This window comes from Pseudomonas sp. SST3 (assembly GCF_003325755.1).
On the sequence record NZ_QORI02000013.1, the window covers coordinates 1 to 57,671 of the forward strand.

Sequence of the window (57,671 nt, forward strand, 5' to 3'; positions counted from 1 at the left end):
CCGAGCCGCTTCTTGTGGGAGGCGCGACCCGCGACGAATGCGGGCCTCCTGCCCACCCAAAAGCCAAAGCTTCGCCCCGGGGCGGGCCTCCTACAAAGATCAAAGGCGGACCCTGCGCTCGCTCCACGCACCGAGCCGCTTCTCGTAGGAGGCGCGACCCGCGCCTCTTGCCACCCCAAAGGCCAAAGCTTCGCCCCGCAGCCGGCCGCCAAAAGCTGCGCCCCAAAACGGTGTTCACAAACTCAAAACAATCGCTGACTCAATCGCGAGGCACGACGATCAGGCCGGCACGTTCGCCGATCGCGACATTAGCCAGCGGAAACAGAATGCGCGCGTCCCGCTCTTCGACCACCCAGCGCATGCCGTTTTCGTCCTCCGCCAGTAACGTTCCGAGTGACAGCGGAGTGAAGTTCTCGATATCTGCCGGCAAACGCAGGACGAAGCGTTCGCTGCGCTTGATGATCTCTCGTGCCAGCCGAAACGTCGTTAAAGGTCGCAACGAGTCTTTCGGCACAGGCTCGGCCGTCTCGATCCAATCCTGTGCGGTTCGGAGAAACTCGCTGAGGCAATCAGGCCAGACACCGCCAGGGGCTTCCGCCATTTCAAGCGTAAAGGCCTCGGCATCGTGGTGGGTCGCGGTGTGGGCGCTAAAGGTTCCGGAGGGCTTCTCCTGCAACAACACCGCATCAACCGCAGCGTGGCGAAGGCGCATCAGACTTTCCGAAGATACCTGGCGGTCGGGCACCCACGGACAGATCGCGAACTGAGGCAGCTTCGATACACGCATGGCCGAGTGCAGATCGTAATGCCAGCGACGACGCCCCGGCTCGCGGAAGAACGCCGCTACCAGTGCTTCAAGCCGCGACGCGCGGCGAGCCTCGTCGCTGCAGCCATTCGCGTGCTTGCCACAGAAAAGGCGATTCAGGTCTTCAGCGACCCGGCGAACGCTCTGGCGCATCGCAGGGGGATTGCAGAACAACAGCAGCAGCCGGACGCGGGGACGTATCTCGCCGCGCCCAATCGCTTGCGTCAATTGATCGAGCAGCTCGATCGGGACGATCTCACAGCCGTGCACGCCAGCCGACAGCACCAGATCCAGCCCTGCATCCAGGCCTTTCGCTGGCGTCACCTCAAGGGCGCCTTCGCCCAGCCATCGCAGTCTGGCGCCGTCAGCGGTGAATTGGACTTTCTCGTCCGGCTCGCGCCCGGCAAGCGTAAGCTCCAGCAGTCGCCCCAGCGCCAGCATGTCGGGGCCGTCAGTGGTCGTGGTTGCAGTCCGGTCCATGCACATGATCGTCATCAGCGGACTCGACCGGCTCCATCTCCAGCTCCAGGCTGACCAGATTGGTAGCCAGCGGACGCAGCAGCAGATTGGCGTACTCGGTGTCGCCATCTTCCACGTCCACGCCGATCATCAGCTGGTTGTTGCCGACCTGTTGAATCCAGACTTCTCGCCCCTGCCACATCACGGCAAAACGGGTGCAGGACGTCTCAAGCTGGGTACCGTCGACGTCTTCAAGGATCAGTTGCAGGCTATCGCTCATGGTCAGAATTCTCGATAAGGGAACGAAGGCAGGACGGATGACTGTCCTGCCATGGGGGGTTGGGCCTCAGGCCTGGGACAGTTTTGCCGCGGCGCGCTCGAAGCGGGCCAGGCCTTCGGCGATATCGGCCTCTTCGATAATCAGGCTAGGGGCCAGGCGAATCACATCGGGGCCAGCCTGCAAAATCATCAGTGCTTCTCGCTCGGCCGCATCGAAGATCTCCCGCGAGCGCCCTTTCCATGCGTCGTTCAGCACGCAACCGATCAACATGCCCATGCCACGCACCTGACTGAACAGCCCATGGCGCTGGCCGATCTCCAGCAGCCCGCGCTTGAAGCGTTCGTGCCGGTCCTTGACGCCGTTCAGCACCTCCGGCGTATTGACGATATCGACCACCGCTTCCGCCACCGCGCACGCAAGCGGGTTGCCGCCGTAGGTAGTGCCGTGGGTACCGACGCTGAAGTGCCCAGCGATCTCGTCGGTGGTCAGCATCAAACCGATCGGGAAACCGCCACCGAGACTCTTGGCATTGGTCAGGATGTCCGGCGTGACACCGTAATTCATGTAGGCGTACAGCTCGCCGGTGCGGCCCATGCCGGTCTGGACTTCGTCGAAGATCAACAATGCATTGTGCTGGTCACAGAGTTTACGCGCGCCTTCCAGGTAAGCCTGGTCGGCAGGTAGAACACCGCTCTCGCCCTGAATCGGCTCCAGGACCACAGCACAAGTCTTATCCGAAATAGCGGCGGCGAGCGCATCGAGATCATTATACGGAACATGGCTGATGCCCTGGATCTTCGGTCCGAACCCATCGGAGTACTTCGGCTGGCCACCGACCGTCACGGTGAACAGCGTCCGGCCATGGAAGCTGTTCACTGCCGAGATGATTTCGTTCTTCTCCGGCCCGTGATTGTCGTGAGCGTAGCGGCGCGCCAGCTTGAAGGCCGCCTCGTTGGCTTCGGCGCCAGAATTACAGAAGAACGTCCGGTCAGCGAAGGTCGCGGCGGTGAGCTTCTTGGCCAGACGCAACGCCGGCTCGTTGGTGAAGATGTTGGAGATGTGCCAGAGCTTGCCCGCCTGCTCCGTCAGCGCAGCCACCAGTGCCGGGTGGGCGTGGCCGAGCACGTTCACGGCGATGCCGCCGGTGAAGTCGATCAGCTCTCGCCCGCTTTGATCCCATACTCGCGAGCCCTGGCCGCGCACTGGAATGAAGGCGGCGGGTGCGAAAGTGGGAACAATGACCTGGTCGAAATCAGCGCGTTCTACCGGGGTGTGCGGGGCGGACATCAGGACTCTCCTGCGATGCGACACGAATAGGAATGAAAACGCCCCATCGTCAGGCCGTGCAAAAACGTAGCGAGCGAAGGTCAGGCCAGGCAAAAACAGGCGAAAAAGCGCAATTTACGAGCTGTAAATGAGCATTTTGAGACTGTTTTTAACGCAGCATGGCCGAGCGCAGTAGTTTTGACACAGCCTGACCGTGGCGGGGCGTTATAAGCGCAGTTTAAACGCAGGGCCACCGGGAATGGGCGGTCCGGCGAAAATTCTCTTCAGGAAACGATCGAGTGCTGCTGGTCCAGTTCGATGGCGCGATCCAGCGTCTCGAGAAGCGCTTTGCGAGCCTTGAGCTTGGTGTTTTTGTGAGCCGTCATGTTGATCTTCTTCAACTGAGCCGCAGTCGCTTTGGCAACGTCCATCAACTCACCGGCCGGAACGATCTTATCGAGAAAGCCGGCCTCGAGCGCCGCCTGTGGATTGAAGATCTCGCCATTGATCACCGAGCGATGGAACGCCGGTTTGGTTAGACGATCCCGCGCCACTTCGATGCCCGAATGGTGCATGGTCATGCCGATCTGGACTTCATTGAGACCGATATTGAACGTCCCTTCGACTCCGATGCGGTAGTCGGCTGATAGCAGCAGGAACGCGCCCTTGGCGATGGCGTGACCAGGGCAGGCAACGATGATGGGGAACGGGTGAGCGAGCATCCGTCGCGTGAACCGCGAACCGGTCGTGACCAGCGCGATGGCGCTTTCCGGGCCCGCGGTCATCACCTTGAGGTCATAGCCGCCGGACAGAATACCTGGCTGGCCGGTGAGAATCACCACAGCGCGGTCCTGTTCGGCGCGATCGAACGCGGCGTTGAGCGCGTCGAACACCTCAGGAGACAACGCATTCACCTTGCCATTGTTCAGGGTCAGGGTGGCGATGCCGTCTGCGAGTTCGTAGGAAACCAGATCACTCATGACGAATATTCCTTGTTAGAAGTCCGCAGACGTTACCCAGCACGACCCGCAAGGTAAAGCGTCGTGACTGACTGGCAAGTCATGGTTTGCTGGGCGGAACTGCCAAAGCCGCAGGGCTGGGAGAGCTGGATCAGCTGTCGGCTGTATCCGGTTCCAGCTCGAGCACAGCGAGCAGCTCAGGGTGCAGGATCGTTTGCAGTTTCGGATCGGCGATGAACAGGCCGTGGGAACCATCGGAAATACCGCTGCGAATCCGATAAGGCGTTCCATCGGCGTCAACGGTCAGCTGGGAAAGATCCAGATAACGTGGGTCGCAGGGCTTTTTATCGGCGCTGCGCAGGACAACCACCTTGGGCCGCAAGTGCAGCTGCTGATGTTTCTCCAGCACCAGGGCGACCTCACCGGTATGCAACTCGACCAGCGTGCCCACCGGAAACACGCCGAGCCAGCGAATGAATTCGTGTACCAACGCCTCATCGAACTGCTGGCCGGCACCACTGCGGAGCACATCGTAGGCAGCCTGGATCGGTCGTGCATTGTCATACGCTCGGTGACTGGTAATCGCGTCGAAGGCATCGACGATTGTCACCACCCGGGTGGTAAACGGAATCTGGTACTGCTGGAGCCCTTGGGGGTAACCCTTGCCATCCAGCCGCTCATGGTGCCCGTGCGCTGCCTGGATGGCCGCTGCGGGAATGTCGTTCTGGCTGCACAGCGCCTGATAACCGAAGTCCGGGTGCTGCTTGATGTGCTCGAACTCTGCCTGTGTCAGCTTGCCCGGCTTGTTCAAAATGGCCGGATCGACTTTCATCTTGCCGACATCATGTAACAGCCCGGCTATGCCCAGTAACTCGATCTTTTCGTCGGGTAGCCCGAGGTGGGTGCCGAACCCCATCGCCAGTATGGACACAGAGAGACAGTGCAAACTGGTGTACAGATCTTGCGACTTCAAACGCGTCAGCCAAAGCATGGCACTTTCGTTGCGCAACATGCTTTCGAGGTTCCGCTTGACCAGCGCCTGGCAGGCCTTGGTATCGATGGCGCGCCCCTGCTGGACATCCAACAGAACCTGATCCAGCACTAATGCACTGCTGCGGTAGGCTTCGCGCGCTTCTTGAACTTCAAGGGAGAGCGGGATGCGGGTCATGGTACGCGTGACACGCAGCGGCGTCGCTGAGGGCACGATCATCTGGCCCTGATCCAGCAGCACACGACGGGTATCATCGACGAAAACATAATCGCAGCGCTCACGCACCGCCTGGATATGTTCTAGCTTGAGCAGGGGAAATCCCTGAAACAGGAAATCGGTCTGGCGCCACGGACGATCCAGCTCGCAGATATACATGCCGAGTTCCAGATGACCGACGTGCAGACGACGTTTTGTTGCGACCTCCACCACATCCGGCCGCTTGCGCTTGCTCTTGAATAACTTCATCAAAGCCTTTCTCGGCTCTTCATATTCACTACGCTCGATTGCGGGAAAGCTGGCATCGATTCCATAGGCGTTGGAACCGTAGAGGAACCATAGGTTCATTACCACTACCGCTTAGCCAGTTTCCCAACCGCACCTTAACCGCATGAAAAAACTAAAAAACTTTTTGCCATCCGAAAGCTCTTCGGCTACATTAGCGCGCCTCGACGGTCATCAAGCCTGTCGAGATCCGGTGAGGTGTCCGAGCGGTTGAAGGAGCACGCCTGGAAAGTGTGTATACGAGAAATCGTATCGTGGGTTCGAATCCCACCCTCACCGCCAGACCTGAAATAGCCGAAGCCCCCTGATTTTCCTAGTGAAAGTCAGGGGCTTCGACGTTTAAGACATAAAAAAATTGCTCCGATGGGAACGCTTTGGGAAATGGCCTACAGCTGTAGGGCTGTGTTCCAGGATCGCGATAAGGTCCGGTCCGTCCTCACTACCCGGCTTCCTCGGCCTCCTCTCTTTACCTCTAGCAGTACCGAGCCACCCCCGCCCGGAACGCGTTACGCGGATGTTCCGATTCCACCCGCAGGGGTGCCGATCCGAGCGCGCGACGTTTCAATTCGCTCCATGATCCTACAGGGTTCAGCGACGGTGTCGTCGATTGCGTCTGTGCGAGGCGTCGCTATGGATATCTCTGACCAGCGGTCATTCGAGCAGAATGTTGCACAAACGCATCAGCGCTGCTGAAGGAGCGAGATCGCGAACAAGCTTAATCCCAGACGCTGCACCGCTCCCCGCCTAACCGCCTGCCCCTTACGCGTGACTGTGCCAGTGCAGCGAATCGCGCAAGACCGCTCCACTTGGCGTCGTTTATTACTACACACCTAGATGTCTTGACCCGAGCGCTTGCGCTGGTCCGTATCTTGCTTGGCTTACGATTAAAACCCCGACCCTCGGAAGGGTCACAGGCCAAGCACGTCTGGGAAGCGGACCAGACCTCTGCCACTGCGCATCGTATGGATTGCACAACCGTTACCGGCGAGACGCGACACAACGGCTCGCACCAGAACAATAAAAGGCCGCTACCATGTTCAAGCACAAGAAAGTCCGGCAGGCGACCATGATCCTGCTCGCCACGGCGATCGTTTTGATTCTTCCGAATCTCACCCGGCTGATCGGCTAATCGGTCGAGACGACACGAAACGACAGAGGAATGCTTATGTATCGCGTGCTTTTGCTTCTGTTGATGGCGACCCCCGCTGTGATCGCCGGAGAGGTTGACCAGTCTGCCGCCATAGCCGCACTGCAACGCGACGACAGCGTGTTGATCGATGTTCGCACCGCCCAGGAATACGCAGAAGGCGCCCTGCCCGGCGCGACGCGAATCGAAACGCGGGATCTCGCCGAGCGCATCGCCGGTATCGCGCCGGACAAAGAAGCCCCGGTCGTTCTTTACTGCCGCAGCGGACGTCGCTCCTCTGCCGCACAGGATCTGCTCCTTGAGATGGGCTATAGCCAGGTCATCAATGCCGGAGGTTATGGAGACCTGAAAGCAGTCGTCCCCCCTCGCTGACGCCCCGATGCCCCGTCGACAACCGCGCCATACTCCCTCCGCATTCCCTCATTGATTCGCCTCCCCGTCGTCTACTACGGGAACTAATGCGTTGCAGTGGCTACTGAAAAAGGAGCCGCTGCTTCTACGCTTGGTCGCGTATACCCGGGAGGACTCGAGTTGATGAATTGGGATGTGATGTTGAACGAACAGCTCTGGATCAACATCGCCATAGTCGCTGGCGTCACTATCGTCAGTTATCTCGTACTGCAGGCCATCCTGCGGATCATTACCAACCGCTTGCGGAAAATGGCCAAAGGGGCACGAAGTGGCTTCGTCGCCATTGCTGCGGAGATGCTCAGCCGCACCAGCCATTTGCTGCTGATCGCGCTCTCGTTACTGCTGGCCTTAAAGGTCGTCGAGCTGCCGGATCGTTGGGAATCAGCCATGTCGCATGGTTGGTTCATCGCGCTGGCGTTCCAGATCGCATTGTGGATGGATACAGCCGCCCGGCTGTGGATGGAAAGCCTGACTCGCGACGGCAAGGCGCGAAATCCAGTCACCACCACCATCATCGGCATCATGATCCGCATCGTCATATGGACCATGATGCTGCTGTCGATTCTGGCCAACCTGGGAGTCGACATCACCGCGATGGTCGCCAGCCTCGGCGTCGGCGGTATCGCCATTGCACTGGCGGTGCAGACGCTGCTCAGTGATGTCTTCGCGTCACTGTCCATCGGCGTGGACAAACCGTTCGAGATCGGAGACTTCGTCGTGTTCGACGACGTTGCCGGGAACATCGAGCACATCGGCCTGAAGACCACCCGCATACGCGCGCTGAGCGGCGAGCAGATCGTTTGTGCCAACGCCGAATTGCTCAAACGGACCCTGCACAATTACAAGCGCATGAATACGCGGCGGATCGTGTTCAAGTTCGGCATCACCTACAACACGCCGTCGGACAAGGTGCGCGAGGTTTCAGCATTGCTGAAGCGAATCATCGACGGCATCGACAACGCCAATTTCGACCGTGCGCATTTCCTCGCCTTCGACGACAGCCAGCTCACCTTCGAAGTCGTCTACATCATGCAGGTATCGGACTACAACGCGTACATGGATACCCAGCAGGAAATCAATCTGCAGTTGCTGGACGGCATTCGCGAGATGGACGTGCAGTTCGCCTTCCCGACCCGCAGTGTTGAATTCATTGGCGGTAGCTTTCCGGAACTGACGGTCGCCGGTGTGCCAAATGAAAAGCCCGCCGCCACTCAGCAGGCCCGGAGCGCGCAGCCCAACGGATGACAGCTGGAGCGCGCGTCGGCCCGTAGGCCGCCGCCGCTCCAGCATTCACCACATGCGCATCTGCTTATGGGTTTCGATCAGTTGAGGTACCACGCCCGGATCGGCCAGCGTCGAGACATCCCCCAACGCATCGTATTCGTCAGTGGCGATCTTGCGCAGGATGCGCCGCATGATCTTGCCCGAGCGAGTCTTGGGTAAGCCCGGCGCCCACTGGATGACGTCCGGTACGGCAATTGGCCCGATCTCCTTGCGCACCCACTGCTGTAGCTCCTGACGCAACTGATCAGACGGCTCCTCACCCGCCAGCAGCGTCACGTACACGTAGATGCCCTGCCCCTTGAGCGGGTGCGGCACGCCCACCACCGCGGCTTCGGCCACCTTACGGTGCGCGACCATGGCGCTTTCGATTTCCGCCGTGCCCATGCGGTGACCGGATACGTTCAGCACGTCGTCCACCCGGCCGGTAATCCAATAGTAGCCATCTTCGTCGCGACGGGCGCCGTCACCGGTGAAATACATACCGCGGAAGGTCTTGAAGTAGGTGTCGACGAAGCGATCGTGGTCGCGATAGATGCTGCGCATCTGCCCCGGCCACGAATCGAGAATCACCAGATTGCCCTCGGTGGCGCCCTCGAGCAGATTGCCAAGGTTGTCTACCAATCCCGGCACCACCCCGAAGAAAGGCCGCGTCGCGGAACCCGGTTTCAAAGCCGTAGCGCCAGGTAGCGGGCTGATGAGAATGCCGCCCGTCTCGGTCTGCCACCAGGTATCGACGATGGGGCAACGCGATTTGCCGATCGTCTCGTAATACCAGTGCCAGGCCTCGGGGTTGATCGGCTCGCCGACAGAGCCGAGCAGCCGCAGGCTTGAGCCGTCGACACCCTCCATCGCGGCACCACCCTCGGCCATCATCGCGCGGATCGCGGTGGGCGCGGTATAGAGAATGTTGACCTTGTGCTTATCGACGATCTGGCCGATCCGCGTGACGTCGGGATAGTTAGGCACGCCTTCGAACATCAGCGTTGTCGCACCGTTGGCCAGCGGTCCGTAGAGGATGTAACTGTGGCCGGTAATCCAGCCGACGTCGGCAGTACACCAATAAACCTCGCCGGGACGGTAATCGAATACTCGTTCATGAGTCAGAGCGGCGTAGAGCAGATAGCCGCCAGACGTATGCATTACACCTTTGGGTTTGCCGGTCGAGCCGGAGGTATAAAGGATGAACAGAGGCTCCTCTGCCCCCATCTCCTTCGGTGCGCAAACCTCTCCTGCCACACGCATCAGATCTTCGTACCAGATGTCGCGATGCTGGTTCCAGCGGATATCACCCCCCGTGCGACGTACCACGATGATCTTCTGTATGCAGCTGGTTTGCGGGTTGGTCAGCGCCTCGTCGACATTGGCTTTCAGCGGTACCTTCTTGCCGCCGCGCAGCCCTTCATCGGCGGTAATGACCACCTTGGACTTGCCGTCGATGATCCGGCCGGCCAGCGCTTCCGGGGAGAACCCGCCGAACACCACCGAATGAATGGCACCAATGCGTGCACAAGCCAGCATTGCCACCGCCACCTCGGGGATCATGGGCATGTAGATCGTGACCACATCGCCCCGATGCACATCCTGCCCACGGAGCGCGTTGGCAAACTTGCTGACCTCGTGGTGGAGCTCGCGGTAGGTGATGCGGCGATGCTCGGATGGATCGTCTCCCTCCCAGATTATCGCCACCTCGTCACCCCGTGTTTCGAGGTGGCGATCCAGGCAGTTGGCCGAGACGTTCAAGGTGCCATCGGCGAACCACTTGATGTCCACATGATGGTCATCGAAGGACGTCTGCTTGACGCGCGAAAACGGTTTGATCCAGTCGATGCGCTCCGCCTGCTCGCGCCAGAACCCGTCAGGGTTGACCACCGACTGTTGATACAGCGCTTTATAAGCAGCCTCATCGGTCAGCGACCGAGCCGCAACTTCCGGTTTCACGGGATACAGGGACGCAGCAGTCATGGACAATTACCTCACTCGTCGGTCTTGTTATCGTTTCGAATAACCTGCCCCACAGGCGAACCATACGAATCAAACCAAGCGCCTGGTGACTTAACGTTCGAGCAACGCGGGGCCAAAGCGTTCCGCTGGCGTGTGGCCTTGTAAAACGCTTTCTCCCCTAGAGCATAGACGCTTCGCCCGAGGCGTACTTTGCCGCCCTCTGTGGTCATAGAAATGCCGGGGCACATGCCCGTCACGCCGGGGTTCAAGGATGTCAGATCCAGCCAACGTGTTCTTTCGTGTCGTTAAACGCATCAGGGAGAGCATCGCCCTCTATCCGGTCCTGATCCCCGCCGTTTATTTCGTCATAGCGATGCTGGTGTTTGCATTTGAGTCGACGTCCATTGCTGCGCCGTTACGTGAAAAGCTGCCGCCAGGTCTGGTCGATGCCGACAACAGCCGTGAAATCCTTGGCACGCTGATTACCGGCATCATTTCTCTCACGGTCTTCAGCTTCTCTATGGTGATGGTCGTGCTCAACGGCGCCGCGGCCCGCCTGTCGCCTCGGGTACTGCCCGGCCTGGTCAGCGACACGCGCAATCAGGTGATCCTCGGCATCTACTTGGGCAGCATCGTCTACTACCTGCTGATGATCGGCGCGATCAACAAGAACGACCCAGCCAGCGTCCCGGCGCTCGGGCTCCTGCTGGCGTTGCTATTCGGCATGCTGTGCATGGCGCTGTTCGTTGTATTCATTCGTTCGGTATCCCAATCGATTCAGGTCGACTGGATCCTCAGCCAGCTCTACAACAGCGCATCAGCCAACCTGGACAAGCGTAGGCGGCGCATCGCCGGCGTCGCCGACATCCCCGACACAACCGACTGGTGGTGCCTGCCTTCAGCCCGACCGGGATATCTTCGCGAGGTGAACGAACGGCGCCTGGGCAAGATGCTGCGCAAACGCGACCTGATCGCCGTGATCCAGGTAGAGCCGGGCTTCTTCCTGATCGAGGGCCATCCATTGATCAAGTTCAGTGAGCCGCTGAGCGATGAAGAGGCGAATGAAGCACTCGACTGTTTCGACTTCCACGACAATGAATTCGCTGGCGCTAACGTCTCCTACGGCATGCGGCAGATCTCGGAAATCGCGGTCAAGGCCATCAGCCCGGCCATCAACGACCCCGGTACCGCGATGCGGGCGGTCAATCTGATCGGCGTACTGCTGAAGCGGCTCGGCGGAGTCCCGCCTTTTGACGCTGGCTGCATGGATGAAGGCCGTCCGCGCCTTTTCTATCCGCAGATGGCTATGCAGCGATTGCTGCAAAGCGTTATCGCCCCGATCCGCATCTATGGTGGCCATGATCCGCAAGTCCTGATCACGCTCCTGCAGTGCTTGAAGAATGCCCTGCACGGCAACCCGAACGAAGCCCAGCTGCAGGCGCTGCACGGTGAGATCGACGCCTTGCGCGAAGACGCCGATGCCAAGGTGGAAAACCCGCGCGACCGTCGCGCGGTAAACGAGGTGCTCGATCGATTGAAGAAACTAAACGACAAAGCCCCCGTCGTCGCGCCGCTTCCGATCGACCTTGAGCATCAGCCGCAAGCCGGGACGTGAACCGCCACTCTCCCCACCGGGAAAGCGCTTTGCCGTTTCCTGTGGGAGCCCCGCCTCGGGGCGAAGCTTTTGCCGTTTCCTGTAGGAGCCCCGCCTCGGGGCGAAGCTTTTGCTTTTGAGTGGGCTGAACGCGCGCTTTCGGCACGGGCGCGCCTCCCACCAAAGCAATGCCGCCCGCGCCTTGGCTCTGCTGTAGGAGGCCCGCCTCGGGGCGAAGCTTTGCTCTTAAGCGGGCAGGAAACGCGCGCGTTCGCCGCGGGGCGCGCCTCCCACCAAAGCAATGCCGCCCGCGCCTTGGCTCTCTGCTGTAGGAGGCCCGCCTCGGGGCGAAGCTCTTTGCTTTGAGCGGACAGAGCGACGCGCTTTCGCCGCGGGGCGCGCCTCCCGCTGAAGCAATGCCGTCGGCGCCTTGGCTCTGCTGTAGGAACCCCGCCTCGGGGCGAAGCTTTTGCCTTTGAGTGGGCTGAACGCTTTTCGGTGCGGGCCGCGCCTCTCGCTAAAAGCGCCCCGCAGCGAGTGCCGGAAGGCGCGTAGCGGTCGAATTTACTCCGCCTGGTTCGCCGCTTCGGCGGCCTGAATCAGATCGGCACCGATTTCCGCCTCGAACTTCTTCCAGGCCGGACGAACAGCGTCACGCCAGCTGTTGCGCTGATCTTCGGTCAGCACCAGGATTTCGCTCTTGCCGGTATCGATGACGTTCTGCTTGGCTTTTTCGTTCAGCGCCTCGGCCTGGCGGTTCACCTCGGTGGTGACCTCGTCGATGATCTGTTCGAGCTCAGCGCGCACCGGCGCCGGCAAGCCGTTCCAGAACTGGGTGTTGGTGATCAGCAGGTAATTGCCGATGCCGTGGTTGGACTCGGTCATGTACTGCTGCACTTCGTAATATTTCTGGCTGTAGATGTTGGACCAGGGATTGTCCTGAGCATTGACCACACCGGTCTGCAGGCCTTGGTAGATTTCAGCGAACGCCATCTTGCGCGGCACCGCGCGCAACGCCGTGTACTGAGCGGCCTGCAGATCCGATGGCTGGACACGGAATTTCAATCCGCGAGCATCGGCCGGCTCACGCAGCGGCTTGTTCGCGGTGAACTGGCGCATGCCGTTGAGCCAGTAGGCCAGCCCGGTGATGCCCTTGTCTTCCATGGACTTGAGCATGGCCTTGCCTTTGTCCGACTGCTGGAAGCGTTGCGCCGCCGCGACGTCATCGAAGAGGAACATCAGGTCGAACAGCTGCAGTTGCTTGGTGTATTGCTCCAGCTTCGACGGCGCGGGTGCGAGCATTTGGACGTCGTTGAGCAGCAGTGCCTCCATTTCCTTGCCGTCGCCGTACAACGAGGAGTTCGCATACACCTGCACTTCGACCTGGTCCGGCAGACGCTCCTCGACCAGCTTCTTGAACATCAGCGCGCCCTGCCCCTTGGGGGTGCTGTCGGCGGTGATGTGGGAAAACTTGATCAGAATCGGATCGGCAGCCTGCGCGGTGAACATGCTGAACAGGGCTGAAGCGGCGAGCAGATGGGTAATACCACGGGTGAGTCGTGCCATGGGAAAGCTCCGTCTTGTAGTTGTGTGAGCCAGGTAGCTGGTCACGACTCTACTCCGCCGTCCTTTTCCGGCGACATTCATATTTGGGCAAGCGAGGCTTCGCCTCCCACGAAGGCATCAATGCGCCCACGCCGGTTTCAGCCGTTTTTCATCGATTGCCTTCGCGAGCGGTGAGGTGTTCGAGCATTTGCCGCGCGGTGACCGACAGGCTTTCCAGGTTACGCACACCAATCTTCAGCTCACGCCGCGCCCAGGCATCGGTCAGCGGGATGATCGCCACATCCAGCGCCGGCAGATAGTTGCGCACCACCTGCTCGGGCAGCACACCGATCCCCATCCCGGTATGAATCATGCGGCAGATGGCCTCGAAGCTACGCACCTGAATACGCAAACGCAGCGGCGTGCCCATCTGCTGGGCCGACTGCTGCAACAGCGCATACAGCGAGGCGTCCTGCTGCAGGCCGATGAAGTCGAAGCCGGCAGCATCGCGTAAGGCAATGTGCTTCAAGCCCCCCAGCGGATGCTGACGCGGCGTGACCAGCACCAGGTTGTCCTCGCGATAGCCGAATACCTGAAGGTCTTCGGCCGGCATATGCCCGGCGAAGATGCCGATATCCGTTAACCCCTCGCGCAGGGCACGCAAAGTGTCGTTGCTGACGCGCTCTTCCAGGTCGATTTTCACTTCAGGATGCAAACGCGCGAAGGCGCTAAGGTCTTCCGGCAGGAATTCGATGACCGCCGATGTGTTGGCATGGATGCGCACGTGCCCCTTCACGCCCTGACTGAACTCGCTGAGGTCGGCATCCATCTGCTGCAGGCCGTCGAGCAGATTGCGGGCGTGGTGCAGCAGCGCGTGGCCGGCGGGCGTCAGCTTCACGCCTTTAGGCTGGCGATACAGCAGGCTAACGCCGAGCTGGCCCTCCAAATCGCTGATGCGCTTGCTGACCGCGGCGAGCGCCAGGTGCTCGCGCTCGGCCGCGCGGGTAAGGCTGCGCTCATCGGCAACGGCGACGAACAGGCGCAGGGTAACGAAATCGACACGCCGCATGGTTGGCTCTCGTATTCGCAAGTGACGAAGCGACAACGATAAACCGGCGCGCTTAGAAAGGCACCCAGCCTGTAGCCTTCGTGCTTTGCGAAACCATCCTTGGCTATTCGGCAATTGTCCACAACGTGGCGCTCGGTCATCCTGCGCACATGAATCGACCCGGTACAGGTGCTGCGATGAACGAACAGAATGGAAACAGCCTGCCACTGCATGGCCTGAAGGTCATCGAGATGGGCCAGCTGATCGCCGGCCCTTTCGCCAGCAAGATGCTCGGCGAATTCGGCGCCGAGGTGATCAAGATCGAACCGCCGGGCGTCGGTGATCCGCTGCGCAAGTGGCGTAAGCTCAAAGACGGCACCTCGCTCTGGTGGCATGTGCAGTCACGTAATAAACAGTCGGTGACGCTCGATCTCAAAGCCGCCGAAGGCCAACAAATCGTTCGCCAACTGGTCGCCGAAGCCGATGTGCTGGTGGAAAACTTCCGCCCCGGCACGCTGGAAGCCTGGGGCCTGGGCTGGGATGAACTGTCCAAGCTCAACCCGCGCCTGATCATGCTGCGCATCTCCGGCTACGGCCAGACCGGCCCTTATCGCGACCTACCCGGCTTCGGCGTGATCGGTGAGGCCATGGGCGGGTTGCGGCACCTGTCCGGCTATCCGGGCCAGCCGCCGGTGCGAGTGGGTGTGAGCATCGGTGATTCGCTGTCCTCGCTGTATGGCGTCATCGGTGTGCTGCTCGCCCTGCAGGAGCGCAATCGCAGCGGCAAGGGTCAGGAAATCGATGTCGCGCTGTACGAATCGGTGTTCGCCATGATGGAAAGCCTGGTGCCCGAATACGATGCCTTCGGCTATGTCCGCGAGCCGGCCGGCAGCGCACTGCCCGGTATCACGCCCTCCAACTCCTACCTGTGTCGCGATGGCGCCTACGTGCTGATCGCCGGCAATGGCGACAGCATCTATAAGCGCCTGATGATGCTGATGGGGCGTCAGGACCTGGCCGATGATCCACGTTTCGCGCATAACGATGGCCGCGCCCAGCACGCCGAGCTGATCGACGCCGCAATCGGCGAATGGACGGCTCAGCATAGTCGCGATGAGGTCATCGAGGCATTGAAGGAGGCGCGCGTTCCAGCCGGCTATCCCTACACAGCGGCGGACATCGTCAAGGATCCGCACTACCTGGCGCGACAGATGATCGAGCAGGTGCAAACGTTCGCCGGACCGCTCAAGGTCCCAGGCGTACTCCCCAAACTCAGCCGCACCCCAGGCCGCATTGGCGCCGGCGGCCCGCAGCTGGGCGAGCACACCGAAGACGTCCTGGCCGGGCTTGGCCTGACCGAAGTGCAGCGCCAGGGATTGCGTGAGCGGGGAATTATTTAAACCCGTTCGCGAGGGGGGCCTCACACAAAAACGGTGCAGCAACGCTTTTAATGTTGTGGGAGTGCCACCCTCGGCGCGAAGCATTTTGGCTTTGCTGGCAGGCTATCGCCTGCATTCGCCGCGAGGGCGCGCCTCCCACAAAAAGCGGTGCGGCGACGCTTTTGATGTTTTGGGAGTGCCACCTCGGCGCGAAGCATTTTGGCTTTGCTGGCAGGCTATCGCCTGCATTCGCCGCGAGGGCGCACCTCCCACAAAAAGCGGTGCGGCGACGCTTTTGATGTTGCGGGAGTGCCACCCTCGGCGCGAAGCATTTTGGCTTTGCTGGCAGGCTATCGCCTGCATTCGCCGCGAGGGCGCGCCTCCCACAAATAGCGGTGCAGCGACGCTTTTGATGTTGTGGGAGGCCCGCCCTCGGGGCGAAGCTTTTTTGGTTTTAAGAAGACCATCAAGAACAACACAGCTCTTGTCACCAACCGGAGACATCCATGACCAAACGCCTCTACATCCAGGACGTCGCCACCCGCGATGGCTTCCAGATCGAGCCGAACTTCATCCCCACCGAAGACAAGATCGCACTGATCAATAGCCTCTCCGAAACCGGGCTGGCCAAGATCGAGGTCACCTCCTTCACTTCGCCCAAGGCCATTCCCAACCTGCGCGACGCCGAAGAAGTCATGCGCGGTATCCGCCGAGTGCCGGGCGTCGAGTACACCGTGCTGGTGCCCAACGTGAAGGGCTGCGAGCGAGCGCTCTCTTGTGGCGTTGACGAAATCAATCTGGTGATGTCCGCCAGCGACACGCATGGCATGGCCAATCTGCGGATGACGCCGGAGCAATCGCTGGAGCAGTTTCGCGAGATCATCGAGGTGACTCGCGGCAGCGGCGTGTTCATCAACGCCTCGCTGTCGACTGCCTTCGGCTGCCCGTTCGAAGGCGAGGTTCCCGAACCGCGAGTCCATAAACTGATACAGCGCCTGCTCAACATCGGAGTTCAGGGCATTACCCTCTGCGACACCACCGGCATGGCCGATCCGGCACAGGTCGAACGCGTTTGCAGGCACGCAATGACCCACTGGCCCGACGCGGTATTCACCGCGCACTTTCACAACACCCGAGGCATGGGCCTGGCCAATGCACTGGCGGCGCTGAACGCCGGTATCGACCGCTTCGACGCCTCACTCGGCGGCCTCGGCGGCTGCCCCTACGCACCCGGCGCCAGCGGCAACATCTGCACCGAAGATTTGGTACATATGTTCCAGCGCATGGGCTTGGATACCGGCGTCGATCTGGACAAACTGCTGCAGTGCGCCGCCAGCCTGCCAGAACTGGTTGGCCACGACATACCGGGAGCCGTACTCAAGGCCGGAAAATCGGACCGTCGCTATCCGAAGCCGAAGTGGATGGAACAGGAAACCGCCCGATAGGCCCTGCCGCAGAGACGTGTAGCCTTTACCCACTCGAACCTAGGGCTTCGCTAATGGACAACATCGACGTGCACTGGCAGCGGCGCCTGAGCAGCTTCCATAAGGTTCTGCTAGAGCTTGACGAAGCCATTGAGCTAATGGGGCAACGCGAACTATCGAAACTGGAAAAACAAGGCGTCGTCCAGCGCTTCGAATATTGCTATGAGCTTGGCTGGAATACGTTAAAAGATTTCCTCGTCTGGCAGGGCATCGAGGGCATCGTTGGCTCGCGCGATACCATTCGTGAAGCGTTCAGCAAGGGCTTGATCAGCGACGGTCATGCTTGGATGCAAATGCTCACAGACCGCAAACGTACCTCTCATACATACAACGAGGAAACGGCGGAGGCGATTCTGATGAATATCCGATTGCAGCACCATCCGCTGCTAAAGGCGCTGGATCAAACAATGTCCAGCCGGGAAGAACCAACGCCATGATACTGGAGCACTCGGGACTATCCGAAGCAGATGCTCAATCGATCTGCAAAGCACTTGGACTTTTCCCCAAGGTTAGCGAAGCGATTCTCTACGGCTCTCGTGCGAAAGGAAACTACCGCCCCGGTTCAGATATCGACTTGACCCTAAAAGGCAACGAACTCTCTCATCAGGACCTACTCGATATCGAGCTGGCACTGGATGACCTACTTCTGCCTTACAAGATCGACCTCTCCCTGCATCACCAGATCGACAATCCGCAGCTGATCGAACACATCGATCGAGTCGGGAAGCTGTTTTATAAGGCAACGGTTTAGCGTATCGATTTGACCTGATGCTCCACCTGAGGCTGGGATCCGGAGCACTATATAGATTAGCGGCCTGCCCGGTGCGACGGCACGCAGCCTCGCCAGCAAAACAAACAGCTTCGCGCCGAAGGCGGCCCTCCCACGCCATCAAAGCTCACATCGCACCGCTTTTTGCGGGAGCCGCGCCCGCGGCGATTGCAGGCGATAGCCTGCCATAGATCCATCACTACCCCGCAGATAATGGCCAATTGATATTGATGCCATTATAATGGCGCGACTTTCATGGCGGCGTGCGCGCTAACGCATGGAAGCAGAACGAACTTCGAAAAGGAATTAATCTTGAACCCTGCTGCTTTCCGTAAAACTTTGCTGGCGATTGCAGTCGCCGGTGCTGCGTTTCCTATTTATGCACAAACATTGGTGCTAGACGACAGCGGTCTGCTAAGACAAGACGTCACCTTCATCGAACCCGTGACGGTCAATGGTTCTTTCACTAGCGTAAATAGTGAAGAAGACGCTATAGAATTTAATGGCGTAACGTTTGAAAACGACCTAATAATCGACGCAGAGATCAAGGCCAACGGCGACTTCGCCGATGGTGTCGATCTGAGTGAGCTTGATAGCCAAGACGTGATGCAAGCCACTGAGATATTCGGAGATTTTGTCAACCAGGGCGAAATCACCGTAACCGGTGGCGGTGTGACTGGCATGATCGTGGATCCAGCAATTGTCCACGGTAGCCTGGTCAACGCAGGCACCTTGAGCGCTTCCGGTGCTCCGCTCGACGGTGAAAGCGTGCGAGCGCTCGAGATCTCGGGTCAGTCGGAAATTCATCAAGACGTCGTCAATGCCGCTACCGGAAAAATCGTTGCTACCGGCGAGAATGCAACGGCCGTTCTGCTCATGGGCAGCGAAATCGATGGACGCTTGATCAACAACGGCTTGATTCAAGTGGCTGGGATGGGCGCAGACGCCATCGATGTCACCACTAACGAGCAGCCAGAGAACAACTGGAGCAAGCGCGCCTCTGTTTCCGCTATCGAGAACCATGGCTCTATCATCGCCAATGGTGTCGATGCCGACGGTATCCAGATCGATGGCGGCGTTATCGACAGCATCGTGAACACCGGCACCATCGAGGCCGATTCCACCGCGATTGTGATTGGTGACTTCGAAGTATCGAATGCCCGCGAGCAAGAGCAAGAGTACTACTTGAAGATCCATCAGCAGGGCGGGCTGATCAGCGGACAAGACGCCGCTATCAATGCTGAGGGCGGAAAGGTTGATCTTGAATGGAGCGGCGGCAAGATCCAAGGCGATATTCTCGGCCTGGACGGCTATGTGCAAATCACCAACTCTGTAGAGTTCGATGGCGCGCTCATCGAAATCGGCAACGATGAAACGGTACGCGTAGGTGTGAACACCAGCGCAAGCAAGGAAGCCACCTTTGGTCACCTGGAACTGCTAGGCACCCATACGACCATCGATGGCGATCTGGTAGTTGCTCAGAACTCGTCCTTGGGACTGAATCTGAGCAATGCCACCGACACAGCGAAACCAGTACTTACTGTCGCCAAGTCTGCCGAGTTTGGGCAGGGTGCCAAGGTTATTCTCCAGGCCAATGATGCGGACTTCTCCGCAAACGGCTCGTCTTACAAATTGGTATCGGCACAGGAAATCATCGATAAGGGGCTGCAGGTCGTCAGCAGCAACCAGCTGCTCAAGGTAAGCGACCTGAAGATCACATCGACTGGCATCGCTGGCGGCTTGAGCCCGGTTGATGGTGGGCCTAGTACCCCTCCTGTCGACGGCGGTGACGATACGCAGAACCCGCCGACCGATGGCGGAGAAACACCGACTACGCCTCCTTCCGACGGCGGGCAAACCGGCGTGATTGATGTCATCTCCAAGACGCCAGAAGAATTCAAGGAAACGATCGCAACCGGTGGCGGCTCCCAAAATGCCCAGGCGGCGAGCGTCGCGTTCAGCCAGATCGCCAGTAAGCTCCCTAAGCGTCTCCAAGCTGCGTTTGACGGTAACGCCACTGAAGCAGCGCGCCTGGTCGAACAAACCACACCAGAAGCCAACGGCGGTGCGACCCAAGCCGCAACGTCCGGCCAGACACTGGTTAGCAACGTCACCGGCAACCGGACGAGCAGCATTCGCGGTATGTCTTCCGGCGATGCTCTCCAGGAAACAGGTGTTTGGGTTCAGGCCCTGTACAGCGATGCCAACCAGGATCTGCGTGATGGCGTAGCCGGTTACAACGCCTACAGTCGCGGCATCGCCATCGGCGCGGATGGCAAGCTGAACGATCAACTGACCCTTGGTGTGGCGTACAGCTTCCTCAACACCGACGTAAATAGCGAAAACGGCAACGAAACTGAAGTAGACGGTCATGCCTTTACGCTCTACAGCGGTTACGAGCTGGGACGCTACTTCGTAGACGCAAGCCTGACTTATGGCATCAATAGCAACGAAGGCACGCGCTACGTCCTGGGTGAAAACGCTAAGTCCGACTACGACAGCTCGGTACTCGGACTCAACGTCACGAGCGGCTACAGCTATTCCATCAACGACAATCTCGTCCTGGAACCGCGCCTGGCTGCCCGCTACAGCCGGATCGATATCGATAGCTACCGCGAGAAAAACGCCACTCTGGCATTGGCGATCGAAGATCAACGCTACGAAGTGATCGAGCTTGGCGCGGGCCTGCGTGTCGCTGCGCAATATCCGCTGGGTCGTGGAACGTTGGAGCCTCAAGCTAAGCTGATGGCCTATCATGACTTCGCAGCCGATCAAGCCAGCAGCACGTCGGCCTTCGTTCTCGGCGGAACCCCATTCGTGACCAGCGGCGCCAAACCTGCCCGCAACAGCTACGAGGCGGGTATCGGAGCCGATTACCGACTGGGCCAGTTCACCATCGGACTGGGCTACGACTATGTCGGTAAGTCAGACTTCAACGCCGATACCTTCACGGCGAAGGTACGTTACGACTTCTGATGAAAACGAAAAACCTCGGCGCGCATTCGCGAGCCGCCGGTTGGAAACAGGGCATGGTGCTGCTTATCGGCGCTATGCTCGGTGGCTGCCAGTCTTCGCAGGAGGCCCTGCGTAGCCTGGCGGCTCACCATAACCATCAGTTGGAAATCATTTCCACCCGGCCCTTTCCCCTGGCATTGAGCATCCCGCTCAAGCCAATCGCCACATCCCGCATCCGCTTGTACATCGAAGGCGATGGTCACGCTTGGGCGACGCGCTCACAACCGAGCCTGGATCCTACGCCGCGTAACCTGCTGGTTGCAGGTCTTGCTTTCGATGACCCAACCCCGAGTTTTTACCTTGCGCGGCCATGCCAGTTTGTAATGGCAGCCGGCTGCCGTCCGGACCTATGGACCAACCGCCGCTTTTCCGATGAGGTCGTTACCAGCCTTGAGCACGCACTCGACCAAATTAAGGTCCGCTACGGCAATCACGACTTCGAGCTGATTGGCTACTCGGGAGGCGCCGCCCTTGCCTTGCTGCTTGCGGCCCGACGCGACGATGTTGCTCAAATCCAGACCTTCGCCGCAATCTCAGCCCTCAGCGATGGGTGCAACTCCATCAACTCAGCCCCCTGTCGGGCTCCCTTAATCCGGATCATCACAGCGCAGCATTGGCGCGCATCCCACAGAGACACCTGGCCGGTGGCAAGGACAAAATAGTCCCGCCCTCATTGGTGCAAAGCTATACCGAGAATTTGGAAGCGCCTGCTTGTATCGAAAGCGAAATTATCGCTGACGCTTCTCATGCAGACGGCTGGACTCAAGCCTGGCGTGTGTTCAGGAACCGCCCGTTACGCTGCGAAAGACGCCAAGTCGATTAGCCCCGGCGGAGGGCTGGCAAAAGGACCAGCACAACCAAAGCTTCGCGCGAGGGCGGCCCTCCCACAACAAAAACAAAAGCCTACGCCCACCGCTCCTCTGATCTTGTGGGAGGCGCGCCCTCGCGGCGAATGCGGGCGGCAGCCCGCCAACCGAAACCACTACTCCGTCGGCCCCACTTTCCGCTGCTGATAAATCAAATCAACGATTTCACCTTCGGGCACATAACCGCTCACCACCTCGCGCAGCAATACCCGAACCTGTGGGTAATCATCCTGCTCCACCGCCTTCAGCAGTTTGGCCAATACGCCACGCAGCACATCCCAGGTGAAATACTCTTCATCGGCGCGCATGATCATCGGGTGCTCGGTAGGGCTCACGTTGTCGCCGATCAGCAGCTCTTCATACAGCTTCTCACCCGGCCGCAACCCGGTGAATTCGATGGCGATATCCCCGTGCGGGCTTTTCTCCGAGCGCACGCTCAGGCCGGACAGATGGATCAGTTTCTCGGCCAGCTCGGCAATCCGCACAGGCTGGCCCATGTCCAACACGAACACATCGCCGCCCTGCCCCATCGACCCCGCCTGAATGACCAGCTGAGCGGCCTCGGGAATAGTCATGAAATAGCGCGTTATCTTCGGGTGGGTCACCGTCACCGGGCCACCGTTGCGGATTTGCTCGTAGAAACGTGGAATCACCGACCCCGACGAGCCCAGCACATTGCCGAAACGGACCATGGTGAACCGGGTCTTGTTGACGTGATGGACATCCTGTTCGGAGCCAAATAGCACTGGCGCAGTCTCTCGACTCAGCGCTTGCAACGTCATTTCCGAAACGCGCTTCGTGCTGCCCATTACATTAGTGGGACGCACGGCCTTGTCAGTGGAGATCAGTACGAAGTTAGCCACACCCGCCTGGATAGCCGCTTGTGCTGTATGCAGCGTTCCGAGCACATTATTGAGCAAACCCTCTGCAATATTGTGCTCAACGATTGGCACATGCTTGTAGGCAGCAGCGTGATAAACAGAGTTAACCTTCCAGGTACGCATGATTTCCAGCAGGCGGTCCGGGTTTCGAATCGACCCGAGTATCGGTACCAGTCGCACCGGTAACGACTCCCGCTCTACCCTGCTTTCAAGCTCGCCATGGACGAGGTAAAGATTGAGTTCACAGTGCTCAAACAACAGTAGGGTACGTGGCTTGCTTCCAAGGATCTGCCGACACAACTCGCTCCCTATGGAACCACCGGCACCTGTCACCATTACCACTTGGTCTCGCAAGCAACGGTCAAGTAACTCCTGCCGCGGAGGGACAGGATCACGCCCGAGGAGGTCCGCAATATCCACCTCTTGCAAATCCTCAACCTTCACTCGACCACTGGCCAAATCCATGAAGCCAGGCACCGTTCGGACATGCAGTGGAAAATGCTCCAGCTCCTCCAGTACCTCACGACGTCGTGCACGTGAAGCCGACGGAATCGCCAGCAAAATCTGTTGTGCTGCAGTCTCGTTTATCAGCTGCTGAATATGCTTGGGTTTGTAGACCCGTAACCCAGAGATCGTCCGATTTGCGATATTGGGATCATCGTCGATGAACGCAACCGGCCTCATAGCGCGGCCCATACGCAGCGCGGCTACCAACTGATTACCTGCTGCTCCTGCCCCATAAATGGCAACACGGGTCAGGCCCGCATCGGGTCGCTTGAAATTCCATAGCTGGCCGGCAGCAAACCAATGCCCCATAAAATATTGCCGCATGACCAAACGCAACCCGCCGATCATCAGCAAGCTCAACCACCAATAGTTGATGACCAACGATCGTGGGATAACCTTCGGAGCATCCTGATACCAATACACCACAAGCGACAGCATCAGCGCTGATAGCGTTACTGCTTTGGCAATTGCGATAAGAGCGTCATTACCAAAATAACGCATAACAGCTCGGTACATACCGATACGAATGAACAGCGGCACTGCAATAATCGGAGCGACCGCAAATAGCCAGGCATGTGCACCAAATGGCTCGACCGTCTTGGCATCGCCCAAGCGAACCACAAAGGCTAGCCACAGTGCTATCCAGACCAGCATGACATCAGCCGATACTTGGATCAGACGTTTTATTTGTCGAGGGAGCCGAACAACGCGTCGACGCCAACTCTCAGCCAATCTCAACACAGCAGTACCTTTGTTTACGTTTCGTGATCCAGCGCAACGTGCACCTTCCGCATCCAATTGGCCCCGGCTTCGGAGTGATCAGACGCTAACCCCAGTTTCTTCTGGGCCACCCGCGTTCAGCCTTACAACAACCCAAACCAGCGGAGCATAGGCGAAAACCAGCCCGCCAAACCCGTCAATCCATTCAAACGCAACCGCCACAGCCACAGGCAATAGCCAGAGCAGGTTGATAGCCAACACAGTGGACGTCACCGGTAGATGTGCGCCCAAACGGCGCGAGGCAATTTGATAGGCATGACTGCGGTGAGCCTCGTAAACCTTTACGCCGCGCAATAGACGGCGGAGTAGCGTCCAGGTTGCATCAACAATGAAAACTCCTAGCAAAATACACCAGCACCACAATAACTTTGGCGATAGCCAAGCCGCTTGTATCGTTAGCGCCCCTATGACTACGCCTAAAAATCCGCTCCCCGCGTCCCCCATAAAGATGCTCGCCGGAGGGAAATTCCAGACGAGAAACCCCCCGACCGCTGCCGCCAGCAAGACAGGAACAAGCGAGTGGGACGAAAATCCCAACATGACATAAATCAGCGCAGCACCAAGACAAACAGAAAGCGCTTCGATACTCGCCAACCCATCGATTCCATCCATGAAGTTATAAAGATTGAGATGCCAGACCAGCCAGACCGCAGCGAGCACATGCCCAACCCAGCCAAGCTGGAGCGTTACACCGAACAAATCCAACGAAGGGAGCCCGTCGATCCAAAAAAGAACCCAGCATGCGGCCAAAAAGTGTCCGCACAAGCGCCAACGGGCTGGAATATGACCATGGTCATCCAGGAAGCCAATCACCGCGACGCACAGACCCGCTCCGCCTATGGACCACGCCATGTCGAGTGGGACCAACCCCAACCAGGTGGTGACAGGCAGTACTAGGAGTAAACTGACCACGATCGCGGCCCCTCCGCCACGTGGAGTCGGCACCGTATGGGAGCTACGAAGGTTGGGCACGTCAACCAGGTTTCGATGCAACGCGTAGCGTCGCAGCACCCAGGTCATCAAACACGACGCGACAAAAACCAACGGCAATAACCAAAACATCGCCCCCATCATCAACTCCTAATACGGCGGCTTTGCCGATTTCAACGAGCCCCAAGCTATCTGCCTCGTGCAGGCACCGACTGTTCTTGCAGAATACTCCCCGACGTTAAAGGCGTTTTAGAAAATCAGCAGCCGTCATCGCGAGGGCCCTGTCGACACTTACCGGGGGGCTCCACCCTAACAGCGACCTGGTTTTCACAATATCCAACTGCAACGACCCGCATAAACGCTCAGTCACGGCGCGCTTGCCAAGCAAAGCGCCTGCACTCGACAAAAGCACAGCAGGAACTGGGACTAACCGCGCCGGCTTTCCAAGTGCCACGCCCAGACGACGTAGCAGCTCGGTAGTAGAAAGATCTTCGCCGTCGCTGACTAGAAATGCCTGTCCGGACGCGCGTGGATGATCCAGGCAAACCGTTAACAAATCGACAAGATTATCCAGCGCCACCAGGCTACGACAGTTACGTATAGCGCCGAGCGGAAGCGGAACTCCTCGGTCTAGCCATACCATCATGCTACGGAAATTAGCTTTGACGCCGGGTCCATAAACCAATGGCGGTCGCACTATGACCACTTCCAACCCGGTCTCCGCTGCAAGCTCCAGCAGCGCTTTCTCAGCCTCCAGCTTGGATGTGGCATAAGCATCAACCGGGCAAAGCGCGGCATCAGCGGTTAGAGGCTGAGCCCCAGTGGTGCCCTCGCCATGTACCTTCACCGAGCTGAGAAAAAACAAAGCGTTTGACACCCGCAAGAGCAGCTGCCTGGGCTAACTTTAGCGTGCCGTTAACATTGACAGCACGGAATGCCGCCAGAGGGTCGGTATCCACTTCATGCATGACGTGAACCCGAGCCGCACAGTGAACAACCACGTCGACGTCAGCAAACAAATTGGGAACTAGCTCAGCGCCAGCCAGATCGCCCAACTCAACCCACCGCCGCACCGCGTCATACTTAGCCCCTAAAGGCGCCCCGCCATGCGCTAACGTTCTCACTGCACCAATAACCGAGTGGCTACCCCCTGTCGCCAGCCGTCGCACCAACGCGCTGCCAACAAACCCACTTGCCCCGGCCACCAGAATCTGCATCAATCGGTACTCTCGACAAGCTCAAGCACATCCGCAGCCATCACACGCATAATCCGGCTGCGAGCAAAGCGTGCGATAAACTCAGGGCGAGGCGTTTGCCCCAGCTTCAGCCGCCGCAACGCTGCTATCGCCCCGGCACTATCGCAGGGTGCGAAGACTGCAGCGTTGGCAATCTCACTACGAATGAACTCAGCAGCGTAACCCCCCACACCGGCCCATACTGGCTTGCCAGTAGCAGCGTACTCGAACACCTTCGATGGCAGCACGCGGCGGAACGCCCTAAAATCATTCAAATGTAGAAATAGCACATCTGCCTGACGGTAAAGGTCCAGCAACTGCTCTCGCGCCACCGGCTCTACCAACTCAACGTTGTTCAGCCCACTTGCCGTTATAGCCTCTCGCAAAACTTCCAGTCGACTGCCGGCGCCTACCACCCGAAACTGCACCTCGTCACCTAATCGCCGCGCTAGCTCGGGAACGATCCGATGCAAACCCTGACCATCGCCAACGTTGCCCGCATAGAGAACCTGTAGCGGGCGCTCCTTGCTCTGGTCGCGGCAGCCATGCAATGGAAATTCAAGGAAATCGTCGTCCACCCCGTTTGTAAATTGCGAGAACTGTCGCTTCGGATATTTAGGTTGGAAATATCCAAGAAAGCCCACCGTTACCAAATTTACTTTATCCGCACGTCGAACGGCCCAGCGCTCAAGAGCACCAAACCCCGTCCTCAAAATACTGGAAACAGGGGGCGAGAAAAGCTCACCGAGATTTTCAACGAAGATATCGCGGATATCTAAATACAGCCGAGCACCCTGCCGATAAGCGATCCAGGCGCCAAGGACGGCAGTCATCAGCCGCGAGGAGGTAGCAACAACGAGGTCATATCGTTCATCGCGTGCATAGCGTGTCGCCTGCCAGGCAAACGACACGAATGCTACCGCCTGATCCCGAAAACCGCTGCGATGTGCGGGCAGCCGAATACGCCGAACCCGTACACCGTCGCCACTCTCGAAAACCTGCGTTTCGCTGGCATGTTCGTGATACCGGTTTGGCTGTGTGGTGAGCACGTCGACCTGCACCGTATCCCCAGCATGCGCGCGCAATGCCCCGACCAGCGCGCGCGCGCGAAAAGATCCAGCCGACAAATCCGGAGGATAAAAAAAGGTAACCAGCAGAATGCGTTTGGGCATTACAGAGCGCTTGTCAGGCCGGGACGGGATCAGACAATACACTCTCGTACAATGCAACCAGCTCGTGCTCCTGGCTCTCCCAGCTAAGCGCTACCGAAGCCTTGCGTGACTGAGCAGCGTAATACTGACGCTTACTCCTATCGGCAACCAGCTCGCGCAATGCCGAGCCCAACGCGGCACTATCGCCGGGCGGAACGAGTAGACCAAGGTCATGCTCACGGACTACCCGACGGATCTCGGGCAGATCCGAAGCGACCACCGGCAACCCAGCCTGCACATACTCAAAAAGCTTGTTCGAATCAGTCGTGTAATGATTCAGACAGGTGTTTTCGATAGGTTGCACGCCGATGTCCGCCGATGCGGTATAGCTCGGCAACTCGGCTAGCGCGACTGTAGGAATGAAGCGCACTCGCTCCTCAAGGCGTAGCTCCGCGACGATGCTACGCAGGCTGGCCTCAAGCCGGCCGCCTCCAATAAAGACAAAGTAAGCGTCGGGTACGTCGAGGGCCACGCGAGCCAAACGCTCCAAACCTCTGCCCTGCTGCACACCGCCCTGATAAACAATGATCGGCCAAGGCCGAACTAGGCCCAGCTCGTCGCGAATACGGTTGGACGCCAAGACCTGCTGCTGTCGCGGCCGATTCTGGAGCACTACAGGACGCTCGACACCATAAGCCCTTGCAAAAAACTTGGCACGCGCCACGGTCGTAGTGATAGTGCCATTTGCGCGTGGCATGAGCACCTTCTCCACCACTGCAACCAGCTTACGGAAACTGGCGTAGCCTTCACGGCTGGTGCTGATTTCATGGGCGTCATATACCAGGCTTGCGCCAGAAAACACCGCAGCCAGCCAGGCGGTTGGGAGTGTGTTGACATCATGGGCATGGACGACATCGGCGCGGCAGCGTGTCAGGTGCCAGAGAAGACCTGCATGCGTCCACAACCTTGCAAATATGCGAAGCACCTGCCTAACGGGACTCAAACGTCCGATGGGGCCGCTTGCCCCAGACGGCGACGCCTTAGCTACGAAGCGCTCTCCCGAGCCCGCGGGCGCTTTTTTTCTTTTGCGCCATTTCCATAGCGGACTGCGTGCAACCCGTACGACACGCACGCCACTTTGAAGCACTTCGTGCTCTTGCGTAACTCCAGGCGTGTGTAAAGCATGAACGGTGACTTGATGGCCCGCCGAACATAGGGTTTCTGCTTCCTTCAGAACTCGCGCATCATTGCGGAACTCGTTCCAGACGACCATGGCCACTTGAGCCACATTACCTCCCAATGAATAGCCGATGACGGCCTTCGAAAAATGAACCAATCAGAGACTGTGAAACGTCAAAAAGGTTCGCATATTAATAGAAAGCGAGCTAACAGTTGCCGAAACGAGCGTTCATATTTTGTGACGGGCTCTAGTGCTTACTCATGGCATGTAAAGGATCCGGCGCATATCGGGAAACTGCCACGCTTGCCTCATCGACGGCCGATGCGTCAAAGCCGAAAAGCGTGACAAGGCGAACCGAGCGCCCGCCAGCGGTGTAACCGAGCGCCTGACGGTCGACCATATTTCCGTAGCTTTCAGTTACCCAGCCCTGGGGTTTCGGCTGTTTCTGGCCTCGGGAGGTAACTAGTTGCGCGCCTGAAAGATGACGAACCAGAACCGTACGCCCCGACGAGCTCACCAAACTGACATCATCTTCTGCATTTTCGAGCCGCCATTGCTGTGCAAAATGAAACCACTGTGTGTACTGATGCGGTGCATCCCCCTGCAATACATCCACGATCGCGAGCCAGCGTTGAGGCCTAAACAACACCAAGCGCTCGTGATCTATACCCTCCTCGCGCGGCACTGTTCCTCGGATCAGAAACGTCTCTCCCATTACCTTGGCGTCCTTGATGGCCGAGCCGTAACGCGTTGCTTCAGTAAGCTTGCGTGTCGTGCCATCGATTTCGACGGTGTTATGGGCAGCGGTAGAAGTGACATAGTCGCGAAACGGGCCATTGCTGTAGGAATACTTGCCAGCATTGGTCAATATCCGCTCGCCTTCGTCGAACCATTCGAAGCTGAGATCGTCCGGCAACTTGTGGCCCGTCTGGAAGAACATCCCCATAACGAACAGCATCGAGGCCTTCTGCACCGGCACCGCCCAAACGCTGCGGACAATTGCATACCCGGAATCGCGGAAGTTTTGGAGTAAATAGCAAGAAGCTTTCGCGCCTTGGCAGCTATCGGACGACTTGGGCCAATCAATAGTTACTGGCTTTGGCTCCGAATCGCCAACCGTCACGATTGTTTTATCAGGATGCACCATCCAGATACGGTTCTGAGCGACTCGCTCCATGAGGTCGCGGATAAAGTCGAACTGGTCGTACCAACCGCTATCCATAAAACGCTTAACGGTGTTGTAAACGAAGAGGTGATACTCCGGCGAGTTTTCGAGATGCACCCCCTCGGAACTGAATTGCCGCAGCAGCAAGTCCTGCATTTCTGTCTTTACGAAATTCTGTGCACCAGTACAGGTCTCGATAGACGGTACGACTTTGCACAGCGCCAGTAACCCATGCAGCTGAAACAACCCGTGATTGCCCTTGGAAAGTAAGCGCTTGTCCATCAGGCTCTGAGCGTGTAACCACGCCAAGTGAATGAGCTTCGCCTTCCCCGCATCATCGAGTTGCACATCACCTTCGAATGCACGTTGAAACAGATAAGCCAGCTTCATCGCCCTGAGGCCAACCGCCATGTCGTACCACTCGTACTCGCTTTTTTGCCCGCGAACTGCATGGTATTCGTGCCAATCGAGAATAATGCGCAAGGCGTCAGTTAGAAATCCTTGGTCCGCAGTCTGCTCCCAAGCCCCCAGAAGAGGGTCGAGCATCCGCCAGGCATGCAACTGATAGCGCCAGTTGCGATCTTTGAACGGATCGGCGTTCCAATCTACCGGGACTTCAAACGACCAAGGATCGACATTACGACCCAACGGCACAAAGCCTTTTTCCCAAAGCTGACGGGCCTCCGCCTCTGCGTTACGCGTGACCGAGATATTGGCATTTCGTGAGGTAATGTCTGGCGCATGCTCGGCTTCTTGTCTAAGCCCATTCCACACTTCGGCAACCGCACAGGGCCGAGCCAAACGCTCATGATTGACCCACTTACATGGGGTTGCGGCAGCCCCGGTCTCACTCAAATAAATTCCACCCGCCGCTACCATTACAACAGCAAGCAAACCATAAACAGCCAACACGGACCTACGCACAGTAAGATCATCTCCCTTCAGCAACGGGTCGGCTGTCCATACCGTCGTAAGCACGCAGTATCGGCTCGATAAGATCGATAGCGGACCGATACGCCTGCCGTTGGCAAGCCTTGTCAAAGGCAAACATAAGCGCCGCCAATTCCACATGCATGATCGTGATAGCCTGCAGCTCGGTACGTAACTTCTGTGCTTGCTCAAAAGCCGCAGGCAACAGTGGCAGAAACTTTTCATTGACCGGCCAATTGGACCCTACAGGCTCAAGCGTCCACCGTCCCCAATGCGATGCCCAAACCGAACCCTCGTTGTCATGCCATAAAGCATCTGGAGAAAGTTCCGGAGTTACGATGGCCAATGGCATCGCTTCCAGCGTTATTTTTATAGAAGCAATACTGGCGGCGAAATGCTCAAGCATAGAAACTTCTATATCACGCACAAACAAGTGCAGCCGCCTCAGCAGATCATCATCGAGGCGCTGCCACAACATTGGTCGGGAGCGCGTGAATAGCGCAACGAGAGAAGGCGCGGGGCGAATGCTAAACAAGCCAGCCGTGACCGTCATTGCGTCACGGCCAACCGTCTGCGGTTTGACTGTATTGACCATCGGCCAACTGAACACGTGGCAGTTGAAGCTTTCGAGTTGCTCCACCAAGCACAGACATGGCAGTGGTGCTGGCGCATTGCCCATCGCGGCAAACAAACTGGCCTCGTGACGCGACAACGCTCCATGATTCTTGCCGAACAATTTCACCAGATAGCTCTGCTGCGGCTCCGATTGCGTACGAACTATGCCCATAAGTACATCAGGTGTACCGGACTGCATCCACCGCACTTGCGGAGCGCCGGCCGCCGGCCCGGCAACGCGCTCGATAAGGGGTGCCAGCCAGCTGCCAAAGGTATCCGGATCGACAAGGGTCCAAAGTCCTTTGGAATCCTCTGTAATCGCTTTACCTGCATACAGATGCCCATTAAACAACAGAGCGTTCAACTGGAGTCGCTGCGAATACAAAGTCGCAACGTCCCCCACCAGCGAAGCCAGGCGGCGAAATAGTTGCCGCACCAAGAGCAGCGTTACAATAGCCCAAAAAACCGAAACTGCAGTACCTAAAAGCACATCTAAAACAATAACTACGAAAGTTACAAAAAAACCAAGATCTGCGAGCACTCCAATCAGTTTGGTAAGCTCGCCGACCTCCCGCACTCGCCAAACATGGCTTAGTCTCTGGACGAAGTACAGCACTACCCAAACGATTGCGATATAGCTAACGACTACCATCGCCTGCAATGGATAAACCAACACTAGCGCCAAGGCTGCGACGCCGATAAATACCCCGCCCGCCAGCGCAGCAGCGAATCGCTGATAGCCCCTAGTCAGTAGTTGCTCTTGATTCTCGAACAACGCGAGCTTGCGGCTGTGCGCGATCAGCCTGCGGGCACCAAATGCCGCCAATCGTGCAATAAGCCTTTCTGCAACCAAATGAATAAAGAAGAATGCGAGCGCCGTCCCTCCAAGCCCTATAATCAGAGCCATCTTGTTGTAGTCGTGCAGCTGCGACGGAAAGTATGACGGGACATGCTCAGAACCGAGCAAAATAATCACTTTCAATGGCAGTAGCGCCGCCAGAAGCGATGCAAGCTGTGACACCAGCGTGGACAATACGCCCAGGCTAGTCGCCCAAGGCACCACACGAAATACCTTGAACCCAACGGATGCAAACCAGCGCAGCACAGACAGGACTTTCATTTACCAGCACTCAAAAAATGGCCCTTCGAGAGAGCCCAGATACAATCAGGATTTTCAAGCTTTTTTCCAGACTATCTTGAGTCGAGTGAACGGTTCCACACCTCTGCTGAGCGGGACTCGCTCGTAGGTCATATATACAACCTCAAAGCCCTTTTTGAAATAGCTAACAATGTACGTTTTTTCATCCTCGTGTCTCACCTTGCGCTGATAACTACTTTTGGCAAGCGTTGCAAAAACACTGCCTTCAACCGCCATCGTATCCTCGGGAAATTCAAAGACATAACGATCAAACGCCCCCTTGTCGTTCTCTACAAACTCATAACTCCGCAGCCTTCCACTGAATTGAATACCCGCCCCATCAGGAAGATAAATAGCATTCTTTGATAGGTAGTTCACCCCTACCGATGGCACGACAGCGTGATTATCCGCGTCACAGCCAGCAACCACAAACAACGCACATAGTACTAATATTTTTTTCAACAGCCTTTTCCTTCCGCAATTAGAATTACTCTGCGCCAATATAACCGCATACAGCACGGAGAGTTTTAACTATTTAAACCTGCGAACAATTTCCAGCAACAAGTTCCGTATAACATAAATTAAAAAAACAAAACCCTGCACTACCGCTTAGAGAGCAGCTCAAAAAAGCCGTCGTTCGCCCAGTGGGATCACCTGAAAGATCGTTTCCCTTCAAGCCCCATCGAAAATGCGATTGAGTGCATGTTTTTAGCCTACACAACCGCTTAGCTGCAAAAAAGCTGGACTTCCTTTGCAATAATCAGATCTGCCGCCGTTTTCTGCTCAACCCGCTTAACTGCAGCCTTCGACATAGTGTTGAACAACTGGGGATTTTCTACCAATCGTGCAATGCCTTCCGCCAACGCAACAAAGTCATCTTCGAGGGCCAGGATGGCACAACCTTCGTCAGCAAATTCCGGGATTGCTGCCACGGCATTGGTCACAGGAACCAGGCCTGATGCCATGGCCTCATCACGGGATACTCCTTGGGTATCCATGCGGCTCGGACAGAGAAACAAACCATATTCCTTATGCAGAGCAGCAATGTCACTGCGTTTCAAGAATCTGCGTTCTATTTTTACGTTGGGATAATTTTCCAGTGGTTTTAGCGTTTCCTCGAACAGCGGCCCCTCCCCAATCATTCGGAATTCCAACTCATTGAACCAAGGCTTCGTTGATAGCAATTGTATGGCCTTGACACTCAGATCATTTGCATATACTGCCGAAGCATAGGGCCGGATGGACAGAACCTTCTTACGTTGCTCAACTGGCTTCTCGACATAGTTGAAAAGGTCCGTATCGATAGGATTATGGATGACCTGATAGCGCTCTTCTGGTATGCGGAAGCCAAGGTCATCCATTACCTGCTCGGCAAAAAAGTGCGACACGAAGACGATCTTCAGGCTGACCGGCATCTCCTTAAGCAGACCAGTCCAGAACGTCATCCGCTGCTCACTTTGCAACTTACCTACTTGCAGCTGCTCTTCAGTCTTGAAATTGAACTGGCGGCGCCACCAAGGCTGAATTTCTGCACCATGTACCCAAACGATTACCTTGATCCGTTCGCCGTAATCTTTGAGAACGTGCCACATATCTGGATCAAGGAAATGAACCAGCACCTTCTTATAACGACCTGAGTCCAGCAACTTCCTGAGCGTGGTTTGGGAGCCGGTAATTACATCGATATTTTCAAATTCATGGTAGGTCGCTGCATCGTCTTTGCGCAGCCGGAATACGTCCACATTCATGCCACGCTCACGATACGCCGTAACACGACTATGGACGAAACCATTGCGGTAGAGATCGTCATAGCTAGGGTAATGGTTGGTAACTAGCAGGTGCTCGGCGCAGCCAAGCATCTCGGCGGGCTGCAGATCTTTGTGGCCTAGCAATAGGCCTTTGATTTCTGCGCAGCCACTCTGATAAACGCGCCAACCCACCCGAATGAATGCTGTTTCCGGCGGCACATCCACCACTTTGTTGCGATTGGCATGCTTGATCACGTGGCTGATGCGCTGTTGCTGCGCGTCGAGAAAGAGCATGACCAGCTGCAAGTTCAACCCCGGCGTTACGTCCAGGAAAAACTTTATTTGCTCCTTACCGCCCAGTTCCTCGGGCGTTAGGTCCCGTGCGGCGTAGATATATTCATGTTTGCCGTCCTCCAGCCTGGACGTCACCAGCCAACCGTGCTCCTCCATCTGAAAGGAAACATTGTTGCTTTTGCATGGCCTAAAGATTTCCTGCAACTGCTGGAGACGTATCTCTGGTACATCGAAAGAACCTTGCTCTGCGGGAGCGATGCGTTCCGCGCGCGCCTGCAACTCGTCAATGGTGAAGCCGGTGTCAAGCGAGAGATCGTCGACGCGCTGGTGAACGGCATTCAGTTCGGCCGCAGCGCCCTTCTCACAATAGTTGAAAGGATCGACCGCCAGTAGCGAGCCTTCGCCATAGCGGCTGCTTATCAATCCGCGGCACCACTCGAAGCAGTCCAGCGCCGCAAATAATTGCGCACGCACAACGGCACTACGCAGCTGCAGCGAACCAGCGTTATGGTAGGCACGACCAGGCTCCAGCAATTCGATCCCAGTCTCTGTGTAGCTGTAGCGGGTCACTTTGCCGAAGGCATTCGCGCTGCTATAGCGCGTCGCAATCGCCATATCAAGGAGATAGTTGGGGCCGTAGTAGTCTTCGGCGACCATGCCGGCCAGGAGCTGTGCTGCACCTATTACATCGCTTATGGGCTTGCCTTCGACATCCTTGCGGCGAAGGTAACGAATGCGTGGGTCTTCAACTTCAGGCGTTGGGGCTTTACGCCCTAGCACCAGGAAGAGGGTACTGGCCCCGTGGGTCTGCCGTTGGAAGTTGGCGAGGATCGCTTGCGCGCTCTCCTCGGTACGCGCGTAGCCGAGCACTGCGACCTCAGGCAGCGGATTTGCCACCTGGGTACCGCTTACCTTCGCCACGATGTAGTTCAGGCGCTGCTCGTAGGTGTGCTCCAGCATGACCTTGCGTAGCGCTGCCAGACGCAGCTTGCCGCTGCTTTCTTCATCGCCGGCCAGCGCTTGCAGCCGACGCACCATTTCTTCGCCACTGTCGGTGGTGATGACCAGATCACCGAACATCAGACGTACGCCACGTGAGTAATTGCTGACGGTCACGGTGTTGCAGCCCAGCAGCTCATAAACACGGCGTGCAAACATGGTCTGAGATTGCTTGATGGAATTCAGATTGATCGCATAACGATAGCCTTTGTAGGCCCGGTCGATTTCCGAGAAGGGCAGCGTACCGACGATGAATGGCTGGTATTGCGCCGGGAACTGATAGTTAGGGTCGTTCTTGCCGTAGTTACGGTCGTATATTTCGACCGGGCGAAACTCCGGTAACTTGGCGACGAAATTGCCCAAATCGCGGGTTCGTTCCGGATAGCGCGCGTAATAAGCACCGGCGAAGCAGAACGCATCCTTACGCTCGTAAAGCTCGATAGGATTGTGCACGCTCGGCTGACAGGCGAACGGAAGGAAATAGACTCGATCATGGCCCAACGCGGCTTTGTAACGATGGATGCAGTCCATATCGGTGGTGAACACGAAATCGAACTGCTTGGCTGTGGTCAGGAAAGTTTCGAAGTGGACCGGATCTTCCTTGTTCCAGAACATCGTAGGGACGCCGCGGGCCCGGCACCAACGCACGATCTGCTGCAATTCGCTGGCGTTATGGCCAACCTTACTGCCCCACAGTTCATCCTTGCCACGCCAGGCCGACTCGATGAACAGCAGCTCTGGCTGGAAGTCCTCAAGCTCTGCCTGCCAGCCTACCGGTGTGAGCTGTTGTAGCTGGGCCTCGGGCTGATAGGAACCGTAGGTGAAGTCATCCATGATGCAGGCAATCTTAATCTGGCCTTGCGCCATACGCTGCGGCAGCAAAGCGGCGGACTGCCTGGCATCTGCAAGTACCTCGGGCTCGGCGGGCCTGCCGATAGGCGTATGCTCGAAAACCTTTGGCGCTTCGATCGCGACAGGCTGATGGGCGCGAGATTGGCGCTGCTTGTTCGCCTGCCGATACAACCGAGCTAAAGAAACCGGGAGGCGTACCAAACCACCGAGCGATCTGGCGTTCTTTAGTTGATAGCCGAGTTGATACGTCATGCTGGCTCGTGCCTGGATCAACCTCTGCTCAGCAACTCGGCGTTTATCGCTTTCCTTGGCGAGCTCCTGTGTCAGTGAACTGATTTGCGCCTGCTGTTGCTCGAGCGCTCGGCGCAAGTTTGCCAGTTCCGTCTCATGTTCGTTACGACGTTGTTCTTCTCTTTGCTTATGTTCTGCCACCAATTCTTCCCGCAACTTACTCGTCTCCCCCATAACGCGGTCCAGCTCCGTTTCCAGCAAGGCGATCTTGGCAGTCATTTCTTCCCGTTTATCGTTTGTCAGAAGCTCATCAAGCCTAGTCTGTAGTTGAGCGGCATGCGCTTCGGTGGAGGCCAATACGCTTTCTAGCGTCTTCTGGGCTCCACGCTCGCTCGTAAGCTGCTGCTCAAGCGTTTCGATATGGACCGTCGCGCTCCGATGCTCCTGGATCAGCTTCTCGTGCTGTTCCCTTTCCTGATCGAGTTCAGCTTCTATCAGCGCTACTCCATGCTCACGCTGTTGTAATAAACCGGCCTTGGCATCCAACCGTTGATTGAGAAGTGCTACTTGTTCGATGAAAACCTTGCGCTCGCTATTCCAGGCTTCTTGCACATTTTCAAGTTGGCGACGGCTCTCCAGCCCCTGCTCACGAGTAGCCTCCAAGCGCTCCCGGACGGACTGCCCGTTGCGTAGCTCTTCTTCGTATTTCGACTTATAGCGTTCCAACTCTTCGCTAAGCGCGTCGTAGGCAGTGCGCAGCTCCGCACTACGCTCGCGCTGCACCGCTAGTTCAGCTAACTGCTGCGCAGCCAGTTGCTCGCGCTCGGCAAGGTTTTTCTCCAGCAAACCGCTACGAGCTCGCTCGGACTCCAAGGCCCGTCTGGCCTCGGCGAGTTGCGCTTCAATTTCCTGTTCACGCGCGCGTACTTGAACCTTATCAGCAGCAATACCTGTCATTGCTGAAGCCAGCTCATCAAGCCTTGCGGTGTATTGCCGCTCGGCCTGATGCAGGCGCTGACGCATCTGCTCGACTTCCTGCCGGGCCGCTTCAAGTTCCTGCTGCCGCTCGCTCAACTTCACCTTTAGCTCTTGTTGGCGCGTGTCACTGCTGTGAAGCTGCTCCTTCAATACATCGATTCGTTGGCAGGCTTCACGATACTTCTGGTTGGCGTTGGCAAGGTTGTCACGCGTTGTTTTCAGCAGCTGTGCGTTCTGGTAGTTCGCTAGAACGTCATGGTGTTGAAGCCGTGCGAGGCGCATGTCGAGCGAAACGCTCTCTGCTGGCCGGAAGAGATGTGTCGGAGTGGCGTTAAATGTATCCCAGTACACGTAACCGTGGCTTTCCATCCAAGTGGAAATGGTTTTGTAGTGGTCCGCATTTATGCACTCGACATAGATAAGCGGCCGGTCTTTTTCTATCAATCCTACAGCGCCTTCCAGCACTGGCAGCTCCATGCCCTCCACATCGACCTTGATCAACCTCACGCGCCCAGGTAGTTCAAGCTCATCGAGCGCAACGATACGAATATCGCCCTCGCCTACTTCGATGCTCTGCCCGCCGAGGTTCTCTTCCATTAGCGCGGCGAAGTGTCCTTTACCTGCCGTATGCCCTACTCCATAGGGCATCAGCGTCACGCGCTCACTTAATTGATTGATTTCCACGCTGCGACGCATTGCCTCGATCAGCGAGGAATTGGGCTCAAAGCTGACTACTTTGCATTCTGCTATCGCGGCGAGATAAAGAGTGTGATTACCGATGTTCGCGCCGACATCCAGCACCAAGTCCCCTGCGGATACGTTTGCCTGTATGTCCTGGAGCATTTCCAGCTCATAAGGCTGGAGTTCGGTGCTTATCTTTTTTTGTATGTAATCAATATCGGCGTTAGGCAAATAGATACTGTAGTGTTTGGTACCGATAGACAAAGCAACCACTTTGCCCTGTTGCTGCTCGTCGTTCGACGGATTTTCTTGCAAAGTGGTCGCCATGTTACAGCCCTTGGTTCAATACGCCGCAAAAGTCCAGGCAAGCTTTACCCTTGAGCTGCTCGCACTCTTTGAATTGCTTATGCGCAACAAGAATCGCGACGAGCGTATTCCCTTGATCGGCCACGCAATCATCAAAGTCAACCAGAGAGCAGCGCTCGTCTTCGAGAACCGACGGCAGGACTTGGATATTGGGTTCGACGAGCTTGACCGTAAGGCCTGCGTCCAGCAGCCGACGAATGATTGCGACGGAGGGGCTCTCACGCAAGTCGTCGATATCAGGTTTGAACGCGGCTCCGAGGCAATAAACGGTGTTGTTAGCGCGAGCCTTGGCATGCAGCGATATTTGCTCAACAACCAAGTCCGGCTTGCTGTCGTTCACGATGCGGGCTGTGCGAATCAACCGTGCCTCTTGCGGGGACTGAGCAACGATGAACCAAGGGTCAACCGCGATACAGTGGCCACCCACCCCAGGGCCTGGCTGGAGAATATTTACCCGTGGGTGGCGATTCGCTAAGCGGATAAGTTCCCACACATTGATTTCTAGCTTCTCGCAGATAATGGACAACTCGTTTGCAAACGCGATGTTTACATCACGAAAGCTGTTCTCGGTCAGCTTGCACATCTCCGCAGTACGGGCATTCGTGATAATGCATTCTCCCTCCACGAAGGTCTTGTAGAGGGCGGCGGCAGCTGAGGAGCATTTGGCGGTCATACCGCCAATGATTCGATCATTTTCGACCAGCTCTCGCAGTACGTGGCCAGGCAATACACGCTCAGGGCAGTGAGCAACGCGGACATCAGAACTCTCGCCCGCAGTTTGTGGAAAGCTCAAGTCCGGCCGAGCTTCGGCCAGCCAAGCGGCCATTTGCTCTGTCGCACCTACGGGCGAAGTGGACTCCAGAATAACCAGATCCCCTTTCTTCAGTACTGGCGCGATGGCCTTGCTGGCAGATTCGATGTACGAGAGATCCGGCTCATGATCGCCCTTGAACGGAGTAGGAACGGCAATCAGAAAGGCGTCGGCAGGCTCAGGTTTCGTAGTAGCACGAAGATAACCCTCAGTAACTGCGGCGTGCACGACCATATCGAGATCCGGCTCGACGATGTGGATCTCGCCACGGTTGATGGTCGTGACCGCATGTTCGTTTACATCAACACCGATGACTTTTTTCTTGCGGGCAGCAAATACCGCAGCGGTGGGAAGGCCAATGTAGCCGAGGCCAACTACGGAAATAGTTTCAAAGTTCATTTCAGTTCTTCTTAAGCTGAGAAAGTGTTTCGAGAATGCGGGCGCACGCGAGGCCATCCCCGTAGGGGTTATGAGCGAAGCTCATTTCACGGTAAGCCTCGTCGTCGGTCAGAAGCTTTCTGAGATTGCTCGTCAACGCTTCTACCTGGGTGCCGACGAGCTTCACGGTGCCTGCTTCTACTGCTTCTGGGCGCTCGGTGGTGTCACGCATCACGAGCACAGGTTTACCCAGCGAGGGGGCTTCTTCTTGTATGCCACCTGAGTCGGTAAGAATCAGGTAAGAGCGATTCATCAAATAAACGAATGGCAGGTAGTCCAACGGCTCGATCAGATGAACGTTGTTGATGCCGGCAAGAAGGCGATTGACCGGCTCGCGGACGTTCGGGTTCAAGTGAACGGGATATACGATCTCGACCTCAGGAAACGCCTTCGCGGTATCGGCCAGCGCCTGACAAATACGTTCGAAGCCGCCACCGAAGCTTTCCCGGCGGTGACCGGTTACCAATACTAGCCGGCTATCCCCACGCAGGAAGGCGAACTGCTCTTGAAAGCGCTGCTGCAACCCGGTGTCTTGGTCTAGTTTGGCAACCACCTGCAACAATGCGTCAATCACTGTATTGCCGGTGACCTCAATGCCCCTGGTGATGCCTTCGCGCACCAAGTTCTGGCGGGACGTTTCGGTCGGCGCAAAATGGATGGCGGCAAGAGCTCCGGTCAGCTTGCGGTTACCCTCCTCGGGCCACGGCGAATAAATATTGCCTGTGCGCAGCCCGGCCTCGACATGGGCAACGGGAATCTGATGGTAATAGGCTGCGACGGTCGTAGCGAAGGTCGTAGCAGTGTCGCCGTGAACCAGTACGACATCGGGCTTGAACTCTGTGAACACCTGCTTCATGCCTAGCAGGATGGCACTGGTGACGTCCGTCAGGTCTTGGCCGGGCTTCATGATGTTCAGATCGAAGTCAGGTGTCAGTTCGAACAGCTCAAGCACCTGATCGAGCATCTGCCGATGCTGGCCGGTCACACAGACTTTGGCATCGAAACGAGCATCTGCGTTTAACGACAAGGCCAAGGGCGCCATTTTGATTGCTTCGGGGCGTGTGCCGAACACACAGAGGGTTTTGACTGTCATACCGTATCCATAGCTTGAGTCGGCACGTATGCCTTACTGCGGGATTGTGAGCTGCAACGCTTGCTGCTTACCTTGATAGAGCGCATCAAGCCTTTCGGCCAATGTCTGTTTTGCCTTTTGCTCGCCGTGAACGATGCGAATATGGGATGGCATTCGCCGCATCCCGGTTACAAATTTGATTAGCCCATCCTGATCGGCATGTGCGGAATAGCCGCCAATGCTCGAAATGCCAGCGCTGATGTCCAACCGCTCACCTTCGAAATCGACATAACCACCCGCCGGGCCATGTGACTGAATTGCCCGACCGGGCGTTCCCGCCGCCTGATAGCCCACAAACAACACGTTATGCCTTGAATCGCCCAGCATGGCCTTCAAGTAGTTGACGATACGTCCACTCGAACACATGCCATTACCAGCAATGACAATTGCCGGACGAGCGGTACGCGCGAGGTGTTGGACCATGCGTATATGTTCGCCGTGGCTATCAACAGTGATCAGCTGCTCAAATCCCAACGGACGGCGGCCGGATTGTACACGCTTGAGCGCTTCCTGATTCCAGAAGGGCTGCAGTTCTCGATAGGCTGCAGTGAAGCGGCTGGCCAGGGGCGAGTCGAGGATGATGGGGAGCTCCGGCCAGTTGGTTGAGTTCTCCGAATCACTAGGGCTATTCGCGAGCAAGCTCGCTCCTACAACAGGAAGCCGTTTGGCCTTGTTGTGAATGATCGTTTCCAGCTCGTAGAGCAATTCTTGGGTGCGGCCTATGCTGAAGGCTGGGATTAGCACGGTACCCTGGTCTTTCAAGGCTCTTTCAATTACGGCTTCGAGGCGCTGACGGCGTGTGCGGCGATCTTCGTGATTGCGGTCACCATAGGTACTTTCGATGACCAGAATGTCGGCGCAATGAGGAGGCTTCGGTGCCGGCAACAGCGGAGCGTGTGGCGCGCCGAGGTCGCCCGAGAACACGACGCGTTTTTTCTCGCCCGTCCGCGGATACTGCAGATCGAACTCAACGTAGGCTGAACCGAGGATATGTCCGGCCCGCTGGAGACGAACGCGACAGATTAGTTCGGCAGATTCCTGCAGCGTGAACCATATTTTGTAAGGGAGCGCGATGATGCGCTGCTCGATCAGTTTTATATAGCGCTCAACCTGCCTCTGGTCACGACTAACACCCAGCTTGAATGCATCTTCCAGCACGATTGGCAGCAGCTTGGCTGAGGGTTCGCTGCACAGAATGGGGCCTTTGAATCCCGCAGCGAGCAGATAGGGAATTCTTCCGACATGGTCGATGTGAACATGCGTTGCGATTAAAGCCCGCACGGTGTCGAGTGGGAACTCGATATCCAGACGACCCTGCCCCGCTCTTCCGCCGCTGGAGGCATCTGCACCTTGGAATAAACCACAGTCAACCAGATAACTGTTGGCCCCGTCAGCGTGTAGTTCGTGACATGAGCCGGTCACACCGCTCACCGCGCCGTGATGGGTAATCTGAGGAAAGAGGGGCATTGGTGGTTAGTTCCTTTAACCTGGCTATGTGAGCGACATCTCAAAAGCGCGGCATTCTGCCATGCGATTGTCCACACACCAAGCGCGGAAAAAATAAATTTTCCTCGCAATGGAACTTTTCTAAATCAAAGCGCTTGAGTTGATTTGTGGCCGGACGCTGCATGCATGCAACTTGTTCTTACTCGTCCTCATTCACCCTATCCCGCAATTCCTTCCCCGGCTTGAAATGCGGAACGAACTTGCCATCGAGCGGGACGGATTGGCCGGTCTTCGGATTGCGGCCGACGCGCGGGGCGCGGTAATGGAGGGAAAAACTGCCAAAACCGCGAATCTCAATGCGGTCTCCGGTTGCCAATGCCTGGGCCATTTGCTCGAGCATGGTCTTGATGGCCAGCTCGACATCCTTGGACGAAAGAAGGCCTTGCTGGGTGACGATACGCTCGATCAACTCCGACTTGGTCATGGTTTTCCCTTCGTTTTCAAGCGGCTAGATCATTTGGGTTGCGATCGTTTGTAGCATGTTGTTCAGAGTTTGAACAGCCTGGACGTTTGGGTCAGGTTTTGGAAGGGCCGGGGCTTGAGGTGGAGATTTGCGGGATTGCTGGGCAGACCTGCGGTCTGCGTTCGCCGCGCGGTCGCGGCTCCCACAGAAGCGAGGTGGGATCGGAGGCTTTGCGAAGGGTGGGCTGGGATTGTTGGGCAGGCCTTGGGCGGCATTCGCCGCGGGGTCGCGGCTCCCACGGGGTGCAGGTTGGCTCTGTGGGAGCCCCGACCTCGGGGCGAAGCGTTTCACGATCGACCGATGTCCGATGGTGGGGAACGGATCGCCAACGTCAGCACATATAGACGTTATGCTGCAGGAAACGAGCAAAGGATGGAAAAAGCATGGACGCTTATTCGGCATCGAACCGCCTTCGCAAAGGCCGCTGGTCTGTCCAGGGTCAGATCTATCTGGTTACGACTGTCGCTCAGCATCGAAAGCCTGTTTTTCGCGATATGGCCGCGGCACGAGCGCTGATTCGCACCATGCAATCCGATGAAGCAAGGGGTACGAGTAAGACATGGGCCTTTGTCGTGATGCCTGATCATCTTCATTGGCTGGTCCAGCTAGGGCAAGGCACGTTGCCTCAGCTGGTTGGGCGAGTCAAATCGATCTCAGCCAGGTATATCGGGCAGTCAGTCTGGCAGGCCGGGTTTCATGACCGAGCGCTGCGTAGAGAGGAGGATCTGAGGTCGGTAGCGCGATACATCGTCGCGAACCCGCTGAGAGCCGGGCTGGTAGATCAGATTGGTGACTATCCGCACTGGGATGCGGCTTGGTTGTAGGTTGAGGTTGTTCGCGGACCTTTGGCCTGCATTCGCCGCGGGGTCGCAGCTCCCACAGAAGCGCGGCGGCGTCGGGGCTTTGCGAAGGGTGGACTGGGATTGTTGGGCAGGCCTTTGGCCGCATTCGCCGCGAGGGCGCGGTTCCCACAGAAGCGTGGTGGGATCGGGCTTGCGAAGGGTGGGATTGTTGGGCAGACCTGCGGTCTGCATTCGCCGCGGGTCGCGGCTCCCACAGAAGCGCGGTGGGGTCGGGGCTTTGCGAAGGGTGGGTTGGGATTGATGGGCAGACCTGCGGTCTGCATTCGCCGCGGGTCGCGGCTCCCACAGAGCGGCTGAGGTGGATCTTGTGGGAGCCCCGACCTCGGGGCGAAGCTTTAGAAGCTGGGCAGGCCTGCGGCCTGCATTCGCCGCGGGGCGCGCCTCCCACGAAAAAGCGGAGCGGCGCGGGTTGAGACGTTGAAAATAAAAAGGGTGGGCTATCAAGCCCACCCTTTTGGTCACCTAGAGACGATCAATCTTCGCGATAGCGACGCAGCTTGAGTTGCTTGCCGCCGACGCGGGTGTCCTTGAGTTTGCCGAGCAGGCGCTCAAGACCCTCTTCCGGCAGCTCGACCAGGCTGAAGCTGTCGCGCACCTGGATGCGGCCGATGGCTTCGCGGGCCAGGCCGCCTTCGTTGAGGATAGCGCCCAGCAGGTTGCGCGCGGCGATACCATCACGTGCACCCAGCGGGGTGCGGCAACGAGCACGGCCTTCGGCCAGCGGGATCGGTGCGCGACGCTCGCGATCACCGCTGCGCTCGGGACGATCGGAGCGCTCGCGAGGCGCACCCGTTGGAACCAGCGGCTGCTCCTTCTCAACTTCCGCCAGGGTCAGTGCCTGACCGTTGGTTGCTTTACGCAGCAGTGCAGCGGCTAGGGCACGTGGGCTGCAGCCGATGTCGGCAACCAGCTTGTCGAGCAATTCGCCATGGCTGGCTTCGGCATCCGCGACCAGCGGCGACAGGCTGTTGGTGAGCTTCTTGATGCGTGCGTCCAGCACTTGCTGGGCGTTCGGCAGACGCGCTTCGGCAACCTTTTGGTTGGTAACGCGCTCGATGACCTGCAGCATGCGGCGCTCACGCGGGGTGACCAGCAGCAATGCACGGCCTTCACGACCGGCCCGACCGGTACGGCCGATACGGTGTACGTAGGATTCCGGATCGTAGGGCATGTCCACATTGAAGACGTGGGTGATACGCGCCACGTCGAGGCCGCGGGCGGCCACGTCGGTGGCAACCACGATATCCAGGCGACCATCCTTGAGCGATTCGATGACGCGCTCACGCTGGTTCTGAGCGATGTCACCGTTCAGCGCAGCAGCCTTGTAGCCCTTGGCTTCAAGGGCAGCGGCGAGGTCGAGGGTAGCCTGCTTGGTGCGTACGAAGGCGATCAGTGCGTCGAAGTCTTCGACTTCCAACAAGCGCAGTACAGCCGGGATTTTCTGGTCGGCATGGACCATCAGATGCGCCTGCTCGATACGGGCGACGGTCTGGGTCTTGGTGGCGACCTTGATGTGTTGCGGCTCGCGCAGGTGCTTCTCGGCAATTGCGCGGATGGAATGCGGCAGGGTCGCGGAGAACAGTACGCTCTGGCGGCTTTCCGGCATGGCTTCGAAGATGACTTCGAGGTCGTCCATGAAGCCCAGCTTGAGCATCTCGTCGGCTTCGTCAAGAACCAGGTACTGGACCGTTCCTAGCAACGCGCTGTTGCGGCTCAGGTGATCAACCAGGCGGCCAGGCGTGGCGACGATGACCTGCGCGCCCTGGCGAATGGCCTTGAGCTGGGGGCCCATCGGAGCGCCGCCGTAGACCGCGACGACGGTCAGGCCGGGCATCTGCTTGGAATAGGTTTCGAAGGCAGTCGCGACCTGCAGTGCGAGTTCGCGAGTCGGCGCGAGAATCAGCGCCTGCACTTCTTTACGAGCGGGATCGATTTTCGACAGGATCGGCAGCGCGAAGGCTGCGGTCTTGCCGGTACCGGTCTGGGCCTGGCCGATCATGTCGTGGCCGCCGAGAATTACCGGGATAGCCTGGCTCTGAATCGCCGAAGGCTCTTCGTAGCCCACTGCGGTGACGGCAGCGAGTACGGAGGGATGAATACCGAGTGCGGCAAAGCCGCCGATTTCCTGGGTCATGGGTCTTTTCCTGATGCTCCGCAAAGACCCATGTTCCGAAGCTGCGCATGCCATGCAAAACCCGAAGGTCACCCTGGCAGCCTGGTCGGCGGGGTTTGCGAAAACGTAATGAATGATGAATCGTCAAGGATAGCCGCGAGAAGCGGATAGCAGCCGAAGCAGCGCTTCGTGTGTTGCAGTAACCTGAACGCAGGCTGTGTTTCAGCCGGCGCGTACTATACCGGAATTCTGTGAAGCTGTGCGTGTAATTTGTCTTGTGAGTTAGGTTTGTTAGGTCAGCGGAGAGCGACCTTGTGGGGGCGCGCTCTTCTGCTTGGTTTGGCTTGCTTTTCGTGGGAGACCCGACCGGGAGCGAAGCTTTTGACTGCTGGGCTGGCAGGCAGCCCCCTTCGCCGCGGGGCGCGCCTCCCACAGATTCGGAGTGCATCGCTGCTTCGGAGTAAATCGCTGCTCTGGGATATATCGCTGCTTCGGGATGCACCGCTGCCCTTCGTAAGAGGCCCGACCGGGGCGAAGCTTTTGGCTGCTGGGCTGCCAGGCAGTCCCCTTCGCCGCGGGTCGCGCCTCCCACAGATTCGGAGTGCATCGCTGCTCTTGGGATGCATCGCTGCCCTTCGTGGGAGGCCCGACCCGGGGCGAAGCTTTTGGCTGCTGGACCGCCTGAGGATGATCTGGCGCTCAGCTCGCCGAGCGTAGCGCGTCGATCAACGAGTCCAGCGTATAACCCAGGCGCGGCGCAAGGGCCGCGGCGCGTTCGCGCAAGGCGGCGACACCGAGGGTTTGCTCGAGGTCGGCGGGCACGAACAAGACGACATTGCCCTCTTTCACCGGGCATTCCCAGTAGTGCCGATGGAACAGACCGCGCAGCAGTGCAGCGCCCAGAGGTTTGTCCTCGTCGGTGCCCCACTGATTGATCACCAGCCAGCCGTCCGGATTCAGCTTCTGCTGACAGCGCTCGAGAAAGCGCCACGCCAGATGCGCGGCCGCCGGGCCCACGTCCGTATAGAGATCGACGAAGATTAGGTCAGCGGTTTCGGCCGAATCGAGCAGTTCCACCGCATCGCCAATGCGGATGTAGAGTCGCGAATCGTTCTGCAAGCCCAGGTAACGCATCGCCAGCTCGGGGACGTCCGGACGCAGTTCGATGGCCTCGACGTCTTCCAACGGCAGGAACTCCAGACATGCCTGGGTCAGGGTGCCAGCGCCCAGACCGAGAAACAGCGCGGTTTCGGGTGCCGCATGCAGCAGGCCACCCATCAGCATCGCCCGCGTGTAGTCGTACTCAAGCCAGCTGGGGTCCCGCGTGAAGACACAGCTTTGCTCAACCGCCGCGCCGAATTCGAGAAAACGGTACTCCCCTACCTCCAGCACACGGATCAGGCCGAAAGCATCCTTCACTTCGGCCAGCAACACTTCCTGCTTGTCCATTGCGCTCACTCCAAACCGGTCGGCGCATCTTACCCAGCCCGATTGGCAAGGGCTATCAGCGCCGGTGCGGCACATTGGGGTAAAATCGGCGCACTTTATCGCCGACGGACATCACCTACATGAGCCAAGCCTGGAGCCCCACCAGCTGGAGAGGCAAGCCCATCCAGCAGCAACCCGAGTACCCGGACGCCGAGCATCTGAAGCGCGTCGAAGGGACACTGGCGAGCCTGCCACCGCTGGTGTTCGCTGGCGAGGCACGAGAGCTGCGCCGGCAATTCGCCGAGGTCACTCAGGGTCGCGCCTTTCTGCTTCAGGGTGGTGATTGCGCGGAAAGCTTTGTCGAGTTTTCCGCGCCGAAGATCCGCGACACCTTCAAAGTGCTGCTGCAGATGGCAGTGGTGATGACCTTCGCCGCAGGCTGCCCCGTGATCAAGGTCGGACGCATGGCGGGCCAATTCGCCAAGCCGCGCTCTTCGGGCAGCGAGACCATCGATGGCGTCACCCTGCCCGCCTATCGCGGCGATATTGTCAACGGCATTGGTTTCGATGAGAAAAGCCGCGTGCCGGATCCGGAGCGCTTGCTGCAGGCCTACCATCAGTCGACGTCCAGCCTGAACCTGCTTCGCGCCTTCGCTCAGGGCGGTTTCGCCGACCTGCATCAGGTGCACCAATGGAATCTCGACTTCATCGCCAACTCGCAAATGGCGGAGAAGTATCACCAACTCGGCGCACGCATCGATCAGGCACTGAGGTTCATGCGCGCTTGCGGCATGGACAATGCGCCGCAGCTGCGCGAGACGAACTTCTTTACCGCTCACGAAGCCCTGCTGCTGAACTACGAACAGGCGTTCGTGCGCCAGGACAGCCTCAGCGGAGGCTGGTACGACTGCTCGGCACATATGCTCTGGATCGGCGATCGCACGCGGCAGTTGGACGGCGCACACGTAGAATTCCTGCGCGGCGTAGGCAACCCGATCGGTGTGAAGGTCGGGCCGAGCATGGACAGCGAGGAGCTGATCCGCCTGATCGACATCCTCAACCCCGAGAACGACCCGGGCCGCCTGAACCTGATCGTGCGCATGGGCGCTGACAAGGTTCAGGATGGGCTGCCGCGCCTGATCCGGACCGTGCAGGCCGAAGGTCGCCATGTGCTGTGGAGTTCGGACCCGATGCACGGCAACACCATGAAGGCTTCCAGCGGTTACAAGACCCGTGACTTTGCACGAGTACTCGCCGAGGTGCGGCAGTTCTTCGACGTACACCGCACCGAAGGCAGCTATCCGGGCGGCATCCATATCGAAATGACCGGGCAGAATGTCACCGAGTGCATCGGCGGTTCGCGCCCGATCACCGAAGACGGCCTCTCCGACCGCTACCACACCCACTGCGATCCGCGGCTCAACGCCGATCAGTCGCTGGAAATGGCATTCATGATTGCCGAGACACTGAAGCAGGTGCGGCCGAGCTGATGGCTTTCTACGCAGCGCTTAGGCCCAGGTTCGGTTGGTGAACCGGCGGCAAAAACCTTTGGTTGCACGACAGCGGGCCTCCCACAAAAGCAAAGCAAAGCAAAGGACAAACCAAGCGGCTAAGCCGCGCGCCGCGCCGCTTTTGGTAGGAGGCGCGACCCGCGGCGAAGGCGTCACTGCGGCGCTAAGAGGCAAAAGCTTCGCCCGTGGGCGGCCTCCCACGAAAGCAAAGTAAAGCAAAGGCAAACCAAGCGCCTAAGCCTTGCACCGCGCCGCTTTCCATAGCAGGCGCGACCCGCGGCGATTACCAAACTGCTGAAAAACGAAAACCCCGCCAAAGCGGGGTTTCGTTTTCGAGTCGCCCGGAACAGCGCCGGGCTTGTCCACAAGGGCTGAATCAGGCCTTGATACGGGACTTGTACTCGCCGGTACGGGTGTCGATCTCGATCGAGTCACCGATTTCGCAGAAGGCCGAAACCTGCAGCTCGGCACCGTTCTTCAGGCGGGCGGTCTTCATGACCTTGCCGGAAGTGTCGCCACGTACGGACGGCTCGGTGTAGACAATTTCACGAACGATAGTGGTCGGCAGTTCAACCGAGATCACCTTGTCGTTGTAGAACACGGCTTCGCAGACGTCGGTCATGCCGTCTTCGATGAAGGTCATGACGCCTTCCAGGTCGTCCTTCTCGATTTCGTACTGGTTGAACTCTTCGTCCATGAATACGTACAGCGGATCGGCGAAGTAGGAGTAGGTCACTTCCTTGCGCTCGAGAATTACCGGCTCCAGCTTGTCGTCGGCCTTGTAGACGGTCTCGGTCGCCGAACCATTGAGCAGGTTCTTCAGCTTCATCTTGACCACGGCACTGTTACGGCCGGATTTGTTGAACTCGGCTTTCTGGATGACCCAGGGTGCGCCGTTGATAACGGCCACTTGGCCGGCACGGAACTCTTGTGCGGTTTTCATACGAATATCCGGTGGATTAGAGACAAAAAACAGGCCGCGTATCATAGCCAATCTGTGTAAAAAAAGACCAGCTTTCCGGCCAGGTCACCGTTAGCGACCTGTTTGTGCGTCCAGCGCTCAGCATGGGCGCGCAGTTCGGTCTCGTATTCGAGCATCGCTGACCACGCTATGCCGCTCCCCTGCCCTGAGTTCCAGGCGTTCCAGAACGCTCGCAGCGCAGCAGTCGGGCCCGGCGCCAGGTCGCGCAAGTAGAGTTCGAGGAAGGCATTGAGCTTGTCCCAGTGCGCATCTTCCTCCTGCGGATAAATATGCCAGACCAGCGAGCGGCCCGCCCACTGCGCACGAATGAACGATTCCTCGCCGCGCACCGCATTGAAATCACAGCACCACAGGAGCATGTCGTACTGGTTCTGGGTCATGAAAGGCAATACCGTTATCTGTAGCGCCCCCCGGACGTGGCAATCGCCAGTTTGCAGCGACTCCAGTCCTAGCCAGCGCGCCACATCCCCCAAAACTCGCCCCTCCGGCACCAGCAGATGTGAAGAGCGCGTGTCGGCAGCCAACGCGTCGAGCCATCCGGCAACGGCCTGGTTTTCATAGGCGAACAGCGAGAGTAGCCGCGTGCCGGGTTGCACGGTCAGATCGAAGCTTTGCAGGAAAGCCTCGCGCAGCGCCGGATCGCTCTGGAATGCCTCCCGTCGCGCCAGCAGATCACCTTCGCGAATCAGTCCGCCAGTGCCCTGCTCGAATCCCGGAAAGAAAAAGTACTTCTGCAATCCATCGGGCTGCATCGACGGCAATGCATGGCAGCCCACCACCCAGTCTTCGGCGCTGAGGTATTCCAGATTGAGCCAGAGGATACGGCGTCCGCTGCCGGCCATCGCCTCGATATACGCTGTGGGCAGTTGGCAGGCGAAGGCTTCGATCACCACATCCGCTGGCTCGGCACCCGGCCAATCCGGCGCCCAATGGCGCACCTCGACGCCTTCATGCCACTGCTGATCAGCCGTGGCGCTGGCACCCGGGCAAAGCCGGGAGAACGTGTTCAGGTCGTCAACCCACAGCCGCACCCTCTGGCCATGCTCGGCCACCAGCTGCCGCGCCAGGCGCCAGGTCACGCCGATATCGCCGTAGTTGTCGACAACAACGCAGAAGATGTCCCAGCTCGCTTTGACCGACAAAACCATGCCCCTTCACTCAGTGCCAGACCGCTCTCGCCGAACAGTCTTGAGGAGCCAAGGATACAGCCTGGCAGCACGCGCAATCATTACGGCTGCAAACGGCAGGAACAGGAAAACGCCGGAGCCAATGGCACCAGGGCGAAGGGAAAAGAGGGGGAAATAAATGTTATGGAGGTGAACCCTACCAGCCACACCCCGGCACACAATGTCACCGCTGCGGCTGCTCCCTTCCGGGCCTGACCGGGTTCACGGCTGATCGTTGCGAGGGGACCGGCAGGGCCCACCATAACAAAACCCGCCTGGCGGCGAGCGGCGCCATTGTACCGGCTTATTCCCAACTTACAACCAATCCCTGCGCACGCTAACGCATTGACTCGCCAGGCATAACGAATACGCCGGATCTGCGCGCCGCACTCTTCCGAAGGAGGTCACGCGCAGGCGGTGCATCGATGAGACCGAGTACATGCATACAGGCAAATCACCGACTGCTGGTTGTAACAGCCAATCCATCCGAGGCGATCGCAGGCGATATAGGAAATGTCGGCTCGACCAACCTTGTGCCGCTTAATGATCTTTCACCGGCACTCGCCAGATCGATGTATCCCTCCCACTGCCGCCCGTCAGACCGCGCAGAAATATGGGCCTCATGCACCCCCTATCGACCCGAACCCCTATGCAAAAGCTACGGTCTGTTTGAGGATAGGGAATGCACCCGCAATGCCGTTTCACTCGTGAGGCGGCATCAGGACCGAACGAACCAGCGCAGTTGTCGCGCAGCGGAGACTGGCGGCGCTATCGAAAGAGGTAAGCATGAGCAAAGCTCCCATTGCCATCGTCGGCACCGGCATTGCAGGGCTCTCTGCCGCGCAGGCACTGCATGCGGCCGGGCAGCCTGTCCAGCTATTCGACAAGAGCCGCGGCCTGGGTGGTCGCATGACCAGCAAGCGCACCGATGCCGGCCACATCGATCTCGGCACCCAGTATTTCACTGCCCGGGATCGCCGCTTCACTGAGACCGTGCACCAATGGCAAGCCGAGGGCTGGGTCGCCGAATGGTCACCCAACCTCTACCAGTCCCGTGACGGACAGCTGTCGCCTTCAGCAGACGAGCAACTGCGCTGGGTAGGCGTGCCACGCATGAGCGCGATCGCCGCCGGGCTGCTCGGCGAGCTACCGACCAAGCTGTCCTGCCGCATAACGGAAGCCTTTCGGGGCGAGGAATACTGGACGCTGGTTGATGCCGAGGGCAACAATCACGGTCCGTTCAGCCAACTGATCATCGCCATACCTGCGCCCCAAGCCAGTACGTTGCTGGCCTCCGCACCAAAACTGGCTGCCGTCGCCGCCAGCGTAGCCATGGAACCGACTTGGTCCGCCGCCCTGGGCTTCGCCAAGCCGCTCGAAACCAGTCTTGAAGCCTGTTTCGTTCAGGACGATGCCCTTGATTGGCTCGCCCGGCATCACAGCCGCCCCGGACGCGATGATCATCTCGACATCTGGGTACTGCATGCGAGTAGCGCCTGGAGCCGCCAACATGTGGATATGTCCAGGGAATCGGTGATCGAGCAGCTGCACGGCGCATTTGCCGAGCTGATCGACTGCGTAGTACCGGCTCCGGAATTCACTCTCGCCCACCGCTGGCTCTATGCACGCCCGAGCCAATCTCATGAATGGGGCGCATTGGCTGATGCCCACCTCGGTCTTTATGCCTGTGGCGACTGGTGTTTATCAGGCCGCGTCGAAGGAGCCTGGCTCAGCGGCCAGGAAGCCGCACGACGGCTGCTCGAGCAGCTCTAGCAAGGCAACTCGATCCAGGCCGCCGAGCGAAGAGCGGCGGCCTCCCCCTCAGCCCGACCTAGCCCAGCGCAGTGTCGAGGAACATCATCACCGCGAAACCGCCCATCAGACCGACCGTTGCCGGGGTTTGATGGCCGTTGCGATGGGTTTCGGGAATGACTTCATGCGAGACCACGAAGATCATTGCACCCGCGGCCAGCCCGAGGCTGACCGGGTAAGCGACAGCCAAACCACTGGATATGCCCAAACCCACCAATGCGCCAAGCGGCTCCATCAGGCCCGATGCAGCAGCAACCATTATTGACCGCCACGCCGAAAGACCAGTGGTTCGCAACGCTAATGCAACGGCCAGCCCTTCGGGGATGTCCTGTATGGCGATGGCCATGGTGAGCGGCAGACCAACATTCATGTCGCCATCGGCGAAGCTCACGCCGATCGCCATACCTTCCGGAATGTTGTGCAGAATGATGGCGAAGACAAACAGCCACACCCGGCTCATACGCTGGTGATCGGGGCCAAAGGCCCCTGCACTTTCATGCTCGTGCGGCGTGAAATAATCCAACCCGAGCATTAACAACACACCAAAGCCGAGCCCTACCACCACGGTAAAGGCGGCCGCAGGCCCACTGCCAAACAGGTCGCGGGCCGCAGCGAGACCTGGAAGAATCAACGAGAACGAGCTGGCCGCGAGCATCATGCCGGCAGCGAAGCCGAGCATACTGTCCTGGGTGCGCGTGGAGATATTGCCGAGAGCGATCGCCATCAATGCACCGAGCGCCGTGGCCGCGAAGCCGGCCGTACCGCCTAGCAGCGCGTAGCGGATATGACTCTCGTCACCGTTGCGGAACGCGCTGTAGCCACTGGCACCTAACAACAGCATTACGACCAGAACCGCGCCGAACAACCCCAACGCGATGGCCGGTTTTGCCTGCGCATGAGCTATCCATGCCGAGCGAAGCGTCGCTGCGGCGCTTTGAGTGCTTGCCATGATGAAGGCCCCGAATGAAAGTCCTGTCGTTCGCCCTGACTGACGAAGGGGCGCCGGGCGGTCAGCCAGAGAACTGCCTTGGGGCACCACTACGCGCAAGGCGCGACGAGCGTCTAACAATCAGACAGTGATGAGCTCGCTGAGTTTTTGATGCGGGTATTCAGAGACGTGCCCGACGGGCTGGTAGAGGGAACCCGGCGCAAGCCAGATGCAATGAGCGCAGGGCGAAACATAAATTTCAGGCACAAAAAAAGCGACTCAAGGTCGCTTTCTTTGAGCTGATGATTCGGCCTAGGCCTCACATCAGCGAATTTGGAGCGGGAAACGAGACTCGAACTCGCGACCCCGACCTTGGCAAGGTCGTGCTCTACCAACTGAGCTATTCCCGCGCTATCTACAACAAAAATGGCGTCCCCTAGGGGACTCGAACCCCTGTTACCGCCGTGAAAGGGCGGTGTCCTAGGCCACTAGACGAAGGGGACGCAGCCCGGAAACTACAGCTTTCATTCCGGCTTCCAGCGTTTGCGATGTGCTTCACGCTGCAAGTGGCGCGCATTCTATGGAGCCCGTGGAGAGCCGTCAAGCATGGCGTGAAAAAAAATTCATGACTGCTTTCCGAAGCGGAGTTGAGCTATCAGCTTGCCATACAACGCTCTACACTCGGCAAAAACCGCCCGGTTAGAGAGGTGCGTCTCGTGTCCCCCGTTCTGATTGCAGGATTGGTCGTTGGTGGCCTGTTGGTGTTGATAGCGATTGGTGTGATCAACCAGATCGTTGAAAAGAACAATCTGGAAAAGGCTCGCGTGCGCGCCGAACTCAGCGATCGAATGCGCCGCTGCGCCAATCTCTCCGAAAGCTTTCCAGGACAGATGATGACGCCCTCGCTCAAATTGTTGCTGGCGCGCCTGGAACTGCACCTGGGCGAGCGACTACTTCCGCTGGATAAGAAGAGCACTGCTTTAAGGGCACGTGTCGATGCCCTGCGCAGCAACGTCGCCAAGGGCGACGATATTCCGGTGCAAAACCCGCCACTGAAAGTGACCACCGAGGCCCAGGCCAAGGAGATCCGCTTGTTGCTCGAAGATCTGCACGCCCAGATTATCTGGGCCAACAAGCAGAACCAACTGGATACGACGGCTGCCAAACGCTGGATTCAACAGATCCAACGGATGATGGTGATGCTGCATGTCGAGTACTTCACCAATGCCGGCCAGCACGCTCTACAACAAGGCAACGCGCACAAGGCTCGTCTCGCCTTTGAACGTGGCATTCAGCACATCCGCAAGCAAGCCAATCTGGCCGACTATCAGTCCGATCTGGAACAACTCGAAGCCAGCTACGCACATGCCAACAAACTCGAGCAGACCCAACAGCGGCCGAAGCTTGACGAACCCAGCGCCCTGACCGAAGGTTTGAAGCATCTCGAAAACGAAGAAGACTGGAAAAAGAACAATATTTACTAGGCGTAGACCGCTACGAGTGAAGACAGAGGCCTAAGCGGCAAGACGCACCTGCGGCCTCGGTGCGTAACATACTCAGTATCGACTCGCTCGGCCCCGGCTGCGCCCCTATCTGTACTGCTGTGGAGAATCTCGATGTCCCTGACCGTGTTCGGTGCCCCGCTGTCGCCATTCGTTCGCAAAGTACGCCTTTGCTTGCTGGAAAAAGGCTTGGACTACCAGCTCGAAGTCGTCATGCCTTTCACCCCACCCGAGTGGTACCTGCAACTCAATCCGCTTGGTCGTATCCCAGCTATGAAGGACGGCGAGCTTTGTCTCGCCGACTCTAGCGTCATCTGTCAGTACCTCGAAGAAGCGTATGAACAGACCGTACCACTTTATGGAAACAGCCCGGCAGAACGCGCAGAGATACGCTGGCTCGAGAAATACGCCGACTATGAGCTTGCCCCTTTGACCACCTTCGGGGTTTTCCGCAATCGCATCCTGAAGCCTAGCGCGGGTCATTCATGCAACGAAGACAGTGTGCAGACGGCACTGAACGAAAAGTTGCCGCCGCACTTTGACTACCTGGAGCGTCAGCTGGGCCAAAAGCCCTATTTTGTTGGCGATCAGCTCTCGATGGCCGACCTCGCCCTCACCTGTCAGCTGATCAACATGGAGCATGGCGGCGAACTGATCGACGCCAATCGATGGCCAGCGCTGGCGGCGCATTTCGAGCGGGTGAAGGCGCTTGCCTCCGTGCAAGGCGTGCTACCCGGCGAACAGCGGATGACCGCAAAGCTTGTCGAAATGAGCAAGAGGGCGGCCCAGCCCAGCTGACGCCGATGCGGTCTGCCCTACCGAAAAAGCAAAAGCTTCGCCGCGCCGCCCCCACACCGACCAAACACACACCGGCCGCTGCATGCCAGAGTCAGCGAGTCCTACCACCGGCTCAAAGCAGGCGAATCCCCACCCACTGCCGGGCAAACTGGTAGGCGCAGCGGCCGTTGCGGTTACCCCTGGCCGTGGCCCAGCGAATCGCATCCTTTTCCAGTGCTTCATCCCAGCTCCAGCTGAGTCCGGCCTGCTCAGCCAGCGAGCCGATCCAGTGCTGCACCACACTCAAGTAGTGCTCCTGGCTAAAGGGGTAGAACGACAACCAAAGACCGAAGCGATCGGAGAGCGCAATCTTGTCCTCAACCGCCTCGTTGGGATGCAGCTCGCCATCAATCATCTGCCAGTGCTCGTTGTCACTCTGACGCTCAGGGACCAGATGGCGGCGATTCGAGGTTGCATACAACAGAACGTTTTCCGGTGCGCGCTCCAGCGAGCCATCCAGCACGCTTTTGAGCACCCGGTAGTCGCCCTCGCCCGCCTCGAACGAAAGGTCATCGCAGAACACCACGAAATGCTGTGGCAAAGCAGCAAGCTGATCGACGACCTTCGGTAGATCGGCGAGATGGTCGCGCTCGATCTCGATCAGGCGCAGGCCTGCAGACGCATGATCGGCCAGCAGCGCGCGGATCAGCGAGGACTTGCCTGTGCCGCGCGCGCCCCAGAGCAGGACATGGTTCGCTGGCAGGCCCGAAACGAATTGCCGGGTATTGTTCGACAGCAACTCCCGCTGGCGATCGATACCGATCAGATCAGCCAGACGCACGTCGAGCGACACATTTAACGACTGCAGGTAGCCCCCCTGCCCCTCGCGATGCCAACGCGCGGCCAGCGAGCTGCTCCAGTCAATCGAAGCGCGGGGGGCCGGCAGAAGCGGTTCCAGGCGCGTCATCAACGCATCGACGCGCTGCAGAAAAGTTTTGAGCTCGGCATCCATTTCAACGACTCCAGAACACAGGCTACCCATGGCCAAGCATGGGTAGCGGAGGCTCACTTAAGGTGGGTTTCGATGTGCGCTGCCAGCGCCTCCGGAGCTGTTCGCGACGAGAAGCGCTCGATCGATCGCCCTTCATCAGCGATCAGAAACTTGGTGAAGTTCCACTTGATAGCCCGACTGCCAAGCAGGCCCGGCGCACGTTTCTTCAACTGCACGAACAGCGGGTGGGCCTCGCCGCCATTGACCTGAACTTTAGCGAACAGCGGAAAGCTGACACCGAAGTTGCGCTCGCAGAAAGTCGCGATCTGCGTTTCGTTGCCTGGCTCCTGATGGCCGAACTGGTCGCAGGGGAATCCGAGCACCACCAAACCCCGCTCGCGATAGCGCTTCCACAGCGCCTCCAGCCCCTTGTATTGGGGCGTGAAGCCACACTCACTGGCCGTGTTCACCACCAGCAGCACTTTGGCATCGAAATCAGCCAGCGTCTTCTGCTGCCCATCAATGGTAATGCAGGGGAGATCGAATAGCGGATCGCGCATGGCGGTATTCCGTTGATGCGTTACGAAGCGCCTTCACGCGTCGCGCGGCTTGTGGTTGAGAGACGCGGAGTTGATGCAATAGCGCAGACCGGTCGGCGCTGGGCCATCGGGGAACACATGGCCGAGGTGCGCATCGCAGCGCGCGCACTTGACCTCGATTCGATGCATGCCGTGACTGAAGTCATCAACGTTGGCAATGGCTGTATCGCTGACGGGTTGGAAGTAGCTCGGCCAGCCACAGCCGGAATCGAACTTGGCATCCGAGTCGAATAACGGTGCGTCG

The 57,671-nt window shown here is 58.2% G+C and carries 41 protein-coding genes, 3 tRNA genes, 1 other RNA gene and 2 pseudogenes (1 of these 47 running past the window's edge); 15 read left to right on the forward strand and 32 right to left on the reverse strand.

What is annotated here, in order from left to right; all coding sequences use genetic code 11:
- Positions 1-259: 259 nt before the first annotated feature.
- From DQ405_RS14595 to DQ405_RS14615, 5 genes are all read right to left on the reverse strand, one after another.
- Positions 260-1,246, reverse strand: coding sequence for a succinylglutamate desuccinylase (locus tag DQ405_RS14595; protein ID WP_168424985.1), 987 nt, complete (start codon positions 1,244-1,246; stop codon positions 260-262).
- A gap of 10 nt (positions 1,247-1,256) precedes the next feature.
- Positions 1,257-1,544, reverse strand: coding sequence for a topoisomerase II (locus tag DQ405_RS14600; protein ID WP_019340650.1), 288 nt, complete (start codon positions 1,542-1,544; stop codon positions 1,257-1,259).
- Positions 1,545-1,610: 66 nt separating this feature from the next.
- Positions 1,611-2,831 carry an aspartate aminotransferase family protein gene (locus DQ405_RS14605; RefSeq protein WP_168424893.1) on the reverse strand — a complete coding sequence of 407 codons (1,221 nt, stop codon included), beginning with the start codon at positions 2,829-2,831 and terminating at the stop codon, positions 1,611-1,613.
- A 263-nt stretch (positions 2,832-3,094) separates the two neighbouring features.
- On the reverse strand, positions 3,095-3,790 hold the full coding sequence (locus DQ405_RS14610; RefSeq protein ID WP_168424894.1) for a crotonase/enoyl-CoA hydratase family protein: 696 nt from the start codon (positions 3,788-3,790) through the stop codon (positions 3,095-3,097).
- Positions 3,791-3,920: 130 nt separating this feature from the next.
- Entirely contained in the window at positions 3,921-5,225 is a 1,305-nt protein-coding gene (locus DQ405_RS14615; protein ID WP_168424986.1) for an HD-GYP domain-containing protein, read from the reverse strand.
- Positions 5,226-5,453: 228 nt separating this feature from the next.
- On the opposite strand from DQ405_RS14615, the gene DQ405_RS14620 reads away from it, so the two are divergent.
- The 3 genes from DQ405_RS14620 to DQ405_RS14630 all read left to right on the forward strand — a co-directional run bounded on the left by DQ405_RS14620 (position 5,454) and on the right by DQ405_RS14630 (position 8,064).
- Positions 5,454-5,543: transfer RNA gene (locus tag DQ405_RS14620), tRNA-Ser, on the forward strand.
- A gap of 883 nt (positions 5,544-6,426) precedes the next feature.
- The gene (locus DQ405_RS14625; RefSeq protein ID WP_168424895.1) at positions 6,427-6,780 is read left to right on the forward strand and encodes a rhodanese-like domain-containing protein; all 354 of its coding nucleotides are present in this window, start codon (positions 6,427-6,429) and stop codon (positions 6,778-6,780) included.
- A gap of 162 nt (positions 6,781-6,942) precedes the next feature.
- Positions 6,943-8,064 carry a mechanosensitive ion channel family protein gene (locus DQ405_RS14630; protein WP_168424896.1) on the forward strand — a complete coding sequence of 374 codons (1,122 nt, stop codon included), beginning with the start codon at positions 6,943-6,945 and terminating at the stop codon, positions 8,062-8,064.
- A gap of 45 nt (positions 8,065-8,109) precedes the next feature.
- Here DQ405_RS14630 and acs read toward each other — a convergent pair whose 3' ends face one another.
- Positions 8,110-10,065 carry an acetate--CoA ligase gene (gene acs / locus DQ405_RS14635; protein ID WP_168424897.1) on the reverse strand — a complete coding sequence of 652 codons (1,956 nt, stop codon included), beginning with the start codon at positions 10,063-10,065 and terminating at the stop codon, positions 8,110-8,112.
- 250 nt (positions 10,066-10,315) lie between these two features.
- Here acs and DQ405_RS14640 point away from each other — a divergent pair, with 250 nt between their 5' ends.
- On the forward strand, positions 10,316-11,659 hold the full coding sequence (locus DQ405_RS14640; protein ID WP_168424898.1) for a DUF2254 domain-containing protein: 1,344 nt from the start codon (positions 10,316-10,318) through the stop codon (positions 11,657-11,659).
- 543 nt (positions 11,660-12,202) lie between these two features.
- Here DQ405_RS14640 and DQ405_RS14645 read toward each other — a convergent pair.
- The gene (locus tag DQ405_RS14645) at positions 12,203-13,204 is read right to left on the reverse strand and encodes a DctP family TRAP transporter solute-binding subunit (RefSeq protein WP_168424899.1); all 1,002 of its coding nucleotides are present in this window, start codon (positions 13,202-13,204) and stop codon (positions 12,203-12,205) included.
- A gap of 148 nt (positions 13,205-13,352) precedes the next feature.
- Positions 13,353-14,252, reverse strand: coding sequence for a LysR family transcriptional regulator (locus DQ405_RS14650; protein ID WP_168424900.1), 900 nt, complete (start codon positions 14,250-14,252; stop codon positions 13,353-13,355).
- Positions 14,253-14,428: 176 nt separating this feature from the next.
- Between DQ405_RS14650 and DQ405_RS14655 the strand changes: the two genes are divergently transcribed.
- The 6 genes from DQ405_RS14655 to DQ405_RS14680 all read left to right on the forward strand — a co-directional run bounded on the left by DQ405_RS14655 (position 14,429) and on the right by DQ405_RS14680 (position 21,540).
- Complete coding sequence (locus DQ405_RS14655; RefSeq protein WP_168424901.1) at positions 14,429-15,631, forward strand: CaiB/BaiF CoA transferase family protein; 1,203 nt, start codon at positions 14,429-14,431, stop codon at positions 15,629-15,631.
- Positions 15,632-16,116: 485 nt separating this feature from the next.
- Positions 16,117-17,055, forward strand: coding sequence for a hydroxymethylglutaryl-CoA lyase (locus tag DQ405_RS14660; protein ID WP_168424902.1), 939 nt, complete (start codon positions 16,117-16,119; stop codon positions 17,053-17,055).
- A 53-nt stretch (positions 17,056-17,108) separates the two neighbouring features.
- Positions 17,109-17,531, forward strand: a complete 423-nt coding sequence (locus DQ405_RS14665; RefSeq protein WP_168424903.1) for a nucleotidyltransferase substrate binding protein — start codon at positions 17,109-17,111, stop codon at positions 17,529-17,531.
- Positions 17,528-17,845 (forward strand): nucleotidyltransferase domain-containing protein, encoded by a 318-nt coding sequence (locus DQ405_RS14670; RefSeq protein WP_168424904.1) that lies wholly within the window; start codon positions 17,528-17,530, stop codon positions 17,843-17,845. Before DQ405_RS14665 ends, DQ405_RS14670 begins: the two co-directional genes overlap by 4 nt.
- A gap of 330 nt (positions 17,846-18,175) precedes the next feature.
- Positions 18,176-20,839, forward strand: a complete 2,664-nt coding sequence (locus DQ405_RS14675; RefSeq protein WP_241730009.1) for an autotransporter family protein — start codon at positions 18,176-18,178, stop codon at positions 20,837-20,839.
- Positions 20,839-21,540 (forward strand): hypothetical protein, encoded by a 702-nt coding sequence (locus DQ405_RS14680; RefSeq protein ID WP_342030423.1) that lies wholly within the window; start codon positions 20,839-20,841, stop codon positions 21,538-21,540. The genes DQ405_RS14675 and DQ405_RS14680 overlap by 1 nt, the downstream gene beginning before the upstream one ends.
- Positions 21,541-21,860: 320 nt before the next feature.
- Here the strand turns inward: DQ405_RS14680 and DQ405_RS14685 are convergent, their stop codons facing one another.
- The 13 genes and pseudogenes from DQ405_RS14685 to ihfB form a co-directional block, all read right to left on the reverse strand.
- Positions 21,861-23,786 (reverse strand): polysaccharide biosynthesis protein, encoded by a 1,926-nt coding sequence (locus tag DQ405_RS14685; RefSeq protein WP_446730882.1) that lies wholly within the window; start codon positions 23,784-23,786, stop codon positions 21,861-21,863.
- A gap of 165 nt (positions 23,787-23,951) precedes the next feature.
- Positions 23,952-24,983, reverse strand: a complete 1,032-nt coding sequence (locus tag DQ405_RS14690; protein ID WP_446730883.1) for an MraY family glycosyltransferase — start codon at positions 24,981-24,983, stop codon at positions 23,952-23,954.
- Positions 24,984-25,080: 97 nt separating this feature from the next.
- Positions 25,081-26,059 (reverse strand): annotated as a pseudogene (locus tag DQ405_RS14695) (UDP-glucose 4-epimerase family protein).
- Positions 26,059-27,249 (reverse strand): glycosyltransferase family 4 protein, encoded by a 1,191-nt coding sequence (locus DQ405_RS14700; RefSeq protein ID WP_168424906.1) that lies wholly within the window; start codon positions 27,247-27,249, stop codon positions 26,059-26,061. Before DQ405_RS14700 ends, DQ405_RS14695 begins: the two are co-directional and overlap by 1 nt.
- A 13-nt stretch (positions 27,250-27,262) precedes the next feature.
- Entirely contained in the window at positions 27,263-28,501 is a 1,239-nt protein-coding gene (locus DQ405_RS14705; RefSeq protein WP_174824684.1) for a glycosyltransferase family 4 protein, read from the reverse strand.
- A gap of 154 nt (positions 28,502-28,655) precedes the next feature.
- The gene (locus DQ405_RS14710; protein WP_168424908.1) at positions 28,656-30,485 is read right to left on the reverse strand and encodes a heparinase II/III domain-containing protein; all 1,830 of its coding nucleotides are present in this window, start codon (positions 30,483-30,485) and stop codon (positions 28,656-28,658) included.
- A 19-nt stretch (positions 30,486-30,504) separates the two neighbouring features.
- Positions 30,505-32,238, reverse strand: coding sequence for a hypothetical protein (locus tag DQ405_RS14715; RefSeq protein ID WP_168424909.1), 1,734 nt, complete (start codon positions 32,236-32,238; stop codon positions 30,505-30,507).
- A 54-nt stretch (positions 32,239-32,292) separates the two neighbouring features.
- Positions 32,293-32,718 carry a hypothetical protein gene (locus tag DQ405_RS14720; RefSeq protein ID WP_168424910.1) on the reverse strand — a complete coding sequence of 142 codons (426 nt, stop codon included), beginning with the start codon at positions 32,716-32,718 and terminating at the stop codon, positions 32,293-32,295.
- Positions 32,719-32,981: 263 nt separating this feature from the next.
- A complete protein-coding gene (locus tag DQ405_RS14725; protein ID WP_168424911.1) occupies positions 32,982-38,366 on the reverse strand; it encodes an FkbM family methyltransferase in 5,385 nt (1,794 codons plus the stop codon).
- 1 nt (position 38,367) lies between these two features.
- Positions 38,368-39,615: a UDP-N-acetyl-D-mannosamine dehydrogenase gene (gene wecC, locus DQ405_RS14730; protein WP_168424912.1), complete on the reverse strand. Its 1,248-nt coding sequence runs from the start codon at positions 39,613-39,615 to the stop codon at positions 38,368-38,370.
- A 1-nt stretch (position 39,616) separates the two neighbouring features.
- Entirely contained in the window at positions 39,617-40,747 is a 1,131-nt protein-coding gene (gene wecB / locus DQ405_RS14735; RefSeq protein WP_168424913.1) for a non-hydrolyzing UDP-N-acetylglucosamine 2-epimerase, read from the reverse strand.
- A 33-nt stretch (positions 40,748-40,780) separates the two neighbouring features.
- Complete coding sequence (locus DQ405_RS14740) at positions 40,781-42,253, reverse strand: MBL fold metallo-hydrolase RNA specificity domain-containing protein (protein WP_168424914.1); 1,473 nt, start codon at positions 42,251-42,253, stop codon at positions 40,781-40,783.
- A 178-nt stretch (positions 42,254-42,431) separates the two neighbouring features.
- Positions 42,432-42,716, reverse strand: a complete 285-nt coding sequence (gene ihfB / locus DQ405_RS14745) for an integration host factor subunit beta (protein ID WP_019340642.1) — start codon at positions 42,714-42,716, stop codon at positions 42,432-42,434.
- Positions 42,717-43,138: 422 nt separating this feature from the next.
- Here ihfB and DQ405_RS14750 point away from each other — a divergent pair, with 422 nt between their 5' ends.
- Complete coding sequence (locus DQ405_RS14750; protein WP_168424915.1) at positions 43,139-43,579, forward strand: REP-associated tyrosine transposase; 441 nt, start codon at positions 43,139-43,141, stop codon at positions 43,577-43,579.
- 511 nt (positions 43,580-44,090) lie between these two features.
- Here the strand turns inward: DQ405_RS14750 and DQ405_RS14755 are convergent.
- Together DQ405_RS14755 and DQ405_RS14760 are read right to left on the reverse strand one after the other, a co-directional pair.
- Positions 44,091-45,784 (reverse strand): annotated as a pseudogene (locus DQ405_RS14755) (DEAD/DEAH box helicase).
- A gap of 646 nt (positions 45,785-46,430) precedes the next feature.
- Complete coding sequence (locus DQ405_RS14760; protein ID WP_168424917.1) at positions 46,431-47,180, reverse strand: spermidine synthase; 750 nt, start codon at positions 47,178-47,180, stop codon at positions 46,431-46,433.
- Between the two features lie 119 nt (positions 47,181-47,299).
- Here DQ405_RS14760 and DQ405_RS14765 point away from each other — a divergent pair, with 119 nt between their 5' ends.
- Positions 47,300-48,649 carry a class II 3-deoxy-7-phosphoheptulonate synthase gene (locus tag DQ405_RS14765; RefSeq protein ID WP_168424918.1) on the forward strand — a complete coding sequence of 450 codons (1,350 nt, stop codon included), beginning with the start codon at positions 47,300-47,302 and terminating at the stop codon, positions 48,647-48,649.
- A gap of 397 nt (positions 48,650-49,046) precedes the next feature.
- Here DQ405_RS14765 and efp read toward each other — a convergent pair whose 3' ends face one another.
- The 3 genes from efp to ffs all read right to left on the reverse strand — a co-directional run bounded on the left by efp (position 49,047) and on the right by ffs (position 51,070).
- The gene (efp, locus tag DQ405_RS14770; RefSeq protein ID WP_021210189.1) at positions 49,047-49,613 is read right to left on the reverse strand and encodes an elongation factor P; all 567 of its coding nucleotides are present in this window, start codon (positions 49,611-49,613) and stop codon (positions 49,047-49,049) included.
- Between the two features lie 41 nt (positions 49,614-49,654).
- Positions 49,655-50,794 (reverse strand): elongation factor P maturation arginine rhamnosyltransferase EarP, encoded by a 1,140-nt coding sequence (gene earP, locus DQ405_RS14775; RefSeq protein WP_174824680.1) that lies wholly within the window; start codon positions 50,792-50,794, stop codon positions 49,655-49,657.
- 179 nt (positions 50,795-50,973) lie between these two features.
- Positions 50,974-51,070: signal recognition particle sRNA small type (gene ffs, locus DQ405_RS14780), an RNA gene on the reverse strand.
- 534 nt (positions 51,071-51,604) lie between these two features.
- Here ffs and DQ405_RS14785 point away from each other — a divergent pair.
- A complete protein-coding gene (locus DQ405_RS14785) occupies positions 51,605-52,591 on the forward strand; it encodes an NAD(P)/FAD-dependent oxidoreductase (protein ID WP_168424920.1) in 987 nt (328 codons plus the stop codon).
- Positions 52,592-52,649: 58 nt separating this feature from the next.
- Here the strand turns inward: DQ405_RS14785 and DQ405_RS14790 are convergent, their stop codons facing one another.
- The 3 genes from DQ405_RS14790 to DQ405_RS14800 all read right to left on the reverse strand — a co-directional run bounded on the left by DQ405_RS14790 (position 52,650) and on the right by DQ405_RS14800 (position 54,061).
- A complete protein-coding gene (locus DQ405_RS14790) occupies positions 52,650-53,579 on the reverse strand; it encodes a ZIP family metal transporter (RefSeq protein WP_168424921.1) in 930 nt (309 codons plus the stop codon).
- Between the two features lie 313 nt (positions 53,580-53,892).
- Positions 53,893-53,968: transfer RNA gene (locus DQ405_RS14795), tRNA-Gly, on the reverse strand.
- A gap of 17 nt (positions 53,969-53,985) precedes the next feature.
- A tRNA-Glu gene (locus tag DQ405_RS14800) sits at positions 53,986-54,061 on the reverse strand.
- 213 nt (positions 54,062-54,274) lie between these two features.
- On the opposite strand from DQ405_RS14800, the gene DQ405_RS14805 reads away from it, so the two are divergent.
- Complete coding sequence (locus DQ405_RS14805; RefSeq protein WP_174824681.1) at positions 54,275-55,042, forward strand: hypothetical protein; 768 nt, start codon at positions 54,275-54,277, stop codon at positions 55,040-55,042.
- Positions 55,043-55,174: 132 nt separating this feature from the next.
- The gene (locus tag DQ405_RS14810; RefSeq protein WP_168424922.1) at positions 55,175-55,858 is read left to right on the forward strand and encodes a glutathione S-transferase family protein; all 684 of its coding nucleotides are present in this window, start codon (positions 55,175-55,177) and stop codon (positions 55,856-55,858) included.
- Positions 55,859-55,970: 112 nt separating this feature from the next.
- On the opposite strand, the gene DQ405_RS14815 is transcribed toward DQ405_RS14810, so the two are convergent.
- The 3 genes in view from DQ405_RS14815 to msrB are tightly spaced (at most 53 nt apart) and all read right to left on the reverse strand, a layout consistent with a single transcriptional unit that may run on beyond the window.
- Positions 55,971-56,849, reverse strand: coding sequence for an ATP-binding protein (locus tag DQ405_RS14815; RefSeq protein WP_168424923.1), 879 nt, complete (start codon positions 56,847-56,849; stop codon positions 55,971-55,973).
- 53 nt (positions 56,850-56,902) lie between these two features.
- Positions 56,903-57,388 (reverse strand): glutathione peroxidase, encoded by a 486-nt coding sequence (locus DQ405_RS14820; RefSeq protein ID WP_168424924.1) that lies wholly within the window; start codon positions 57,386-57,388, stop codon positions 56,903-56,905.
- 33 nt (positions 57,389-57,421) lie between these two features.
- On the reverse strand, positions 57,422-57,671 hold the 3' portion of the coding sequence (gene msrB / locus DQ405_RS14825; RefSeq protein WP_168424925.1) for a peptide-methionine (R)-S-oxide reductase MsrB. The gene runs 149 nt beyond the window's last position; the window shows 250 of its 399 coding nt (coding positions 150-399); its start codon lies off the right edge, out of view; its stop codon occupies positions 57,422-57,424.

What these genes read in the sequence shown, in the direction of transcription:
- DQ405_RS14595 (WP_168424985.1), bottom strand. Translation starts at nt 1,246, where the DNA reads ATGCTGGCGCTGGGGCGACTGCTGGAGCTTACGCTTGCCGGGCGCGAG.
- DQ405_RS14600 (WP_019340650.1), bottom strand. Translation starts at nt 1,544, where the DNA reads ATGAGCGATAGCCTGCAACTGATCCTTGAAGACGTCGACGGTACCCAG.
- DQ405_RS14605 (WP_168424893.1), bottom strand. Translation starts at nt 2,831, where the DNA reads ATGTCCGCCCCGCACACCCCGGTAGAACGCGCTGATTTCGACCAGGTC.
- DQ405_RS14610 (WP_168424894.1), bottom strand. Translation starts at nt 3,790, where the DNA reads ATGAGTGATCTGGTTTCCTACGAACTCGCAGACGGCATCGCCACCCTG.
- DQ405_RS14615 (WP_168424986.1), bottom strand. Translation starts at nt 5,225, where the DNA reads ATGAAGTTATTCAAGAGCAAGCGCAAGCGGCCGGATGTGGTGGAGGTC.
- DQ405_RS14625 (WP_168424895.1), top strand. Translation starts at nt 6,427, where the DNA reads ATGTATCGCGTGCTTTTGCTTCTGTTGATGGCGACCCCCGCTGTGATC.
- DQ405_RS14630 (WP_168424896.1), top strand. Translation starts at nt 6,943, where the DNA reads ATGAATTGGGATGTGATGTTGAACGAACAGCTCTGGATCAACATCGCC.
- acs (WP_168424897.1), bottom strand. Translation starts at nt 10,065, where the DNA reads ATGACTGCTGCGTCCCTGTATCCCGTGAAACCGGAAGTTGCGGCTCGG.
- DQ405_RS14640 (WP_168424898.1), top strand. Translation starts at nt 10,316, where the DNA reads ATGTCAGATCCAGCCAACGTGTTCTTTCGTGTCGTTAAACGCATCAGG.
- DQ405_RS14645 (WP_168424899.1), bottom strand. Translation starts at nt 13,204, where the DNA reads ATGGCACGACTCACCCGTGGTATTACCCATCTGCTCGCCGCTTCAGCC.
- DQ405_RS14650 (WP_168424900.1), bottom strand. Translation starts at nt 14,252, where the DNA reads ATGCGGCGTGTCGATTTCGTTACCCTGCGCCTGTTCGTCGCCGTTGCC.
- DQ405_RS14655 (WP_168424901.1), top strand. Translation starts at nt 14,429, where the DNA reads ATGAACGAACAGAATGGAAACAGCCTGCCACTGCATGGCCTGAAGGTC.
- DQ405_RS14660 (WP_168424902.1), top strand. Translation starts at nt 16,117, where the DNA reads ATGACCAAACGCCTCTACATCCAGGACGTCGCCACCCGCGATGGCTTC.
- DQ405_RS14665 (WP_168424903.1), top strand. Translation starts at nt 17,109, where the DNA reads ATGGACAACATCGACGTGCACTGGCAGCGGCGCCTGAGCAGCTTCCAT.
- DQ405_RS14670 (WP_168424904.1), top strand. Translation starts at nt 17,528, where the DNA reads ATGATACTGGAGCACTCGGGACTATCCGAAGCAGATGCTCAATCGATC.
- DQ405_RS14680 (WP_342030423.1), top strand. Translation starts at nt 20,839, where the DNA reads ATGAAAACGAAAAACCTCGGCGCGCATTCGCGAGCCGCCGGTTGGAAA.
- DQ405_RS14685 (WP_446730882.1), bottom strand. Translation starts at nt 23,786, where the DNA reads ATGCTGGTCTGGATAGCACTGTGGCTAGCCTTTGTGGTTCGCTTGGGC.
- DQ405_RS14690 (WP_446730883.1), bottom strand. Translation starts at nt 24,983, where the DNA reads ATGGGGGCGATGTTTTGGTTATTGCCGTTGGTTTTTGTCGCGTCGTGT.
- DQ405_RS14700 (WP_168424906.1), bottom strand. Translation starts at nt 27,249, where the DNA reads ATGCCCAAACGCATTCTGCTGGTTACCTTTTTTTATCCTCCGGATTTG.
- DQ405_RS14705 (WP_174824684.1), bottom strand. Translation starts at nt 28,501, where the DNA reads ATGGTCGTCTGGAACGAGTTCCGCAATGATGCGCGAGTTCTGAAGGAA.
- DQ405_RS14715 (WP_168424909.1), bottom strand. Translation starts at nt 32,238, where the DNA reads ATGAAAGTCCTGTCTGTGCTGCGCTGGTTTGCATCCGTTGGGTTCAAG.
- DQ405_RS14725 (WP_168424911.1), bottom strand. Translation starts at nt 38,366, where the DNA reads ATGGCGACCACTTTGCAAGAAAATCCGTCGAACGACGAGCAGCAACAG.
- wecC (WP_168424912.1), bottom strand. Translation starts at nt 39,615, where the DNA reads ATGAACTTTGAAACTATTTCCGTAGTTGGCCTCGGCTACATTGGCCTT.
- wecB (WP_168424913.1), bottom strand. Translation starts at nt 40,747, where the DNA reads ATGACAGTCAAAACCCTCTGTGTGTTCGGCACACGCCCCGAAGCAATC.
- DQ405_RS14740 (WP_168424914.1), bottom strand. Translation starts at nt 42,253, where the DNA reads ATGCCCCTCTTTCCTCAGATTACCCATCACGGCGCGGTGAGCGGTGTG.
- ihfB (WP_019340642.1), bottom strand. Translation starts at nt 42,716, where the DNA reads ATGACCAAGTCGGAGTTGATCGAGCGTATCGTCACCCAGCAAGGCCTT.
- DQ405_RS14750 (WP_168424915.1), top strand. Translation starts at nt 43,139, where the DNA reads ATGGACGCTTATTCGGCATCGAACCGCCTTCGCAAAGGCCGCTGGTCT.
- DQ405_RS14760 (WP_168424917.1), bottom strand. Translation starts at nt 47,180, where the DNA reads ATGGACAAGCAGGAAGTGTTGCTGGCCGAAGTGAAGGATGCTTTCGGC.
- DQ405_RS14765 (WP_168424918.1), top strand. Translation starts at nt 47,300, where the DNA reads ATGAGCCAAGCCTGGAGCCCCACCAGCTGGAGAGGCAAGCCCATCCAG.
- efp (WP_021210189.1), bottom strand. Translation starts at nt 49,613, where the DNA reads ATGAAAACCGCACAAGAGTTCCGTGCCGGCCAAGTGGCCGTTATCAAC.
- DQ405_RS14785 (WP_168424920.1), top strand. Translation starts at nt 51,605, where the DNA reads ATGAGCAAAGCTCCCATTGCCATCGTCGGCACCGGCATTGCAGGGCTC.
- DQ405_RS14790 (WP_168424921.1), bottom strand. Translation starts at nt 53,579, where the DNA reads ATGGCAAGCACTCAAAGCGCCGCAGCGACGCTTCGCTCGGCATGGATA.
- DQ405_RS14810 (WP_168424922.1), top strand. Translation starts at nt 55,175, where the DNA reads ATGTCCCTGACCGTGTTCGGTGCCCCGCTGTCGCCATTCGTTCGCAAA.
- DQ405_RS14815 (WP_168424923.1), bottom strand. Translation starts at nt 56,849, where the DNA reads ATGGATGCCGAGCTCAAAACTTTTCTGCAGCGCGTCGATGCGTTGATG.
- DQ405_RS14820 (WP_168424924.1), bottom strand. Translation starts at nt 57,388, where the DNA reads ATGCGCGATCCGCTATTCGATCTCCCCTGCATTACCATTGATGGGCAG.